Origin of the sequence: Rhodopila globiformis (assembly GCF_002937115.1) — a bacterium.
Lineage (GTDB): Bacteria > Pseudomonadota > Alphaproteobacteria > Acetobacterales > Acetobacteraceae > Rhodopila > Rhodopila globiformis.
Genome location: NZ_NHRY01000080.1, coordinates 1 through 56,657, shown reverse-complemented (window position 1 = coordinate 56,657; position 56,657 = coordinate 1). Strand labels below are relative to the sequence as shown.

At 67.2% G+C, this 56,657-nt stretch carries 51 protein-coding genes and 1 pseudogene; 23 read left to right on the top strand and 29 right to left on the bottom strand.

The window, feature by feature from the left end:
* Positions 1-288: 288 nt before the first annotated feature.
* Together CCS01_RS32625 and CCS01_RS09220 are read left to right on the top strand one after the other, a co-directional pair.
* Positions 289-624: a hypothetical protein gene (locus tag CCS01_RS32625; protein ID WP_146101633.1), complete on the top strand. Its 336-nt coding sequence runs from the start codon at positions 289-291 to the stop codon at positions 622-624.
* An 87-nt stretch (positions 625-711) separates the two neighbouring features.
* Entirely contained in the window at positions 712-2,790 is a 2,079-nt protein-coding gene (locus CCS01_RS09220; RefSeq protein ID WP_104518534.1) for a molybdopterin-containing oxidoreductase family protein, read from the top strand.
* 205 nt (positions 2,791-2,995) lie between these two features.
* Here CCS01_RS09220 and vapC read toward each other — a convergent pair whose 3' ends face one another.
* Positions 2,996-3,403, bottom strand: coding sequence for a type II toxin-antitoxin system VapC family toxin (vapC, locus tag CCS01_RS09215; protein ID WP_104518533.1), 408 nt, complete (start codon positions 3,401-3,403; stop codon positions 2,996-2,998).
* Positions 3,403-3,624, bottom strand: a complete 222-nt coding sequence (gene vapB / locus CCS01_RS09210; RefSeq protein ID WP_104518532.1) for a type II toxin-antitoxin system VapB family antitoxin — start codon at positions 3,622-3,624, stop codon at positions 3,403-3,405. The genes vapC and vapB overlap by 1 nt, the downstream gene beginning before the upstream one ends.
* A gap of 291 nt (positions 3,625-3,915) precedes the next feature.
* On the opposite strand from vapB, the gene CCS01_RS09205 reads away from it, so the two are divergent.
* The 3 genes from CCS01_RS09205 (at position 3,916) to CCS01_RS09200 (ending at position 7,886) form a co-directional block, all read left to right on the top strand.
* Positions 3,916-4,248: an OsmC family peroxiredoxin gene (locus tag CCS01_RS09205; protein WP_239992069.1), complete on the top strand. Its 333-nt coding sequence runs from the start codon at positions 3,916-3,918 to the stop codon at positions 4,246-4,248.
* Complete coding sequence (locus CCS01_RS35045; RefSeq protein ID WP_239992068.1) at positions 4,172-4,345, top strand: OsmC family protein; 174 nt, start codon at positions 4,172-4,174, stop codon at positions 4,343-4,345. Before CCS01_RS09205 ends, CCS01_RS35045 begins: the two co-directional genes overlap by 77 nt.
* Before the next feature lie 181 nt (positions 4,346-4,526).
* Positions 4,527-7,886 carry an adenylate/guanylate cyclase domain-containing protein gene (locus tag CCS01_RS09200; RefSeq protein WP_104518531.1) on the top strand — a complete coding sequence of 1,120 codons (3,360 nt, stop codon included), beginning with the start codon at positions 4,527-4,529 and terminating at the stop codon, positions 7,884-7,886.
* A gap of 121 nt (positions 7,887-8,007) precedes the next feature.
* Here the strand turns inward: CCS01_RS09200 and CCS01_RS09195 are convergent, their stop codons facing one another.
* A complete protein-coding gene (locus CCS01_RS09195; protein ID WP_104518530.1) occupies positions 8,008-9,051 on the bottom strand; it encodes an MBL fold metallo-hydrolase in 1,044 nt (347 codons plus the stop codon).
* Positions 9,052-9,185: 134 nt separating this feature from the next.
* Here CCS01_RS09195 and CCS01_RS09190 point away from each other — a divergent pair, with 134 nt between their 5' ends.
* Entirely contained in the window at positions 9,186-10,223 is a 1,038-nt protein-coding gene (locus tag CCS01_RS09190) for an amidohydrolase family protein (protein ID WP_239992067.1), read from the top strand.
* A 13-nt stretch (positions 10,224-10,236) separates the two neighbouring features.
* Positions 10,237-11,106: an MBL fold metallo-hydrolase gene (locus tag CCS01_RS09185; protein ID WP_104518529.1), complete on the top strand. Its 870-nt coding sequence runs from the start codon at positions 10,237-10,239 to the stop codon at positions 11,104-11,106.
* A gap of 506 nt (positions 11,107-11,612) precedes the next feature.
* Here the strand turns inward: CCS01_RS09185 and CCS01_RS09180 are convergent.
* From CCS01_RS09180 to CCS01_RS09165, 6 genes are all read right to left on the bottom strand, one after another.
* Entirely contained in the window at positions 11,613-12,173 is a 561-nt protein-coding gene (locus CCS01_RS09180) for a type II toxin-antitoxin system VapC family toxin (RefSeq protein WP_204848194.1), read from the bottom strand.
* Entirely contained in the window at positions 12,163-12,345 is a 183-nt protein-coding gene (locus CCS01_RS32620) for a hypothetical protein (protein ID WP_146101632.1), read from the bottom strand. Before CCS01_RS32620 ends, CCS01_RS09180 begins: the two co-directional genes overlap by 11 nt.
* Positions 12,346-12,916: 571 nt before the next feature.
* The gene (locus CCS01_RS09175; protein WP_104518528.1) at positions 12,917-13,399 is read right to left on the bottom strand and encodes an OsmC family protein; all 483 of its coding nucleotides are present in this window, start codon (positions 13,397-13,399) and stop codon (positions 12,917-12,919) included.
* A 146-nt stretch (positions 13,400-13,545) separates the two neighbouring features.
* Positions 13,546-13,971 carry a hypothetical protein gene (locus CCS01_RS09170; protein WP_146101631.1) on the bottom strand — a complete coding sequence of 142 codons (426 nt, stop codon included), beginning with the start codon at positions 13,969-13,971 and terminating at the stop codon, positions 13,546-13,548.
* A 77-nt stretch (positions 13,972-14,048) separates the two neighbouring features.
* Entirely contained in the window at positions 14,049-14,201 is a 153-nt protein-coding gene (locus tag CCS01_RS33565; RefSeq protein ID WP_158258310.1) for a hypothetical protein, read from the bottom strand.
* A 387-nt stretch (positions 14,202-14,588) separates the two neighbouring features.
* A complete protein-coding gene (locus CCS01_RS09165) occupies positions 14,589-15,491 on the bottom strand; it encodes a polysaccharide deacetylase family protein (RefSeq protein WP_104518526.1) in 903 nt (300 codons plus the stop codon).
* 69 nt (positions 15,492-15,560) lie between these two features.
* Here CCS01_RS09165 and CCS01_RS09160 point away from each other — a divergent pair, with 69 nt between their 5' ends.
* Entirely contained in the window at positions 15,561-16,955 is a 1,395-nt protein-coding gene (locus CCS01_RS09160) for an amidase family protein (protein ID WP_104518525.1), read from the top strand.
* A 262-nt stretch (positions 16,956-17,217) separates the two neighbouring features.
* Here the strand turns inward: CCS01_RS09160 and CCS01_RS09155 are convergent, their stop codons facing one another.
* From CCS01_RS09155 to CCS01_RS09135, 5 genes are read right to left on the bottom strand one after another with little or no spacing between them, the layout of a single operon-like run.
* On the bottom strand, positions 17,218-18,318 hold the full coding sequence (locus tag CCS01_RS09155) for an AI-2E family transporter (RefSeq protein WP_158258309.1): 1,101 nt from the start codon (positions 18,316-18,318) through the stop codon (positions 17,218-17,220).
* A gap of 46 nt (positions 18,319-18,364) precedes the next feature.
* Entirely contained in the window at positions 18,365-19,696 is a 1,332-nt protein-coding gene (locus tag CCS01_RS09150) for a paraquat-inducible protein A (RefSeq protein ID WP_104518523.1), read from the bottom strand.
* Between the two features lie 7 nt (positions 19,697-19,703).
* Entirely contained in the window at positions 19,704-20,333 is a 630-nt protein-coding gene (locus tag CCS01_RS09145) for a PqiC family protein (protein ID WP_104518522.1), read from the bottom strand.
* The gene (locus CCS01_RS09140) at positions 20,330-22,015 is read right to left on the bottom strand and encodes a PqiB family protein (protein WP_158258308.1); all 1,686 of its coding nucleotides are present in this window, start codon (positions 22,013-22,015) and stop codon (positions 20,330-20,332) included. The genes CCS01_RS09145 and CCS01_RS09140 overlap by 4 nt, the downstream gene beginning before the upstream one ends.
* A gap of 49 nt (positions 22,016-22,064) precedes the next feature.
* A complete protein-coding gene (locus tag CCS01_RS09135; protein WP_104518520.1) occupies positions 22,065-23,237 on the bottom strand; it encodes an OmpA family protein in 1,173 nt (390 codons plus the stop codon).
* 603 nt (positions 23,238-23,840) lie between these two features.
* Between CCS01_RS09135 and CCS01_RS09130 the strand changes: the two genes are divergently transcribed.
* The gene (locus CCS01_RS09130; RefSeq protein ID WP_104518519.1) at positions 23,841-24,794 is read left to right on the top strand and encodes an AraC family transcriptional regulator; all 954 of its coding nucleotides are present in this window, start codon (positions 23,841-23,843) and stop codon (positions 24,792-24,794) included.
* A gap of 306 nt (positions 24,795-25,100) precedes the next feature.
* Here CCS01_RS09130 and CCS01_RS09125 read toward each other — a convergent pair whose 3' ends face one another.
* Positions 25,101-26,075: a helix-turn-helix domain-containing protein gene (locus tag CCS01_RS09125; RefSeq protein ID WP_104518518.1), complete on the bottom strand. Its 975-nt coding sequence runs from the start codon at positions 26,073-26,075 to the stop codon at positions 25,101-25,103.
* A gap of 310 nt (positions 26,076-26,385) precedes the next feature.
* On the opposite strand from CCS01_RS09125, the gene CCS01_RS09120 reads away from it, so the two are divergent.
* On the top strand, positions 26,386-27,015 hold the full coding sequence (locus tag CCS01_RS09120; protein WP_104518517.1) for a hypothetical protein: 630 nt from the start codon (positions 26,386-26,388) through the stop codon (positions 27,013-27,015).
* Positions 27,016-27,434: 419 nt separating this feature from the next.
* Here CCS01_RS09120 and CCS01_RS33560 read toward each other — a convergent pair whose 3' ends face one another.
* The 7 genes from CCS01_RS33560 to CCS01_RS09090 all read right to left on the bottom strand — a co-directional run bounded on the left by CCS01_RS33560 (position 27,435) and on the right by CCS01_RS09090 (position 33,365).
* Positions 27,435-27,593, bottom strand: coding sequence for a hypothetical protein (locus CCS01_RS33560; protein ID WP_158258307.1), 159 nt, complete (start codon positions 27,591-27,593; stop codon positions 27,435-27,437).
* A 233-nt stretch (positions 27,594-27,826) separates the two neighbouring features.
* The gene (locus CCS01_RS09115) at positions 27,827-28,780 is read right to left on the bottom strand and encodes a DUF2950 domain-containing protein (protein WP_158258306.1); all 954 of its coding nucleotides are present in this window, start codon (positions 28,778-28,780) and stop codon (positions 27,827-27,829) included.
* Between the two features lie 10 nt (positions 28,781-28,790).
* Complete coding sequence (locus tag CCS01_RS34340) at positions 28,791-30,170, bottom strand: DUF3300 domain-containing protein (RefSeq protein WP_204848193.1); 1,380 nt, start codon at positions 30,168-30,170, stop codon at positions 28,791-28,793.
* 327 nt (positions 30,171-30,497) lie between these two features.
* The gene (locus tag CCS01_RS09105; protein ID WP_104518514.1) at positions 30,498-31,688 is read right to left on the bottom strand and encodes a cation:proton antiporter domain-containing protein; all 1,191 of its coding nucleotides are present in this window, start codon (positions 31,686-31,688) and stop codon (positions 30,498-30,500) included.
* Between the two features lie 67 nt (positions 31,689-31,755).
* On the bottom strand, positions 31,756-32,274 hold the full coding sequence (locus tag CCS01_RS09100) for a hypothetical protein (protein ID WP_104518513.1): 519 nt from the start codon (positions 32,272-32,274) through the stop codon (positions 31,756-31,758).
* Positions 32,275-32,686: 412 nt separating this feature from the next.
* The gene (locus CCS01_RS09095; protein ID WP_104518512.1) at positions 32,687-32,953 is read right to left on the bottom strand and encodes a glycine zipper family protein; all 267 of its coding nucleotides are present in this window, start codon (positions 32,951-32,953) and stop codon (positions 32,687-32,689) included.
* Positions 32,954-32,972: 19 nt separating this feature from the next.
* On the bottom strand, positions 32,973-33,365 hold the full coding sequence (locus CCS01_RS09090; RefSeq protein ID WP_104518511.1) for a Rap1a/Tai family immunity protein: 393 nt from the start codon (positions 33,363-33,365) through the stop codon (positions 32,973-32,975).
* 376 nt (positions 33,366-33,741) lie between these two features.
* Here CCS01_RS09090 and CCS01_RS33555 point away from each other — a divergent pair, with 376 nt between their 5' ends.
* The 5 genes from CCS01_RS33555 (at position 33,742) to CCS01_RS09070 (ending at position 39,065) form a co-directional block, all read left to right on the top strand.
* The gene (locus CCS01_RS33555) at positions 33,742-33,879 is read left to right on the top strand and encodes a hypothetical protein (RefSeq protein ID WP_158258305.1); all 138 of its coding nucleotides are present in this window, start codon (positions 33,742-33,744) and stop codon (positions 33,877-33,879) included.
* Between the two features lie 70 nt (positions 33,880-33,949).
* Positions 33,950-36,121: a DUF3141 domain-containing protein gene (locus CCS01_RS09085; protein WP_239992066.1), complete on the top strand. Its 2,172-nt coding sequence runs from the start codon at positions 33,950-33,952 to the stop codon at positions 36,119-36,121.
* The gene (locus CCS01_RS09080) at positions 36,114-37,073 is read left to right on the top strand and encodes a phosphate acetyltransferase (RefSeq protein WP_104518509.1); all 960 of its coding nucleotides are present in this window, start codon (positions 36,114-36,116) and stop codon (positions 37,071-37,073) included. Before CCS01_RS09085 ends, CCS01_RS09080 begins: the two co-directional genes overlap by 8 nt.
* Positions 37,074-37,094: 21 nt before the next feature.
* Positions 37,095-37,868, top strand: a complete 774-nt coding sequence (gene fabI / locus CCS01_RS09075; RefSeq protein WP_104518541.1) for an enoyl-ACP reductase FabI — start codon at positions 37,095-37,097, stop codon at positions 37,866-37,868.
* Positions 37,869-37,886: 18 nt separating this feature from the next.
* Positions 37,887-39,065 carry an acetate/propionate family kinase gene (locus CCS01_RS09070; RefSeq protein WP_104518508.1) on the top strand — a complete coding sequence of 393 codons (1,179 nt, stop codon included), beginning with the start codon at positions 37,887-37,889 and terminating at the stop codon, positions 39,063-39,065.
* A 126-nt stretch (positions 39,066-39,191) separates the two neighbouring features.
* On the opposite strand, the gene CCS01_RS09065 is transcribed toward CCS01_RS09070, so the two are convergent.
* The 3 genes from CCS01_RS09065 to CCS01_RS09055 all read right to left on the bottom strand — a co-directional run bounded on the left by CCS01_RS09065 (position 39,192) and on the right by CCS01_RS09055 (position 44,172).
* Entirely contained in the window at positions 39,192-39,767 is a 576-nt protein-coding gene (locus tag CCS01_RS09065; protein ID WP_104518507.1) for a CBS domain-containing protein, read from the bottom strand.
* Between the two features lie 130 nt (positions 39,768-39,897).
* Positions 39,898-43,068: an efflux RND transporter permease subunit gene (locus CCS01_RS09060; RefSeq protein WP_104518506.1), complete on the bottom strand. Its 3,171-nt coding sequence runs from the start codon at positions 43,066-43,068 to the stop codon at positions 39,898-39,900.
* A gap of 3 nt (positions 43,069-43,071) precedes the next feature.
* The gene (locus tag CCS01_RS09055) at positions 43,072-44,172 is read right to left on the bottom strand and encodes an efflux RND transporter periplasmic adaptor subunit (RefSeq protein WP_104518505.1); all 1,101 of its coding nucleotides are present in this window, start codon (positions 44,170-44,172) and stop codon (positions 43,072-43,074) included.
* 368 nt (positions 44,173-44,540) lie between these two features.
* On the opposite strand from CCS01_RS09055, the gene CCS01_RS09045 reads away from it, so the two are divergent.
* From CCS01_RS09045 to CCS01_RS09035, 3 genes are all read left to right on the top strand, one after another.
* A complete protein-coding gene (locus CCS01_RS09045) occupies positions 44,541-45,077 on the top strand; it encodes a phasin family protein (RefSeq protein WP_104518503.1) in 537 nt (178 codons plus the stop codon).
* A gap of 68 nt (positions 45,078-45,145) precedes the next feature.
* The gene (gene ppk2, locus CCS01_RS09040; RefSeq protein ID WP_239992065.1) at positions 45,146-46,009 is read left to right on the top strand and encodes a polyphosphate kinase 2; all 864 of its coding nucleotides are present in this window, start codon (positions 45,146-45,148) and stop codon (positions 46,007-46,009) included.
* Between the two features lie 34 nt (positions 46,010-46,043).
* Positions 46,044-46,616 (top strand): hypothetical protein, encoded by a 573-nt coding sequence (locus tag CCS01_RS09035; protein WP_104518501.1) that lies wholly within the window; start codon positions 46,044-46,046, stop codon positions 46,614-46,616.
* A gap of 222 nt (positions 46,617-46,838) precedes the next feature.
* Here the strand turns inward: CCS01_RS09035 and CCS01_RS09030 are convergent, their stop codons facing one another.
* The 4 genes from CCS01_RS09030 to CCS01_RS09015 all read right to left on the bottom strand — a co-directional run bounded on the left by CCS01_RS09030 (position 46,839) and on the right by CCS01_RS09015 (position 51,679).
* Positions 46,839-47,702, bottom strand: coding sequence for an endonuclease/exonuclease/phosphatase family protein (locus CCS01_RS09030; RefSeq protein WP_193540122.1), 864 nt, complete (start codon positions 47,700-47,702; stop codon positions 46,839-46,841).
* A 75-nt stretch (positions 47,703-47,777) separates the two neighbouring features.
* On the bottom strand, positions 47,778-49,718 hold the full coding sequence (locus tag CCS01_RS09025) for an AI-2E family transporter (RefSeq protein ID WP_104518500.1): 1,941 nt from the start codon (positions 49,716-49,718) through the stop codon (positions 47,778-47,780).
* A 56-nt stretch (positions 49,719-49,774) separates the two neighbouring features.
* Positions 49,775-50,674 (bottom strand): hypothetical protein, encoded by a 900-nt coding sequence (locus CCS01_RS09020; protein ID WP_104518499.1) that lies wholly within the window; start codon positions 50,672-50,674, stop codon positions 49,775-49,777.
* A gap of 3 nt (positions 50,675-50,677) precedes the next feature.
* Entirely contained in the window at positions 50,678-51,679 is a 1,002-nt protein-coding gene (locus CCS01_RS09015; protein WP_104518498.1) for an aldo/keto reductase, read from the bottom strand.
* Between the two features lie 162 nt (positions 51,680-51,841).
* Between CCS01_RS09015 and CCS01_RS09010 the strand changes: the two genes are divergently transcribed.
* The 5 genes and pseudogenes from CCS01_RS09010 to CCS01_RS35040 all read left to right on the top strand — a co-directional run.
* On the top strand, positions 51,842-52,723 hold the full coding sequence (locus CCS01_RS09010) for an MBL fold metallo-hydrolase (protein ID WP_104518497.1): 882 nt from the start codon (positions 51,842-51,844) through the stop codon (positions 52,721-52,723).
* A gap of 124 nt (positions 52,724-52,847) precedes the next feature.
* Positions 52,848-53,237 (top strand): hypothetical protein, encoded by a 390-nt coding sequence (locus CCS01_RS09005; RefSeq protein WP_104518496.1) that lies wholly within the window; start codon positions 52,848-52,850, stop codon positions 53,235-53,237.
* Between the two features lie 756 nt (positions 53,238-53,993).
* Positions 53,994-55,271, top strand: a complete 1,278-nt coding sequence (locus CCS01_RS09000; RefSeq protein ID WP_104518495.1) for a TolC family protein — start codon at positions 53,994-53,996, stop codon at positions 55,269-55,271.
* 53 nt (positions 55,272-55,324) lie between these two features.
* Positions 55,325-56,422: an efflux RND transporter periplasmic adaptor subunit gene (locus tag CCS01_RS08995; protein ID WP_158258304.1), complete on the top strand. Its 1,098-nt coding sequence runs from the start codon at positions 55,325-55,327 to the stop codon at positions 56,420-56,422.
* A gap of 139 nt (positions 56,423-56,561) precedes the next feature.
* Positions 56,562-56,657 (top strand): annotated as a pseudogene (locus CCS01_RS35040) (IS5/IS1182 family transposase); the annotation flags it as partial.

The window sequence follows — 56,657 nt, the reverse complement described above, 5'->3', positions numbered from 1 at the left end:
GGCGCAGGGATCCTTTGGGTAAGGGGCAAATCGGGCGGGGTATCGACCAGCGAGGCCCCGCTGCTTCTCACGGGATCACAACGGAATTGGGTTGTCCGGGCGGACCAGCCGCTCGATCCCCGCCTGACCCTGAGCGAGTCACCGATTGGCAGCGGACACTGGCTGTGGGAGGCTTCCGGCGATATGCCCTATGTCGAGTACTACGATGCGCTTTGTACTGCTAACACACTGTTTACATGAATCGTACTAACATGCCGTGTTATGGTTGACGATGGTTGGAGTGCAGGAATGCCCATAGGGGCTTCAGGTCAGTGGCTGGTGGATGCCGGAGTGCACTTGTTAAGTCGCGCCGATCAACTGGTCTGGGAGCAGTGGGTTGCCGAAGCCGGTTGGGCGCCGTACAGGCCGGAACCATCCATGCTGCCCCCGGCCGTCGCCATCGTGGCGATAAACGCACTGAAAGCTTTGGTGGAGTCCCTGCAGGCAGATATCCGGAACGGAACCCTGTCGCAGGATGACGCCCTGGATTGCCTGGGCGATATCGATCGGGCAACCGCCGAGATTGCAGGATTGCAGGCCGATGCCTGCCGGCGAGCCACGACACCGGTTTACGAAATCCACTGAACGGCTGGCCTGTTCCGTCGCTATCTGCACGCCAGGAGATCACTTCAAGGGTTTCATGTAGCCGGAGTACAGGTTACCCTCGTCGCCATGACCCGTGCTATTCGTTCCTCCGTCTGCCCGCACGACTGCCCCTCCACCTGCGCGCTGTCCGTCGAAGTCATCGACGGCCGGCGCATCGGCGCCGTGCGGGGGGCCGACAACAGCTACACCGCCGGCGTCATCTGCAACAAAGTCTCCCGCTACGCCGAGCGCATCCACCATCCCGACCGCCTGACGCAACCGCTGCTGCGCACCGGCCCGCGTGGCAGCGGCCAGTTCCGCGCCGTCTCCTGGCCGGAGGCGCTGGACCGCATCGCCGAGCAGTTCACTGCCGTCGCCGCGCGCCATGGCACCGAGGCGGTCTGGCCGTTCTACTACGCCGGCACCATGGGCCTGGTGCAGCGCGACGGCATCAACCGGCTGCGCAACGTGATGCGCTACTCGCGGCAGAAGCTGACGATCTGCACCGCGCTGCCCGAGGCCGGCTGGATCGCCGGCGTCGGCGCCAGCCGCGGGGTCGATCCGCGGGAGATGGCACGCTCCGACCTGATTGTCGTCTGGGGCGGCAACCCGGTCTCGACCCAGGTGAACGTGATGACCCACGTCGCCCGCGCCCGCAAGGAACGCGGCGCGAAGCTGGCGGTGATCGATCCCTACCGCACGCCGACGGCCGCGGTCGCCGACATCCACCTGGCGCCGCGGCCGGGCACCGACGCGGCGCTGGCCTGCGCGCTGATGCACATCGCCTTCCGCGACGGCCACGCCGATCGGCGGTATATGCAGGACTACGCGGATTGCCCGGACGCGCTGGAAGAACATCTGCGCAGCCGCGATCCCGCCTGGGCCGCCGCCATCACCGGCATCCCGGTCGCGCAGATCGAGGCGTTCGGCACGCTGTATGGACGGACGAAGCGCAGCTACATCCGTGCCGGCTACGGCTTCGCCCGCAGCCGCAACGGCGCCGCCGCGATGCACGCCGTCACCTGCCTGCCGACGGTCACCGGCGCCTGGCAGCACGAAGGCGGCGGCGCGCTGTGGTCGAACCGCGGGATGTACAAGCTCAACAAGGCGCTGATCGAGGGCCTCGACGCCGTCGACACCCGCATCCGCAGCATGGACATGAGCCGCATCGGCTCGGTGCTGACCGGCGACCGCGCCGAGCTTGGCGACGGCCCGCCGGTGCACGCACTGCTGATCCAGAACCAGAACCCGCTGGAGGTCTGCCCCGACAGCAACCGCGTGCGGCGCGGCTTCGCGCGGGATGACCTGTTCGTGGCCACGCACGAACAGTTCTTAACCGAAACGGCCCGCTGGTCCGACATCGTGCTGCCGGCGACGATGTTCATGGAGCACGACGACCTGTACCAGGCCGGCGGCCACGGCCACCTGCAAATCGGCGCCAAACTGATCGACCCGCCCGGGGCATGCCGCTCGAACCACGAGGTGATCCAGGGACTGGCCGAACGGCTCGGCGCGAAGCATCGCGGCTTCGACATGACGGCAATGGAGATCGCCGACGCGACCCTGCGGGCCTCGGGCTATCCCGACGCCGCGACGGTGCTGCGGCAACGCTGGGTGGATGCGACGCCGCCATTCCAGACCGCGCATTTCCTCGACGGCTTCCCCACCCCGGATCGGCGCTTCCATTTCGCGCCCGACTGGGCCAGCTTAGGCGACCGCAAGGGCGTATTGCCGAAGCTGCCGGACCAGCTGGACAGTATCGACGCCGCCACGCCGGAGGCGCCGTTCCGCTTGGTGACAGCGCCGTCGCGCAGCTTCCTCAACACCAGCTTTTCCGAATTGACGTCGGGCCGCAAGCGGGAAGGACGGCCGACGGTGCTGCTGCATCCCGGCGACGCGGCGCGGCTCGGGATCGCCGACGGCGCGAAGATCCGCCTGGGGAACCAGCGCGGCGAGGTGGTGCTGCACGCCCGGATCGCCGACGGCCAGCAGCCCGGCGTGCTGGTGGCGGAAAGCATCTGGCCGAGCGCGTGCTTCGAGGGCGGCATCGGCATCAATGCCTTGACCAGCGACGATCCGGGCCCGCCGTTCGGCGGCGCGGTGTTCCACGACACCGCTGTGTGGCTGCGGGCCGAGGCGGCCGAGGTTCCGCTGGCGGCGGAGTAGGATTACAGTTGCGTTTCTGCCCTTGGGCGTCGATTGGGCTCATGTCGCCGAAATCCGGTTCAGTGAAAACAAGGATTTACCGGACGACAACGACCCCACCGAGGCGGCAAAAAGTGTGAAACTCAACTGTAGAGGCAGGGTGCCGCCGCGTTGCTGATTGAAGGAAAACAGTCAATGGACAGGGCCGCTGGTATCGATCGCGGGATCAGTTGGGCGGCAGCCAGTCCTCGCATCGAAGACCATCGACACGCCCGAAATGGTCGAGGTCCCCGGTTATGACGACAAGGCCGCGACTGCGAGCATGACCAGCAATCAGAATGTCATAGGGCCCTATGAGCATGCCTTTGCGTTCGAGATCGGCATAGATGTCACCGGCATGCGCTGCTGCATCTTCGTCGAATGACAGGACTGCAAGCCGTCCCGCAAGCCCCTCCACCTGTCGGCGGTTTTCTGCTGCCCTGGCGGATTTCGCCGCGCCGCGAACGAGTTCCGCAAGAGTGACCGTCGAAATGCAGAGCGTATCCGCCTCGGCATTGAACCGGACGCGCAGGCCCTGAGGCCGGTCCCGCAGCAACCGAATGCAGAGATTGGTATCCAGCATATGCGCCAGCATCAGAACGCCTCACGACGTTGGTGTTCCGGCTGTGCGCGTTCACCCGGATCAACGCCGGGAGCGTCGAAGAAGTCGTCCCATGATGCGTCAGCAGGGACAATGACCCGACGTGGACCGTCGCGCAGGATTGCCACCTCCCGCACACCGGGAGGAAAGGCGACGTCCTTCGGAAGCCTGACAGCCTGTGTCTTGTTGGTCTGGAACAGCGTCGTTCGTGTCACCTTGTGCCTCTTGGTATATCCATTCAGTATATCCAATCTGACGGCGCAGGTGCAAGAGCAAGATGCGTGGTCCGCCAATCGGTCACTTCCCAAACGGTTACCTCATGGACGCTTACCAAGGGTAGCCAGCGTCTATGTGAACATCCGGTCCGGCGTCCGCGCTTTCCACGCCACCTGCCGTGGTCCAGAACGCCCGTCGGCCATCGCCCAAGGTGATTCTCCCGAACCCGCCGCCACCGCCATATCGCCAATGCCACCCACCGGGCGGCTGACGCAGAAAGGAGGAAACCAATGGCTCAGATCAAGCGCCACGCATCCGCGCAATGGCACGGCTCCGGCAAGGAGGGCACCGCCAGCCTGACCACGCAGAGCGGCACGCTGAAGGACACGCCGTACAGCTTCAGGATGCGCTTCGGGGACGCCAAGGGCACCAATCCCGAGGAACTGATCGCCGCCCATGCCGGCTGCTTCAGAATGGCCATCGCGTTCCAGCTGACTGGCGCCGGACACCCGCCGGAAAGCCCGGACAGCGGACGCCACGCTGACGATGGGGCAGGAGGCCGGCGGCTTCCGGATCGCCGCCATCCACCTGGTGCTGAAGGCCAACGTGCCGGGGATCGATAGCGGTAGATTCCAGGAACTGGCACGTGCGACGAAGGAGAACTGCCCGGTGTCGAAGGTGCTGAACGCCGAGATCACGCTCGACGCCCGGCTGGCCTGAGGCTGCCTGTCCTGGCTGGCTGGCGGGCGGCTGTTTGGCCGCCCGTGGGCAACCGATCCACTCGGACATCTGCGGCAGCGTCGTTGCTGACGGCAGCGAACCGTTCCAGCCGTTCCTCTGGACAGAAGGAAACTGGCCGGCCCATGCTCGGTCAGCGGTACGGCTGCACAAAGAGGCGCCGATGAACGTCGCGGGCTGGCTGCAGGCGCTGGGGATGGAACGCTATGCGGCGGCATTTCGTGAGAATGACGTCGATCCCGACGTGCTGCTCACGCTGACCGCCGACGACCTCAAAGAGCTCGGTGTTACCTCCATCGGCCATCGCCGGCGTCTGCTGGAAGCAATCGCCGCGCTGCGCTCTGAGAGAATACCAGCTGAGGCGCCCACTCAGGTTTTATCTGGCCCGCTGATCGAGTCGACCGGACAGTTCCAGACGTCCGAGACCACCGCCGAACGTCGCCCGCTCACTGTGATGTTCTGCGACCTCATCGGCTCCACCGCACTTTCCGCTCGGCTCGATCTCGAGGACCTGCGTGAGGTCATCCGCAGCTATCAGGCGTGCGTTGCCGCCACGATCCAACAGTTCAACGGCTTCATCGCCCGCTATGTCGGCGACGGCGTGCTGATCTACTTTGGCTGGCCCAAAGCCCATGAGACCGATGCCGCCCGCGCCGTGCGCGCTGGGCTCGCAGTCGCCGCCGCGGTCAGTGAAGCACCTTTGGCCGGTCAGACGCTGCAGGTGCGGATCGGCATCGCAACAGGACTGGTGGTTGTTGGCGAGCCGATCGGCTCCGGCGATTCCCGCCAGCAGACAGCGATCGGCGAGACGCCGAACCGGGCAGCCCGCCTGCAAGGACTCGCCGGGCCAGGGCAGGTGGTGATCGACGCCGCCACCCGTCGGCAAATCGGCGGCCTGTTCGACTGCCGGGAACTCGGTGCCGTGGAACTCAAAGGCCTGCCCGAGCCGGTGCCGGCCTGGCAGGTCGTGTCCGAGAACCGTACACTCGGGCAGTTCGAGGCGCTGCGCTCGGGCCAGACACCTCTGATCGGGCGCGAGGAGGAACTGGACCTGTTGCTCCGTCGCTGGACGCAGGCGAAGGGCGGCACCGGCAAGGTGGTGCTGATCGCGGCGGAGCCAGGGGTCGGGAAGTCGCGGCTGGCCGAGGCGCTGGCCGAGCGGATCGCCGCTGAACCTCATGTCCGGTTGCGCTATTTCTGCTCACCGCACCATCAGGACAGCGCGCTGTATCCGGTGATTGCACAGATGGAGCGCGCGGCAGGCTTCGCCCACGGCGATGCACCAGAAGTTCGGCTGACCAGGCTGCAGGCGCTGCTGGCGGAAGCCGAGCCATCGGGTGAAGACGTGGCGCTGGTTGCCGAACTGCACGGGTTGCCGTCAACCGATCTTGTTCCGCCGCTCGACCCGACGCCGCAGCGGCGGAAGGAAAAGATCTTCGAGGCGCTGCTGCGACAAGTTGAGGCTCTGGCGCGACAGCGCCCGGTGCTGATGGTGTTCGATGACCTCCACTGGATCGACCCGAGTTCGCGCGAGCTGTTGGACCGGCTGATCGCGCGGGTGGCAAACTGGCCGGTGCTGCTGCTGGCGCTGTTCCGGCCGGAGTTCCAGCCGTCCCGGGCCAAGCAGCCGCAGGTGACGATGCTGAGCCTAGCCCGGCTCGACCGGCGCGACACGACGGCGATGGTGGCCAGTCTTGCCGGCAATACGGCGTTGCCAGCCGAGATCATAGCAGAGATCACCGAGCGCACCGACGGGGTGCCGCTGTTTGTTGAGGAATTGACCAAGGCGGTGCTGGAGGCGGGCGCTGATGGCCCGGTGCTGACATCCGTGCCACATCCGGCGGTGCCGGCGACTTTGCACGCCTCGCTGCTGGCGCGGCTGGATCGGCTGGGACCTGCTGCCAAGGATGTCGCACAAACCGGCGCGACGATCGGTCGCGAGTTCGGCTTCGCGCTGCTGGCGTCAGTCACCGATCTGCCCGAGCCTGAACTTCGCGCAGCACTCGATCGGCTGGCGAATGCCGGCCTGCTTTTCGTGCGGGGCACGCCGCCCCAGTCGATTTACTTGTTCAAACACGCAATGGTCCAGGATGCCGCCTATGGCATCTCGTTGCGCAGCCGGCGCCAACGGCTGCATGCTCGCATTGTCGCGAGCCTGGAAGTCCGTTTCCCGGAAACTGTATTGTCGCAACCTGCGCTGTTGGCCCAGCACTGCGCGGCAGCCAGTCTCACGGAACAGGCGATCGCGTATTGGCTGAAGGCTGGTCAGCAAGCCATGGCACGTGCGGCCATGGCCGAAGCAATTTCGCAACTTCGCAAAGGCTTGTACCTGGTCCCGAAACTCTCCGACAGCGAAGCCCGTCAGCAGCAAGAACTCGATTTGCAGATTGCCCTCGGCCGCGCCCTGATTGCAGGTCATGGCTACACTGCTTCGGGCGTCGGCGAGACTTACGCGCGGGCGCGCCTGCTTTGCGATCAACTTGGCGACAAGGCCAGACTCGTCTTGGTAATGTTTGGCCAATATCTCTACGAAGCCATGATCGGCAAACTGAAGTCCGCATCCGATATCGCCCTGCGAATGCTGAGCCTGGGCGAAATGTGGAACGATAATCGGGTGCGGTATCTCGGTTGCCGCTGCGCTGCGGTCATCGATCACCACCAAGGCGAATTCGTCGAAGCCCGCACTCATTTCGAACGCACGCTGTCCCTCTACAACCTCGCCGATCGTGCCTACTTGGCCGACCTGTCAGCAGAGGACCCGCATTGTGCGACGTTGTTGCATTTCTCCTGGACGCTGGCGTGCCTTGGATATTTGGATCAAGCGCGCAAGCGGCTTGACCAAGGACTCTCAGAGGCACGCCAGAGCGGACGGCCCGATACATTGGCTTCCTCCATCAGGATGGCTTGGGTTGGCGACAATCTCCTTCGCTCCACCGCATCCGTGTGGCTTGAGCGTGTCGATGAACTGAGCGCCCTGTCCATCAATCGTGACTTACCGTTCCTGGAGGGAGTTACAAATTCTGTCCGCAGCTCATACCTGGCCGCATCGGGGTATATCGAACAAGGAATAGCCCTGCTTCGTAGTCGCTTGGCAACCACCCGGGCTGCCGGCAACGTAGGGACGGTGCTGATTATGTCGGTCTATCTCGCGGAGCTTTATGGCGTTGCGGGCCTGCCGCAGGATGGGCTGAAGCTTGTCGTCGAGGCTGAAGGTCATCTCCGGCCAAACCAGGGTTGTTGGTGGGAGGCTGAAATGCACCGGCTTCGAGGGCAGTTTCTGTACGCGATCGGCGAGCGCACGGAAGCGGAGGCGAGTTTTCAGCAAGGTCTTGTCGTTGCACGCCGCCAGAGCGCGAAGTTGTTTGAGTTGCGCACAGCCATGGGCCTTGCCCGATTCTGGCGCGACCAGGGCAAGCGCATGGAGGCTCGCGATCTGCTCAGCCCGATCTATCGCTGGTTCACGGAAGGGTTTGACACTCCCGATTTACGGGACGCCAAGGCTCTGCTGGAAGAACTCGCATAGGGGTGCGGGCGGCAGAGGCTGCATCCGGTTCGGCACGGCTTGTGGTCCAGCATCCAGGCGGCGATGAAAACCTGTCGCCAACCCGTCGCCTCCTCCAGGGACCTCCGGCAGACGACAGTCGTCACCCCGCCCGGTAGCGATCCACCCCATCCTTGTCCGTCTCCAGCTGCAGTTCCCCCTTGCCCAGCATGTGGTTGACATGCGCCAGCACCTCGCCGAACGCAAACCCGGTCTGGTGCGCGTCCAGCGTGCGGGTGAACAGGTGCGGCACGATCTCCGCCACCGACAGCGGCGCGTCGCGGCAGGCCTCGGCGATCAGGCGGCAGCGTTCGGCGTGATGGGCGATCAGTTCCTCGATCCGGTCGTGCAGGCCGTGGAACGGCAGGCCGTGGCCGGGCAGCACCAGCACGTCCGGCGCCACCGCCGCCCGGATCGCTCGCAGCGAGGCCAGGTAGATCCCCAGCGCATCCAGGTCCGCCTCCATCGGATGCACGCTGACATTGGGCGAGATCCGCGCGATCACCTGATCGGCCACCAGGAACAGCTTCTCCGCCGGCCGGTACAGCATCGCCTGTTCCAGCGCGTGCCCGCCGCCGGTCAGCACCTGGAAATCGCGCTCGCCGATGGCCAGCGTGTCGCCGTGCTTGATCCGGTGATAGGACGGCGGCACCCCGGTGGTGCGGCGCAGGTATTCGTGTCCGCGGCTCAGCACGATCTCGGTCGCGTCGGCGTCCAGCCCGTGGCGGCGGTAGAACGGCCGGTAGACGTCGCTGCCATAGTCGCCCGGGGCGTGCGCCAGCACCAGGCTGAGCAGGTATTCCGGCCGCGGCATCGCCATCTCCAGCCCGAACCGCTCGCACAGCCAGCCGGCCAGGCCGACGTGGTCGGGGTGGTAGTGCGAGACGACCAGCGACCTCAACCCCTGGCCTTTCAGCGGGCCGGCCAGCACCTGTTCCCAGATCCGCTTGCTCTCGTCGGTGCCGAGGCCGGTGTCCAGCGCGGTCCAGCCACCCTCGTTGCGCAGCAGGTAGATGTTGACGTGATCCAACCGGTAGGGAAGCGGCAGCCGCAGCCACAGCAGGCCGGGCGCGATTTCGATCATCTCCCCGGGCGCGGGCGGGGCCGCGAACGGAAAGGTCAGTGTGGATGCGGGGTGTGTATGCATGCCCTGTCCCTAGCAGACCCGGGCGCCTCCGCCTACTGGGTAGTAGGGCTTGCCGCCGATCCTGCAATCGGCCGCGGCTCTTGGCATCAGGCGCAGGGCGGGAAACAATGCCGCAAAACAGGCGAGGAAACACCATGAGCCAGCCTCCCGCTCCAAGTACCTACCTGCCCGTCCGCGACGACTGGCTGGCGCGGCGGACCGAGACGATCCTGGAGCCCGACCTGCCGATCGTCGATCCGCACCACCATCTGTGGGAGCGGCCGGGCTGGCGCTACATGCTGGACGACCTGCTGGCCGACACCAACAGCGGTCACAACATCGTCGCCACCGTGTTCGTGCAGTGCCGCGCGATGCACCGTGCCTCCGGTCCGGAAGCGTTCCGCCCGGTCGGCGAGACCGAGTTCGTCAACGGCGTGGCGGCCATGAGCGCCTCGGGCAACTACGGCCCGGCGAAGATCTGCGCCGGCATCGTCGGGCACGTTGACCTGCGCAACGGCGAGCGGTCGCGCGACGTGCTGGAGGCGCATATCCGTGCTGGCGGCGGGCGGTTCCGCGGCATCCGCCACATCACCGCCTATGATCCCGACCCGACGCTGATGAACCCGGCGTACAACCCGCCGGTCGGGTTGATGTACGACCCGGCGTTCCGCCAGGGCTTCGCGTGCCTGGCGCCGCTGAACCTGTCGTTCGATGCGTGGCTGTATCATCCTCAGATCGGCGACGTCGTCGACCTGGCGCGGGTGTTTCCCGGCACCATGATCTGCCTGAACCATATCGGCGGGCCGCTGGGCATCGGCTCCTACGCCGGGCTGCGGCAGGCGGTGTTCGAGGAATGGTCGAAGTTGATCCGTGCGCTGGCGGAATGCCCGAACGTGGTGGTCAAGCTGGGCGGCATGGCGATGCGGCTCAACGGGTGGGATTTTCACACCAAGGCGGACCCGCCGTCGTCCGAGGAACTCGCCGCGGCCTGGAAACCCTATGTCGAGACCTGCATCGAGGCGTTCGGCGCGTCGCGCTGCATGTTCGAGAGCAATTTCCCGGTGGATAAGGGCTCCTATGGCTATCAGGTGTTCTGGAACGCCTGCAAAATATTGGCTAAGGATGCGAGCGCGGCGGAAAAAGCCGATCTGTTCAGCGGCTCGGCGGCGCGGTTCTATCGCCTGGATCTCTGACGGGAGCGGAACAATGCGGCAATTGCGCATCGGCGACGTCACCATCGCCAGCATCATCGAGCGGGATGGCCCATGGCGGAAGCCCGCCGACATGTTCCCGGCCTACCAGGAGGATCTGGCCCGGAAGCACCTGGCGACGCTGGACCCGGAGATCTTCGATCCGGCGACAGGGAAGATGGTCATCACCTACCAGACCTTCGTGGTGCGCACGCCGCACCACACGATCCTGGTGGATACCTGCACCGGCGAGGACAAGGGCTTTCCGCCGCCGATGGATTTCCCGAAGCAGCGCTGGCTGGACGAGTTCAGGGCGGCCGGCCTGTCGTTCGACGCGATCGACTATGTGTTCTGCACGCATCTCCACATCGATCATTGCGGCTGGAACACGGTATTGCGCGACGGACGCTGGACGCCGACATTTCCGAATGCGAAATACGTGTTCCACAAGCGGGAGTATGCCGCGTGGGAGCAAGCGACGAAGCAAGGCAAAAATCCCCCGGGCGACGTCTGGCGCTTCAACTGCCTGCCGATTGTCGAGGCTGGGCAGGCGCTGCTGGTCGACGATGACTATATGCTCGACGATACGGTCTGGCTGACGCCGACGCCGGGGCACGCGCCGTGCCATTGCTGCGTCAACATCAGGTCCGGCGGGCAGCGTGCGGTGGTGACGGGCGACCTGATGCATCACGCCTTGCAGTGCCGGATGCCCGAGTGGTCAACGGTCTTCGACTGGGATCCCGAGGAAGGGATCATGTCGCGGCGGCGGTTCCTGGGCGATATTGCTGGAACCGGAACGTTCGTCTTTCCGATCCATTTCCCGCACCCGACGGTGGGGCGGGTGGAGGCGATGGAAGATGGCTTCGACTACAAGTACGTGCGGTAAGGCTTGAGGCGAAATAACCGATCCGCCAAAGCCGGCGCACCGGCCCTTCCGCGTCATGGCGGCTACCCGGGCTTGCCCTGGATACCGGCCATGACGGTTGGAGCGTCCGTGCGGCAATTGGAGCGGTTATTCTGCGTCAGATCCTGGTACAGCGTTTCCGTGGAACCGAACATATCGTGCGACCATCGGCGATGTCTTGCTGGCGGAGATTCCGCTGATGTCACCACAGAGACACAGGGACACCGAGATCGCAACAAGGCCGTCGGCAACGCGGCGATCCTGATCTCTGTGGCTCTGTGGCTCTGTGGTGAACCATCGTCGGCCGCAGCAAGCACCGGCCATGACAGGGACGCATGCCCCTGGCAGCACCGTCATGTGGTCTGGACGAGCGCTCCGGCCGCAGCCCGAACAGAGCGATGCCGCCGCTGTATGCCTGCAAGCGGAGTCCCAGCCGTCCTGCGGTGTGCTGTAGCTTCAGGCAGGCCCACCGGAAGATGGGGCTTCTGTCAGACAAAGATAAAGTTTCCACCCGGTGCAAGCTGCTGGAGCAGATCGAAATTGGTTTTGTTGTCGGTTAGCACAGGCAATCCGTTCTTTGCCGCGCAGAGGTAGATCACGGCGTCGTTGAGAAGCTCCTTCGACTGCTTCTTATGAAAGCCCTGCGTTCGAGCGAGAATGCCTGCCACCATCCCTGCGTCCGCCCAGGTTTGGGCATCAGGAACGAGCAACCGATTGGCAGGGATGGAGGCGAACATTTCGGCATAGTGACCAGCTACTGCCCGCCAGTCTGGCGCCTTGGGAGCGTACTTGCCGATGCCCGCACTGACTTCTGCAAGGCAGACCGAACAGTGTAACATCAATCCTTGGCCGACAATGTTCTCTGCCGCGTGGGACAGGATGCCAGCGGCGTCCATGATGTAAATGTTCGTGTCGGGCACAAAGACCTGCCGCCCCTTCCCGGCGATATCGCTGGCGCAGATCAAATCGATGTCGGCGCGGGCGGTCAGTTGTGCCTGATGTTTCTCCAGCTTCCGCGACCGGATGATCTTCTGGAGGTCAATAGTCAAGCTTGTGGCCTTTGCCCAGGCGCCCTCTGTTCTTGCGCATGAACTCTGCAACCGGATCCGGTTGCGCCAGCGCGGCAAGTGCGAGAATCCCGAGTTCGGAAGGCGATGTTACACCGCTCTCTTTCATAGCCGCCTCGACCAGGGCGGGAGGAGCCCTGAAGCTGACGTGCACAGTGCGTTCCCCCTCCAGGAGTCCTGCCTCTTTGGCACTCTCGAAGGTGACTACGTGCGCGAGTTTGGCACCGGACGGCGCAGAAACCTGTCTGGACCGGCGCTGACGTGAGACGGTGTTCCCTGTCGTCGCCCGCTTGCCAGACCGTTGTGCTACGGCCATGCCACACCCCTGCTTAACGTGCGCATCTTAAAGATTCATGTCACACAATGCAAGGTGGGGTTGGCTGCCGCCCTCTGAACCCACACCCAACTTCTACAGTTCGGCTACGCAACTCACTGAAACATGGGATAAATCGTGATCTAAGGCCGCTTGTGGTGCAAAAGAGCGGATTTCCTGAGAGTCGGCCTACAGCAAGCCATTGATATAACGCGGACTTTTTCTGTCAGCGGCGGTTTTGGCACCACAAGAGCCTCAAAATCTGGCTTTTCTGTGCAGTTTCAACGAGTTGCGTAACCGAACTGTAGAAGTCGGGCCCACACAGCTTCTCATGGGCGTGGCCGCAACAGGTTCTGTTTCATGGAAACACTGTACCAGGCGCTGAGTCGTTGCTCCGTCGTCATGGCAACGGTCACGTCGCGTGCCGGATGACCGGCTCGTGCGTCACGGCGAAGTTGACGGAGCTGGCGATATAGCACTTGGCATGCGCCTCGTCGTGCAGGCGCCGCGCCAAGTCGGCATCGTCCCCGGCCCGGACCGTCACCTGCGGGCGCAGCACCACGCTTACGAAACGACCGCCGGCGGGGGAATCCTCGGCCATGGTGCCAGCCGCTTGATCCCGGTAGGCCAGCACGGCGATGCCGGCGTCGGCGCAGAGATGCAGATACCAAAGCTGATGACAGGCCGACAGCGCGGCAACCAGCAGGTCCTCGGGATTCCACCGCGCCGCGTCACCGCGGAACACGGGATCGGCAGAGCCGGGAATGGAGGGCTTGGTCCCCGCCGAGATGCTGTGGTCGCGGCCATAAGCCCGGTAACCGGACGTGCCGGTGCCGCGGTTGCCGGTCCACTCGACGTCGACTGCGTAATGGTGCTCGCCGCGGACCTGCGCCATGCCCTTTCCCCCGTGTTCTTCGTTGGTCCAAAGATAACGGGTCAGATGGCCTGGCGCGAGTCGGCACGGCCGGTGCTTCCCTGGCTGCCACTTCAGCCCTGGCTTGGCGCGTAACGGCCAGGCGGCGGCAACCAGGAGCGCCGGGATCAGACGGCGGCGGCGACCTTCTCGCGAAACGGGTTGAACGGGTTGACGGCGCGCGGTGTGCGGGTGCGGCCCCGGCGCACGTGGGTGCTCGGGCCAGGCACCGCGACCAGGCGCGGCAGCACCAGCGGGTCGGACTTCTTCGGCGCCTCGTTCTGCTCCAGTTCCAGACCCTCGCGCCGGCGGCGGTCGTTGATCCACTGCTGGCCGACGCGGCTCAGGTCATCGGGGTGCATGTTCAGGCAATCCGCAATCATCAGCCGCGACTCCGCCCAGTCCCCGCGGCTGACGAAAAACGCCGCCGCCTGGTTGTACAGGATCGAGCCGATCGGCTCATTCTCCAGATCGGCCTTGGCCTGCATCACAACCTGGGCCCAGAGAACGCGGTAGGCATGTTGGGTGTCGCCAGCAGACATGTCGATTTCCAATTGTTGCGATGACCGAGAGTCGATGGAGGGTTCCGATACTCATCCGGGTCGGAATGGTCGGGGAACGGCGTTGCGGATCAAATCGCGCAGAGGCCGGCCCAGGTCGCCAGCAGCAGCACCACCAGCGCGATGGCCTTGAGGTACGGCGACGCCGAGTCGATGGAAACGGGCTGCCAGGACGCGACGATCATGCTGGAGCCGTCAACGTATTGAATGCGGTCGTCGTGCATGGAAACCATCCGATCCTGGCATGATCCTCCGCTGAAGGAGCCGCCTTCCGAAAAAGGCGCCGCGGGAGCCAACCTCCCGCGGCAAGGTTCAGGGAGGAAACACGAAGTTTTTAACTCACGTTTTCGTTAGTCGGCAATAGGGATCTCACAAAATCGCGATCACATCTTTGATAATTTCCCGATATAATTTTGCAGAACGTTGATACTCCGGATTCTAAAACGAATCGCCGGCCGGCACCGTCACGTATCGTGTCAGTAGCGATTCCGCCACAGCCGCGCGGCCGCTCGCGCGCAGGCGCTTGCCCGCCCTGTCATCGCAAATCCCCGTGAACCGGTCGCGCCGGCCGTATCACCGGCGCCGCGGCCAGGACCGCCCGAAGCGGCCGGTCAGCCGTCCGGGCGGTTGGCCTTGCACCATTCCGCCACCTGCGCGTGGGTGGCGAACCAGCAGCCGCCCTTTGCCTTCATGCGGCCGATCAGCCGATCGAGCAGCGGCAGGCGGGAACGGTGGCCGATGATGTGCGGATGCATGGTCAGCAGGAACAGCCCGCCCTCCTCCCAGGCGCCGTCGAATTCAGCAGTAAAGATCTCCTCGACTGCCGAGGGCGGGGTGTAGGGGCGCAGGCCGGAAAAGCGAAGCATATTGAAATACACTGCATCATCACGAATCCATTCCGGCGGCAGTTCGACGATGCCGGTGGGCTCGCCCTGGTCTTCCAGCTCGTATGGATCATCGTCGGCCATCAGGCTGCTGTCGTACAGCAGTTTCATTTCGCGGATGATGTCCAGCGTGTTGACCGAGAAATCCCAACTCGCCGTGCGCATCCCCACCGGCTCGGTGCCGCTGATCCGCGCCAGCGTGTCGCGCGCCCGCAGCGTCAGCTCGCGTTCCGCCTCGCGCGGCAGGCTGGTGTTGACCTCGTGGATCCAGGAGTGGATGCCGATCTCGTGGCCGTCGGCGGCCAGCGCGCGGACCTCGCCGGGATGCAGCAGGGCAGAGACGGCCGGATAGAAGAAGCTGGCCGGGATCGACTCGCGTTCCAGCAGGCGGCGGATGCGTGGCGTGGCCTGCCGGGCGCCGTACTGGCCCTGGCTGATCCGCATCGGGCTTTGGTCATTATCACGTAATGGTATCGTCTCATGATCGGCGTCGAAGCTGATCGCCACGGCGCAGCGGGCGCCGTTGGGCCACGCCGCCGGCTTCAGGCTGCGCCCGGCGCGCGCCCGGCCGACGATCCGGCGCCATTCCACCTCGGGCCACTGCCAGGGTTCCTGCGGGGTATTGCTCATTGGGGGTTCCCTCCCTGCGCTGTGGGCGCCATGCTGCATCCGATTCGACGGATTGGAAAACCTCTGCCCATGCCTGACACCGACCCCGCCCTTTTCAGCGCCGAAGACATGCTCGCCGCCTTTGCCCGCCGGCGCCTGACGCCGGTCGACGTGCTGCAGGCGGTCACCGAGCGGGTGGCGCGGCTCAACCCGCAGCTGAACGCCTTCGCCGTGATGAACCCGGGCGCGCTGCAGGCGGCGGGGGAAAGCGCCGCGCGCTGGCGGGCAGGGCGGCCCATCGGCATCCTGGACGGTGTGCCGTGCACGGTGAAGGACCTGGTGGACCTCGCCGGCTTCCCCACGCGGCGCGGCAGCCGCACCACCTCGCCCGAGCCGGCGGCGGACGATGCGCCGATGGTGGCGGGGCTGAAGGCGGCGGGGGCGGTGATCCTGGGCAAGACCACGACCACCGAGTTCGGCTGGAAGTCACCCGGCGACTGCCCGCTGCACGGCATCACCCGCAATCCGTGGAACCCGGCCCACACCACCGGCGGCTCGTCCTCCGGCGCCGGCGCGGCCGCAGCGGCGGGATTCGGACCGCTGCACATCGGCACCGACGCCGGCGGCTCGGTACGCATCCCGGCGGCGTGGTGCGGGCTGGTGGGACTGAAGCCGACATACGGACGTATCCCGCAATGGCCGGCCAGCGCCTTCGCGTCCGTCTCCTGCGCCGGGCCGATGACCCGCACGGTGCGCGACGCGGCGCTGATGCTGTCGGCCATGGCGCGCTATGACCTGCGCGACCCGTTCTGCCTGCCGGACGAGCCCTGCGACTGGCTCGACGGGATCGACGCGGGCGTCGCGGGCCTGTCCGTCGGCGTGCTGTCGAAGCCCGGCTTCGACGCCCCGGTCGACGCCGACGGCATCGCCGCGGTGGAGCGGGCGGCGCAGTTGCTGGCCGACGCCGGTGCCGACGTGGAGGCAGCCGAGGCGGATCTGCCGGACACCAGCCTGGCCTTCACCCGGGCCTGGGCCGCGGCGCTGGCGCGGGTGGTGGCGGGGCTGCCGTCGCAACTCGCCAGCCTGCTCGATCCCGGCATCCGCGAGGTCGCCGCCGCGATGGGCGGCATGTCGGCGGTGGAGTTCATGGACGCCGAGGCGCTGCGCGCCACCACCGGCCACGTGATGGCGCGGCTGCACCAGCGCTTCGACCTGGTGCTCTGCCCGACCGTGCCGGCCGGGCCGCCGCTGGCGGACGCGCCGACGCAGGACCCAGTGCGGGCATTGACCACCGCCTGGGCGCCGTGGACATTCACCTTCAACCTGTCGCGTCAGCCGGCGATCACCGTGCCGATGGGCCGGCGGGCGGACGGGCTGCCGAACGCGGTGCAGATCGCCGCGGCGCAGTTCCGCGACGACCTGGTGCTGCGGGCGGCGCGGGCGATCGAGCTGGCGCAGCCGTTCGAGGTGGCGGACCTGGGGTAGGGGAGCTCAGACATTTGCCCTCACCGTCATCGCCCGGACAAGCCGCATCGCCGCTAACTTAGGCGGCCGGACGTGGTGCACCGCCCCGTCGTCATGGCGGCCGCAGGGCCGCCATCCACGTCTCGCGGTGCTGATATCGGCAGAAGGCGTGGATGGTGGGCCTTCGCCCACCATGACGGAGTAGCAACGGCCGTGCCGCCGGTCGCCTAAGTTGGCGCCGATGCGGACAAGCCGGGCCATGACAGAGCGGGGGAAGGAACCGTCACACCGCCAGCGGCGCGTTGGCCCGCCACGAGCGCAGCAGGATCAGGGCGGCGGCAAGCAGGGCCGGCCCGATGAACAGGCCCAGGAAGCCGAAGGCGACGAAGCCGCCGAACACGCCCAGGATGGTCAGCGACATCGGCATGTGAACGCCCAGGCCAATCAGCCACGGCTTGAGGAAATTGTCGATCGTGCTGACCAGGACGCCCCAGGCGATCATGAACACGCCCCAGCCGCCATGATCCTGGCCGAACAGCCACCACGCCGCCCCGCCCCAGATCAGGATCAGCAGCGGCCCGCCAACCTGGCTGATCGCCAGCAGCAGGCCAACGAAGCCGAGTGTCGCCGCCCCCGGCACGCCGGCGACGGCCAGTCCGAACGCCAGCAACGCCGCCTGGATCATCGCCGTCCCGATCACGCCCAGCGCGACGCCGCGCACCGCGCCGGCGACGGCATCCAGCGTCGCTTCCGCGGTCACGCCGCCGAGGCGGCGGAAGATGTCGCGCAGTTCCTCGGCCAGCCGATCGCCCGTCGTCCACAGCATGGTCGCCACCACCAGGGACAGCACCACCTGCAGCACACTGTCGGCCAGCGCCTGCGCCGCCGTCAGCAAGGTCTGCTGCAGCGTCCCGGAATAGGGCTCCAGCATGGCGTGCAGGTTCCCCCCGGCCCGGGCCACCTCGTCCCAGACCCGTGCCAGCCTGGCGCCCAGCAGCGGCACGCCGGCGAACCACGCGGGTCGTTCCGGCGCGGTGGCGAAATAGGCCTGCACGCGCTGGATGCCGCTTCCGAGTTGGCTGGTCATGGCCGGCGCCACGGCAAGCACAGGCAGGGCCACGACCAGCAGCGCCAGCAGCAGCAGGATCGCCGCCGCCAGCCCGCGCGGCAGCCCCCGTGCAATGAGCGCCTGCCGCAGCCGCCAGGCGGCGATCGCCAGCGTGGTGCCGAACAGGATCGCGGTGGTGAACGGACGCAGCACCGCCGCCACGCCAACCAGCAGGCCAACGACCAGCAGCAGCACGATGCTGCGCTCGATCAGCGTCACCATGCCGGCCCCGTCCGGAGCGGCAGCCCCGGCCTGCCGCGCTATCGGCGCCACCACTGGGCGAGGATCCGCACCGCTGCCGGGAAGCCGATTGTCCACTGCATCACTCCAATGCCGCCTGGCCCTGGCGGCGCGCCGCCGCATCCCACATCAGCCGTGGATCGAAAGCCTCGGCCGCGAACATCGTCAGGATCACCACGCCGGCGAAGGCCACGGCCCCGCGCCCGGGATCAATTGTCACCACCGAGCCGAACTGCACCAGCGCGATCAGCACGGACTCCATGAAAATGTCGATCATCGACCAGCGGCCGATGGTGCTGACAAATCGATACAGGAGCGTCCGCTGGCGCAACTGCCACGACGACCCAAGCTGCGTCGTCACCAGCAGCAGCACCAGGCTGATCAGCTTCAGGCACGGCACGCCGATGCTGGCCAGGAACACCAGCAGCGCCAGCGGCCACATGCCGCCGGCCAGCAGTTCCTCCGCCCCGCCGATGATGGTGTGCGGCGCGCCGGAGCCGAACTCCACGAAGGCCAGCACCGGCAGGAGGTTGGCGGGAACATACAGGATCGCCGAGGTCACGACCAGCGCCCAGGTCCGGGTGATGCTGTCCGGCTTCCGCGCCTCGACACGGGAGCCGCAGCGCGGGCAGTGCGTCTCGCCCGTGGCCGCGGGGCGGCAGACCAGCCGGCAGGTCTCGCAGGTCAGCGCCCCCGCCGGTGGCGTGACCGCCGCCAGAACCGCGCGCCCGGACGGCAGGTCGGTCAGGCCGCGCCGCTCCATCGCCTCCCACACCGCCTGGCGGTCCAGCACGGAGTCGGCGGCGACGATGGTCAGCATCAGCAAGACCAGCGCATAGACGCCAATGCCGACGTTGACATGCACCGTGTCCGGCAGTTCGGTGAAGGCGACGAACACGCCCAGCAGATAGACGTCGACCATCGCCCAGGGGCGGATCTTCTCGGCGATGCGGAAGGCGTCGCGCAGGTGCCGCGGCGGCTGCGGCATCCGCAGGCCGAGCAGCACGTAGGTGACCAGCCCCAGCCGCAGCAGCGGCGCCAGCGCCGACATGAACGCCACCACCGCGGCCAGTGCCCAGACATTATGATGGCCAAATCCCAGCGGGCCCGACAGCACGGTGGCCGAGCGGTACATCCCGAAGGTGCTGACTGTCAGCAGGGTCGCGGTGCAGGCGATGACCAGCAGCGCCAGCGCCGCCAGGTTCAGCGCCAGACCACGCCCCAGCGGGTCATGCCGGACGCGGCGCAGCCCGGCATTGCAGCGGTTGCAGCGCGCCACCGTGCCGGGCTCCATCGCCGGGAGGACCTGGAACTGGCCGCAGTCGATGCAGGCGCGCAGCCGCGGCTGCGTGACCGCCTGCTCGATCGGTGTCGTCTCGAACAGGCTGGCCAGGATGGTTGGCGCGGTGGCCATGGCGGCGTCAGTGCCGGTGCCGCGCCCGATGCGCCGGGCGCGGCGGCGGCGGGCGCGGCGGCTCGTGCAGCATCACGGCGATCTCGTCGGCCAGGCGGCCCAGGGCGATGCTCATGGCCCGCACCTCCTCGGCGATGCGACCGGACGGCACCGGCACCGTGGTGCGCAGGCTGCGCATGAGGCCGGGGCGCTCGGGCTCGATGAACGTCACCGAGGCCTGCGCGGCCAGGATCAGGGTGCGGGTGGCGTCCAGGTCCATGCGCAGGATGTTCACGCCGACCGCGGCGTTTTCCTTGGCCGAGATGGCGCTGTCGGACGTCACGAAGGTGGTGCCGGGCAGGCGCTGTGACAGATTCTCGGCCAGCACGCGGCCGATCATGGCGGACAGGGGCTCGCCCCAGGTGTCGTTGGCCATGACGTCCAGCCGGTAGTGCTCCGACGACCGCACGATCTCGGGCCGTTCCAGGTAGCGGGCGATCGCGACCTGGTGCAGCAGCACGACATGCGGCCCCCGGCCCTGCACCACGCCGGGCGCCGGCGCCAAGGTATAGAGTCTCGGGTTGGGCGACGAGCAGGCGGCCAGCGCGGCCCCCGCCGTCGTCAGCGCGATCATTGCGCGCCGGTCCAGAGATATCATTGGTATCCTGTATTGGTCCGGCCGCGGATCAGCGCCTCCGGATGGCGGTTGAGCATGTCGGCCAGCGAGCGCAGCGACTGCATCGTGTCGTTCAGCTGGTTCAGCAGCCGGTTGACGTCACGGTGAAAGGCGGAGTCGCCGCCATAGCCGGTGTTGGCCGATGCCACCAGCCGGTTGGTGTTCGCCAGGACCGCCTGCAAGCTGGCGGTCATCTCGGGCAGGTTCTGCAAGGCCGGAGTCACGCCGGTGTCGAGCCGCTTCACTACGGATTCGAGCTCCGTCATCGTCACCGCCAGCGCCTTCAGCGTCTGCTTCGTTTCCGGGCTGCTGGTCATCGAATTGGCGCCGGCCAGCAGGTTGTTCAGGTTGTCGCCGATCTGGCGGAACGGCATCTGGTTGATCTGCGACAGCACTTCGCTCGCCGACTGGCTGATGTCGGCGAAAGTCCCGCGGACTGCGGGGAAGACGATGACGGTGCCTTCGGTACCGATCGTCGCCTTGGCCGCATCGGGGAAGAACTCCAGCGCGATCTCGCTCTGGCCTGTCAGCAGGTTGGAAGTCTTGATCTGCGCGCGCAGCCCGTGATCAACCAGGAAGCGGGCGTTCTCCAGCGGCCCGCGCTTCGCGGCGGTGGCGGCATCCGAGATCCGCTCGGGCTCAATTTCATAGTGCACCGGGATGCGGATAGTGTCGGCGACCGGGTCGTACTGCATGGTGATGCCGGTCACCTGGCCCAGCCGCTGGCCCTGGAAGGTCACCGGCGAGCCTATGGTCAGCCCCGCCACCGATCCGGGGAAGTAGCTGACCACCGGCACTTGCCGGTGGAACGACGCGTTGCGCGCCGCCTCCTGATCGGCATAGAGCGGAAACGGGCGATTCTCCGCGCTGACCGGTGTGTCCAGCGCCTCCTTCGGCGTGTCGAACGCCACGCCGCCCAGCAGCAGCGCCTTGACGGATTCCATTTCCACCTGCACGCCCTGCGCGCCCAGCTTCACCGACACGCCCGAGGCGTTCCAGAAGCGCGAGCCGTCATGGACGTAACTGTCATAGGGCGCGCGCACGAAAGCATGGATCGTCACCTGCTCGACCATGTGGCCGACATCCCAGCCCAGCACGGTGCCGACATTCAGGTCGCGGAAGAACACCGGCGAGCCGACGCTGACCGAGCCGACCTTGCTGGCATGCAGCAGGAATGTCCGCCCGGGCTCGTTACTGGTCAGCACCGGCGGCGTCTCCAACCCGGCGAAGGACGTGGCCAGCCGGCCGTGTTCAGGACCAGGGAGCAGTTCGATGTAGGCTCCGGAAATCAGCGTATCAAGCCCCGAGATCTGGCCGGCGAACAGCCGTGGCGTGACCACCCAGAAGCGCGTCTGATCGGTCAGGAACGGGATCGCCTGCCGGTTCATCTCGGCTGTGACGGTGACGTGCGAGCCGTCGGGGCTGAGCTGCACATCCGTCACCAGGCCAAGCACGACGTCCTTGTGCTTGATATGGGACTGTCCCGCCTGCAGGCCTTCGCCACTGTCGAACGTAATCGTGATCGTCGGCCCGCGCCTGGAGAACGTGTCCCACGCGAGCCACGCGCCAATCAGCAGCGTGACGATGGGGATCAGCCAGATCAGCGGAATGCGGCTGCGCCGGCTCAGTTTGGCCTGAGCCGGCGCGGCAGGTTCGAGGTTCATGGACATCGGCGCATCACCGGTTGGCTCCACTCTCTCGAACCTGCGGGGGTCAGCGGATGATGATCTCCACGCGCCGGTTCTGCGGCTCACGCACACCCGGACCGGTGGGCACCAGCAGGTGGGTTTCGCCGAAGCCCTGGATGCTGATCACGTCCTTCGGCACGCCGTCGCGGACCAGTTCGTTGGCGACCGCCTGCGCACGCCGGACCGACAGGCCCATGTTGTATTTCGCCGTGCCGGACGTGTCGGTGTAGCCGTTGACCTCGATCCGGGTGACCTGGACATGGGTGGAGTTGTCAGCCGCTTCCTTGACGATCTGCCGGGCTCGATCGGTCAGCGTCGCCTTGTCCCAATCGAAGAAGACCAGGTACGACCGGGCCGGCGCCGGAGCCGGGGCCGCGACAGGGGCTGGCGGCGGCGGCGGCGGCGTGACGCCGAAGTTCCAGCGGACACCGAACATGAACGTATTATTGTATTCGTGTCCCAGTTGCATCGTGCCAGGCACGAAGCTTCTGCCGCCACCGGCGGTCGGGGTGGTGAGGGCCGCGTTAAAGGTCCTGGTGCCGGTCAGCCCCAGGATCCGGTAATCCGCGATCAGAGACAGGCCAGGTACCGATGGAATGGGGAAGGCCGCACCTACAATGCCTTGCGCGGCAAACGATGCCCGCGTGTCGTTCGAGCCGAGGGTCGTGCCGTTGCTGCCGATGGCAAGGAAGTCCGACAGATGCGTCCGCTGGTAGCCAGCGCCGAGGCCGACATAGGGGACCACAAACGGCGACAGGCCGTTGAAGTCGTACAGGACATTGAACATCGGGCCCCACAGCTGCTCGGAGCCGCCGGCCCGCGTGCTGGCGCCGAAGCCGCGCGGCTGGCCGCTTATCCGGCTGATGCCGTTGCCGCGATAATCGAACTCAACCTCTGCCCGTAGGCCATTGCCGAAGCCCCAGCCCAGGCCGGCGAGTCCGGCGCCACCGATGTTGGTGCTAAAGTTCAGATTGGGCGTGCTGAGGCCGCTGCTCAGGGGGCGGAGGCTGGTGCTCAGGTTCTTGACAGATGGGTTGGCCTTGATGTTGAAGCCGCCCATCACGTTTACATAGGGACCGACAACCGGGTAGCCCAAAGGCCCCTGGTCATCCTGCGCCTGGGCGGCGATCGGGAGGCTCAGGGCCGTCGTTACGGCCAAAAGAATGCCAACCCGTGCCTGCTTCCACGTTTTCAACATGGCAAGTTCCTCTTTGTTGTAGCGTTGCGACCGGAATGCGCTGAATGCTGCGCACGGACTATGCAATTTCGGCGGATACGCTTGTGTTCGGAAACACTGTGGCCGAACTGCATCACTAACCTTACACTAAAAAGCATCACTCGGCTGTCCAGTTCGAAAGCAATTCACGGAGCGAAGACCATCCGCGGCGCCCACAGGACCTTCCGATGCGCCGTTCTCGGCATCACGCAGAGAGCCGCCTGTGGAAGCCGATCGCCAGGAAGTAGAGTGTTCATCAAAAACGGCGACTGGTGCCATCATATCTTTAGCGAGCGGCAGCTTAGGGCCATGGGTCTGGCTTTTTCGCCACACCTGGCCAGGATGAAACAGATAACACGAAGCCACCGCCGGCAAATACCATGGTATCCAAGGCGAACGCGTGGCCGGCCGGTGTCACCTTATTGCAACACAGGCCGCAGGCAACCCCGCGGCGTGTTCATCGCGGCGCGGCTTTCCTTTCGCTTTGGCAGTTCACGGTGAGTTCAATTTTCGTTTGACAGAGGTCAACGGAGTATCGGTTCCCTCGCCTTTGATTGCGCCGCCTAACTTGGTTTGGGGGCGTCCATGCTTTCCAGCTCGGGTAACAACTGCACGGATGTCGAGGAATTCCGGGCCGCGGTGTGGCCGGTCAATAACGATATCGTTCTGACCGGCTCCGGATCTTTCTCGGCAAGTGTCATCAAAATCGACTTGCGCCGGCTCTGGATGCAACAGGTTGACGAAACCCTGGCCCGCTCCTGGTGCGTCCAGATGGAGCAGCCGCGGGTCGCCATCGGCTTTCCGGTCGAACCTGGATGCCCGGTCCGGCACCAGGGGAGCGAACTCGCGCCGGATGAGGTCGGCATTTTCACCCCGGCACACCCGGTGTGGCATACCACGCTCGGCCCGAGCCGCTTCGCCAGCATGTCGCTGCCGCATGACGATCTGGTCGAACACGGCGTGGCGCTGACCGTCGGCGCGGCCCTGCCAGTCGGCGTGGCCACGACCGCCAGGGTGGACCCGGCCTTGATGTCGCGCCTGCGATCCTTGCATGCCGCGGCGGTGCACCTGGCGAAACATGCCCCGGGCGCCATCGAGGATCCGCACCGGGCGTGCGGACTGGAAGCCGCCCTGACCGAGGCCATGGTCGACTGCCTCGCCAACGGACACATGCGAGCCGACACGGCAAGCCAACGGCGGCACACCGCCATCATCAAGCGGTTGCATGCCCTGGAGGAAGCGGCCCGCGAACGGCCGCTGTACCTGGCGGAGGTCTGTTCCGCCCTGGGCGTGAGCCAGCGGACCCTGCATCAGATCTGCAACGAAATGCTGGGGATCGGCCCCAAGCGCTACCTGTGCCTGCGGCGCCTGCATCTGGCCCGCCGGGAGCTTCGCGCGGCATCTCTGGGGGCGATGACGGTCACCGACGTCGCCACCAAATTCGGGTTTTGGGAGCTTGGCCGCTTTGCTGTCGCCTATCGCGGCGTGTTCGGTGAGTCACCGTCGGCGACGCTGCGGCAGGAGCCGATCAGGAACTGACTGTGACAGCGCTGGCCGGTGCGGCACCGGTCAGGGATGGTGCCTCACCGGTCGGAGAGGTGTGGTTGATGGCGTATTTTTGTTCGCACAGAAAATGAACTGAGGGACGTGGAGGGCCACAGGGGATCAGGGGGACGTTGCGCGGTGCGGTGCGGACTTGCCGGCGGCGCGCAAATACGGGCCGGTTTTTGAATGGGGGTTCGGCCGGACCGGCGCTTTTGCCAACCGGCGCGACGATCGGCTATTGCGGGGACGGAATTTCGGCCGGTGTCTTGTCAATTCGGCGCGGGGGCAGCCCGGCTTGCCTCAGATCAGCAGGAATTTTCGGCGCCGGGGCGCTGGTTGCCCATTGTCCGGGCAATCCGGCGGCTGCTCGCCGAAGGCCCTGCGATACGCCACGGCAAAATGGCGGAAATCGGCAAATCCATAGCGGGTCAGGACGTCATGCACGGTTTCCGGCGCGGCATCCGCCTGCCGCAGCGCCCGCCGCGCCTGCCTGAGACGCCGCAGGCACAGGTATTGGGCAGCCGTCATCCCCAGCACCGGCAGGCACCAGGCACGCAGCACGCGCTCCGACACGCGCATGATCCGGCAAACCTCGGCGACCTGTGGCACGGTATTGGGACAGGCCGCCAGCACCTCCTGGAACCGGACCAGCATGGTGGCGCGGTGGCTGCCGGCGGCCGAAGCGCCGCGCGGCTCGGCGCCGATCAGGCAGGCCACAAGCGTAACGATCAGGTCCTGCTCGAGCGATCGCGCGACCTCCGGATGGGACAGGCGGTTCAGGTAGCGTTCGGCGACCCGCGCGGCCCGTGCGTGCAACTGCAGGAACTGCCGCCGGTGGCCCAGGGGCAGGCGCAGCATCCGGCCGCGAGGCGGGATCGCAAGGTCCCAGCCGTTGAGAATCCGGCTGTAGGCCGTCAACGTGGGCAGCGCGAGCGCAATCGCGCCCCATGAACAGGGCGCGGTGATCCGCTGATGAAAGCGTTCCCCCGGGCTATGGAACATGAGGTCGCCCCATCGCAGGGAGACGCCGTCGCAGATCAGGCGCGAGGGTTGGTCCGTAGGAAATGTCACAATGATTTGATCCGACGGCAACGAGACATAGGCAACGCGCGACAGCGTCTCCCGCGCATGCAGCAACTGCAACTGGGGCAGCCCCACCCAGGTCAGATTCGCGCGGAAACGGCCGGGCTGGACCGCCAACAGGTCCACCGGCAGTGCCAGGTGCGCCTGATAATCGTCGGCGTCGGTGAATATCGACGAGCCACTGCCCGGCATCCGTCACTCCTCGCGGCGCTCCTGGGTCATTGCGGTTGTGCGAACGTGCCATAGCGGGCGTTTGCCAGTCTCTTGCTACACCCGCAGGTCGGGTGCCGGACTATGCAGAACCGGACAATTTCCGATGCTGACTGCGGCAAACGCAAATGTCGCGGTGCCGTCCGGGCGCCGCGTGAGAATGGCCCGCAACGCCTGCGGTTGGCGCGCCTGTCAGTCCGGCGCGCGAACGGCTTGCGGTTTCCGCATAGCGTAGCGAGCACACCCTGCCAAAACTGGCTTCGTATGGTAAACCTTGGGTGAGGAGCCAGTTATGCAGGTCACGACATCCCGCAGCGCCGTCGCCATTGGCATTCTCGCCATGGCGGGCCTGCTTCCGGCCGTCATGCCGACCCCGGCCGCGGCGCAAGCCAATCCGACCTACAGCAACGTGGTGCCGCAATCCGAGATGGCCAAGATCCACGCGAGGATCACTGCCATCGATCCCGCCACCCGGCAGGTGACGCTGCAGAGCCGATCAGGCCGTTCCCTGACCGTAACCGCCGGCCCGGCCGTCAGACTGAACATGCTCGACGTCGGCGACAAGGTGAATGCGAACTACTACCGCTCGGTCGCCTTCATGGTCAGCCCGCCAAGAGGCGGCATGGGTGTGCCGGCGCCCGGCGAGGATGAAATTGCCCAGGCCATTGCCCGGCCCGTCCACGCGCCCGGCGGCATTGGCCTGCGGGTGGCCAGGGTCAGCGGCACCGTGGTCGGGATCGACCTGGCGGCGCACAGCATCGACCTGGTCGATCCATCCGGCGGCGGCGTATATACCGTCGATGTCACCGATCCGGCACGCATCGCGATGCTGCCGCAACTGAAGGTCGGTGACACGGTCACCGCCGTGGTCAGCCAGATGCTGGCGGTATCGATCGAGCCCGCACCGAAGAGCTGGTTCTAGGCCGCAACGAACGGGCGGCACGCGCGACGTGTCGCTCGGCCAGCCCGGATCGGCTGCTGCCGGATCGGGCAGCGGCCGCACAAGCGCTGACTTGGGGCCTGATGCAGACTACCGCTCCATTTGCCGCGCGGACGCCTCAACCATCATGGCGGGCCTTCGCCCCCTTTGGCGTTGTTATAGTGTGGAGCGAGGCACGCTGTTTCTTCCCGTCATGGCGGCCGCAGGGCCGCCATCCACGCCTGACGGTGCTGAGATCAGCCAAGGGCGTGGATGGTGGGCCTGCGCCACCATGACGGGTTTGCAACGGCCGTGCCGCCAACCCGCCAATTTTAACGCCAATGGGGCCTTCGCCCACCATGAACGGGACGGGGCCGGTGCGCCGGACACCACGACTGGGCACGGTGGGACGTCCCTTTCCGTCATTCCTGATGTTGTTGCGGCTGGTGTGGCGGCGCGCCCTGATCAGGAACCGATTGCGCCGGCACGGGCGGCGGCGGTGTCGGCGTCCGTTGACTCGTTGCATGATACGCCATCACGCCGCCGCCCAACGCCATAATGAATGCCACGATAAGAAACATGATGCGTCTCCTGCGCCCTCAAGCCGCCTCGGATCGGCCTGGAAACAAGCTAGCGCAACGGCGCAAGGCAGCAATGACGCAGGTCAACGCGCATCACGATCCCTCGCATGGCGCCGAACATACAATGTAATGTTGCGAATGGAATCTCTCCGGAACGGCGACCTGATCCCGCTACGGGACTTGCCGCTTGGATTCTGCGGGAGCCGTCCGAACGCGGCGGGACAGCTCTCTGGCTACTGGTCTTTCACTTCGACCACCGCCCAGCTCACGTCAGGATCGAAACGCTGGATGCGCGGGACGATCCGGTCGGTGTCAGGACCGAGGTCCTTCTGGAATACCGTGCCGTCCTGGTTGACCAGGAACGTCATGATGCCGGAGGCGCCGTAACTGGCCGGCCATGCGATCATGGCGAAGCCGCCGGTCATCCGCCCGGCCTGGATGTAGTCCTTCGCGCCCCCCGGCGCGTCCGGTCCCTGCGCGGACAGGACGCGGAAGTAATATCCCTGATAGGGGACCCGCCGGCCGCCGGCCGTCACGCCCGGATAGCCTTCCGCCTGCGCCGTCTCGACCAGCGGACCCAGCGGGCTTTCCGGCGTCCCGGCCTCCTCCGGCCAGTACAGCCCGTCCTGCCGGCCGGGCGTGCTTACCAGCCGCTCGGCATACACGCCGGTGCCGGTTTTCTGCCGCATGCGCTCGAAGTAGTCGTGCTGCGCATCCACATAGGTCAGGCAGGTGCGGATCGCGGCCAGTTCGTTGTGGCCGATGCGCCGATCGACGATCTCGTCGGCGCCCGCCTGGGTGTCGAACATCCAGCGCCCGTTGCGCTCGACGATCGGGATGGGCAGGGGCCAGTGGTTCTCGCCGACGATCAGCTGCATGCGGCCGGCGCCCTGCGGCGACAGCGTGTGCGCGGCGGCGTAGGCGTCGGCGAAGCGGCGTTCCTGCTCCTGGTCCGCATAGCGGTCGCCGGAGGACAGCAGCGCGTCGTTGCCCGGTCCGAAGATGGCACGCAGTGCCGCGGCATCGTGCGTCCGCGTGGCGGCGGCCAGGGCGGCGGCCGCCTCCTGCGGCGAGGCAAAGCTGCGTTCCGCCGGCGCGGGCCTGGCGCACAGGCCGGATGCCGCGGCCAGCGCCGTCCATGCGGCGAGGACGGCAGGCAGCAGCAGGTTGCGTGGCAGGATCTTCACGGCCCCTCCCCTATCGCCGACCGAAACCGCGGCCACCGGCATGGCCGCCACCGGCATTGCCGCCACCAGCCCTGGGCCCGCCGCCGGCGGGCCGCTGGAACTGGCCGGCGGAGCGGCTCTGGGCGCCGCGTTGCCCGAACTGGCCGGCCTGCCGCCCCTCGTTGATGCCGGAAAACGCGCCTTGCCGCGAGGCCGGCCTGTTGGCGGCGACCTGCGGCGCGGGCTGCCGGGCGGACGCGGCGGGCCGGTTGGCGCCAGGCCCGCCCTGGCCGGCGGCCGGCCGGTTTGCCGCCCTGTTCTGTCCCGCCGCTCCGGCCGCTTGTGGGCGGGACGCCCCGGCCGCTTGTGGGCGGGACGCCCCGGCCGCGGGCGTGCGCACGGCGCCGGCCGAGCGGGCGGGTGGCGAAACGGCATTGCGCGGCACCGAGACCTGCGGGCGGCCAACCGCGTTCGCCGGCAGGCCGGCGGGGCGTGCCGGCCGCCCGACCGGCCCGGCCGGCGGACGCGCCAGCCCCGCCGGACGCCCACCGGGACGATTGGCCTGCCAGACGTTGGAATTGATCTGGTGGCGATTGACGTTGATGTTGTTGTAGCGGTTCACGTTGACATTGACATTGACGTTGCCGTAGCCCCAGGACGGCCTGGCCCAGTTCCACAGGCTGGCGGTGATCGCAACGCCCGCGCCGAACGCCAGTCCGCTGACCAGGGCGGTGCCGAAGACGTAACCCGGCGGTAGCGGCAGGTACACCGGCGGATACGACGGATACGGCCACGCGCCATAGACGACGGTCGGGTTGTAGCTGGGCACATACACCACGTTCGGCTGTGCCGGCTCGATAATGATGGTCTTTTCTTCGGTGCGAACGACCTGCTGCGGCGAGGACTGCAGGCTGCCATGCGCCTGAGCCTGCCGGCGCAGGCGCTGTACCGCATCCAGCACATCCGCCTGCTGATCGGCGAACGCGTAGCCAAGCTGCTGCATCCAGTCCAGCTGGCCGTTCATCATCGCCAGCACCGACGGGAACGGCACCAGCGACTTCACGCTCGGGTCCCAGGGCTGCGCCGCCAGTGCCTTGGTCAGGGCATCGCCACTCAGGCCCTTGTGCGCCGGGTCCTCCACCCAGCGCGCCGCCTCGACGACCTGGAGCGGGTAGGTCGAGGCCATCAGCACCTGCGTCAACAGCGGGTCGGGATACAGCGCGATCGGCGCCAGCAGGGCGTCGAGCTGCTCGGTGTTGAAGGCGGTCGCCGTATCGGCCGGCTGGGCGACGGCCTGTGGCCCGACGGCCTGTGGCCCAGGCTGCGCGTGGGGGGCGCTGATCCAGCCGGCGTGCAGCATCAGGCAGGCGGCCAGTATCCGGACGGGACGGGGTCGTCTCCCTGTCCTCATGGCCGGACGTCTCCCGGCCGTCGATCCCCCACCGCCGAAGCGCGGATGGCCGGGACATGCCCGGCGATCACGGGGAGAGAACCGCCACTGCTCTGTTTCCACCATCGTGGCGCCAGCGTCGTGACGCAAAGCGAAACCGTGGCGCGGTTCCCGCAGGCAGCCGGATCGGGTTGCGTTGGTCTGGAACGTGTCAACGGATGTGTCCAGGTCATGCCGGTCACGCTGGAACAGACTCCAGCGCTGCCGGACGTCGGTCATCGAGGCGAAACAATAGCCGATTGCCGACGAAACGCTATGCACTTCCCCCCGCGCCGGCCGCCGTGCCGTTCAGGCGCGCTGTCCCATCATCCGCACCAGCGGGTTGGCGGTCATGCCGTGCGCGATGACGCTGAGCAGGACGGTGCAGGCCGCGGTCGCGGCGACCGTTTCTTTTCCGGGCAGTCCGGCGTCGAAGACGATGACGGCAAAGACGATGCTGGCCAGCCCGCGCGGGCCGAACCAGCCGACGAACAGCCGCTCGGGCCGGCCGATCGGCGTGCCGCGCAGTGACAGGAACACCGGCAGCATGCGGATGACGGTCAGGCTCAGGGCGGCATACAGCAACGTCTGCCAGGTGAACAGCGGCAGCAGCCGGCCCAGCACCGGGCCCCCGAACACGATCCAGGTGAGCAGGGCCAGGACCTCGCCGGTGCTGGCGGCGCCGGCCAGCAGATCGTCCTCCTGGTCCTGCCGCAGGGAACCGAACAGCAGGCCGCCGGTGAAGCAGGCGATGAAGCCGCTGCCGCCCAGCGCCTGCGCCGCGGTGAAGCACAGCGCCGCCAGCGCGACCACCGGGATGTGGCGCCAGTGCGCGCCCGTCCAGCCAAGCCGCGCCGCGAGGCGCAGCAGGACGACGGCCAGGACCGTCAGCACAACGCCGGCCAGCAGGCCAATGCCGATCTCCTCGGCCGCCACGGCCAGGATGTGACGCAGGGTGCTGCCCGCGATCTCGCGGCCGACGGCGAAGTCCAGCAGGATGACGACGACCGGCACGCAGATGCCGTCGTTCAGCCCGCTCTCCAGGTTCAGCGCCTCGCGGATCGCCGGCGGCACCGTCTTGCTGGTGACGACCGGGGCGCCCAGAGCGGCATCGGTCGGCGCCAGCAGAGTGGCGAGCAGCGCCGCCTCCAGCGGGTCGAGCCCCGGAAAGACCAGCAGGGCGGCGGCGAAGCCGAACACGATCGTCAGCGGCAGGCCGAGCAGCAGCAGGCGCTGCGGCAATCCGACGGTGCGGCGGACGACGCCGATGTCGGCGTGGGCGGCGTCGGTGAACAGCACCATCGCCAGCGCCAGTTCCGCCACCGTGCGCAAATCGGCTGCCGTCAGGCCAAGGCGCAGCAACCCCAGCCCTCCGGGGCCAAGGACGAGGCCGGCGGCGGTGAACAGGATCGGCCCGCTGAGCCAGGATCGCCCGACGCGGCCTGCCACGGCGCTGTAGGCCAGTACGACGGCGGCGAGGATGGCGGCGTTCAGATACATCCGGATATGCAGTCAGCCTGGCGCGGACAGCCCGTCGGTGCCGGAGCGCCGTGCGAAAGCGGTTGGCCTAGAGGTCGAGCTGGTTCTTCGGCCAGGTGAAGAACATGCCGACATCGCCTGGCTTGCCGCCCGGGAAGTTCAGGATCCGGGCGGAAAACCCGAAGCCGGCGGGCTTCAGGTGCTGCTTCCAGTAGTCGTAAACCACCCGGGCGCCCTGCGGCAGCGTGGCCAGCCACTCGGGATCGGCGTCCTTGAGCTTTTCCTTCTCCTCGTCGGTCGGTTCGACAATCGGCGGGGCGCCGGCGTTGATAATGGCGCGGCCGGAATCGGTGCAGAAATCGCTGGGGAAGGAGGTGAACATCAGTTCCTCCTCGCCGCGTTCGAACGCCCGCCTGATCCGCAACTGGCCCGCTTGCAAGATCTCGTCGGTGAGCTGGAAGTTCTCCAGCCGCTGCCTGAACTGCGCCATTTCTTCGTTCTTGCGCCGCGCGACCTGTTCCGCGGCTTCCTGCTCCTGGCGGCGGTGGGCCTCGCGTTCAGCGAAGAGGCTGGCGACCGAGAACGGGGCTGAGCTGGATTCCGTCATGGCAAACACCTTGCTCTTTCTGGATGTCGCCGGCAGGATCCGGTCCAGGCGGCATCGCGGTGCGTGAGGCGCATCGATTGCCGGGGCGATACGGCGCCCTTCAAATCCTGCAGGCAGGCCTGGCGAATTTCTGCATCACCGGCCGCCGCGAGGCTATGCGTTTCCGGCGATTTCCCGTCCCCGATGCCGGACCCGCATAGCCTGCCAGAAGGTCCGGCACCGCGCGGCGTGCCTGTCGCCCCGTGCGGGACAGCCTGCGCGTCAGCTGCCGGCCATCCGACCTTGGTCCGGGAGAATAACGGTGGCGGCGCAGGAAGGTGTATGCGCAGGCGATCCATCCCGGGGACGCTGTTGCCTGCGCAGACGGGCTGATCAGCCGCGCTGACCGCCCGCCGCACGAATGCCTGTTACGTCAACGTGACTGCTGGCCGGCTGAATAGCCCTGTTGGTATGCGCTCTGCTCGTTCTGCTTGACGTGATTGTACAGAAGGCCTCCGACAAGCCCCGCGCCCGCGCCGATCGCCGTGCCCAGGGCGGCATTCCCGGCCAGGGCGCCGATGACCGCGCCGCCGGCGGCGCCAACGGCCGTGCCGCCGGCCGCACGCTGCTGGCCCGGCGTCATCTCGGCGCATCCCGCGAGGGTGACAGCGCAGATCAGAACGGCGAATATGCTTTTCATCACTCTTCCCCCATGGTTCTCAGCGACGGCGCGGGCAGGGATATTGCTGCGACAGATAGGTGGCTATGCCATCCTCCGCGGACATCTGCAACCTGCTGGGATCGGCATTGGCCCACTGCACGAAGCGGGCAACGGCCTCGTTTCTTGTCGGCGCCGGGTTTGGGAAACAGAACAGGCGGCCCGACCGGGACGCCGCATCCTGGTCCTGCAGCGTACGGACCACGCCAACCCCGAATCCGTGGCAGAAATTCACCGCGGCCGTGTACAGGGGATCGGTCTGGGGCGCGGAGCACAGATCGACCAGATCCCCCGTATTCCGCAGCAGAAAGCTGTCCTGCGTCACCGCGGCGCTTGCCGCGGAAGCGGCCAGCATCATTCCGCAGCCAGCGAGAGTCCACAGCCCGATCCGCATCGCTTTCCTTCCGCACGATTCACGCCACGTGGCCACTGCGGCTCGCTTCCTGGAAGTGGTTTCCGTCATGGTAGTACCTTACCCTCTCTCGGGACACCGTCGTCCCGATCCATCCGGGGTGGGCCTGGCGGCATCGTGGTCCGGGCGGTCTGCTGGCAATCTCTATCGACTGCCGCAACGATATGCCGCCCGCGTGCCACGGCCGCTGTTGTCCTTGACATCCTGCGGCCCACCCCGGCCAATTCCTGCATCGCCGGCGGCCACGCCGCTATGCGTTTCCGGCAATCCTCCCGACCCTGCCCGGCGATGCCGGAATCGCATAGCGTGCCAGGAGGCCCCGGCACAGGATGCGCCGAGGCTGATTGCCCGGGAACTGGTGAACCCGGGCATCCGCACCTTGGGCTTCGTGCCGGACGACCTGCATGTCTTCTTCCAGTCCAAGGACGGTCGGGCCGGCGCCGGGTCGATCCCGGATGAACCGGTGTCGTTCCGCCTTTCAGCGAGCTTGATTTAACGCAACGCAGCCAAAGTCGAATTCCGGTATTCCAGGCGCGGCTGCGGATCATTGCACGATGGAGTCAGCGATGACTGATTGGGCCGGTTTCCAGAACTACTGGGTCGATGCCTGGCAGCGCTACGTCCTGTCGCTCGACACCCTGCGGCAGCGGGCGAACATCCATCGGGAGCAGGCGGCCAAGGCCGTTCCGAATGTGCTTCACTTCCAGGCCGAGCTGGTGCACGATGGCCGCACGCTGGAGCGGCCGGTGAATTACGCCCTGGTGCGGATCATTCCGCCCGACGATGTTCCAACCGATCCGGCCAAGGCGCCCATCATCGTCGTCGATCCCCGCGCCGGCCACGGCCCCGGCATCGGCGGCATGAAGAAGGACAGCCAGATCGGCATGGCCCTCGCCGAAGGCCGTCCCTGCTATTTCGTCGGCTTCCTGCCGAAGCCGATGCCGGGACAGACCATCGAGGACGTCTGCCGCGCCGAGGCCGTGTTCGTCGCGGACGTGGCGGCGCGCCACCCGGAGGCCGAGGGCAAGCCGGTGATCATCGGCAACTGCCAGGCCGGCTGGCAGATCATGATGATGGCGGCGATGCGGCCGGACCTGCCGGGGCCGATCATGCTGGCGGGCTCGCCGCTGTCGTACTGGGCCGGCGTGCGCGGGAAGAACCCGATGCGCTACCTGGGCGGCGTGCTGGGCGGCACCTGGCTGACCGCGCTGGCGGGCGACCTGGGCAACGGCATTTTCGACGGCGCGAACCTGGTGGCGAATTTCGAGTCGCTCAATCCGGCGAACACGTACTGGACGAAAGGATACAACGTCTATTCGAAGATCGATACCGAGGTTGAACGCTTCCTCGACTTCGAGACGTGGTGGGGCAGCCCGGTCCTGCTGAACGCGCAGGAGATGCAGTGGATCGCCGACAACCTGTTCGTCGGCAACAAGCTGGCCACCGGGCAGCTTCGTACCTCCGACGGCGTGCGCATCGACCTGCGCAACATCCGCTCGCCGATCATCGTATTCTGCTCGTGGGGCGACAACATCACGCCGCCGCAGCAGGCGCTGGACTGGATCCTGGACCTTTACGACGACGGCGGCGAGATCGTCACCAGCGGCCAGACGATTGTCTATACGATGCACCACAGCATCGGCCATCTCGGCATTTTCGTCTCCGGCAAGGTGGCGACGAAGGAACACGGTGAGTTCGTGTCCTGCATGGACATGATCGACGCGCTGCCGCCCGGCCTGTACGAGGCGGTGATCACCGAGGTGAATGAGGATACCGCGAACCCCGACCTGGTGCACGGGCGCTACCTGTTCCGGCTGGAAGCGCGGACGCTGGACCACATCCGCGCCATTGGCGGCAACGATGCGGCGGACGAGCGCCGTTTCGCCACCGCCGCCCGCGTGTCGGAGATCAACCGCGGGCTGTACGAAACTTTCGCCGCCCCGATGCTGCGCGGGCGGGTCCCCGAGCCGGTTGCCGAGACCGTGCGGGCCGCGCACCCGAACCGCCTGCGGTTCGCCATGTTCGGCGACGAAAATCCCTTCATGCAGCCGATCAAGGGCCTGGCGGAGTTGGTGCGCGCCAACCGCCAGCCGGTGCATGCGGATAACCCCTGGCTGGCGGCCGAACGCATGACGTCGGACTGGATCACCGCCTGCCTGCAGGCTTCGGGCGAAGTGCGCGACGCCGTGACCGAGGCGACGTTCCTGGCCACCTATGGTTCGCCGCTGTTGCAGGCGCTGGTCGGGCTGGGGCCGCAGCAGCCGGTGCTGCGCCACGTCGAGCGGGACCTGACACGCGAGGCGGCGGTCGAGCATCTGAAGACGCGGCTGGAACATCGTTTCACGATCGGGCACATGCCGGAAGCCGTGCTGCGGTCGCTGGTTTATATCCGCCTGCCTGAAGGCGTGATCGACGAGCGTGGATTTACCGCGCTGAAAATGGTCCGTGCCGCTCAGCCGCCGGCGCAGCGCATAAGCCTCGCCCGGTTCAAGGAGCTGCTGCGAGAACAGTTCCTGCTCGTCTGCCTGGATGAGGAACGCGCGATCGAGACGCTGCCCAGGCTGCTCGGCGACGATGCGGCCCAGCACAAGACTGGGCTCGACGTGCTGCACCGCGTCCTCGGCGCGACCGGCGTCGAGTCGGAGGAAGGCAAGCGCCGGCTGGCGCGGATCGAGGCGCTGTTCGATGTCAAGCCGAAGCAGAAGCACCTGGAGACAACCGAGGCGGCCCATGATTGACGTCCCCGAAAAGCCCCGCGAGCGCACGAAGTATCAGCAACTGATCGCCCTGGCGCAGTCGCAACCGGCGGTCAGGACGGCCGTGGTGCATCCGTGTGACGACGTCTCGTTGCAAAGTGCGATCGAGGCCCGCAAGCTGCGGCTGATCGAGCCGATCCTGGTTGGCCCGGCCGAACGGGTTCGGAACGTGGCGGCAACGGAGGGCCTCGATATCGCCGGCCTGGAGATCGTCAACGCCGAGCACAGCCACCACTCGGCTGCCAAGGCGGTCGAGCTGGTGCGCGCCGGACAGGCCGAGGCGCTGATGAAAGGCAGCCTGCACACCGACGAACTGATGGCTGCGGTGGTCGCGCGCGAAGGCGGCATCCGCACCGCGCGGCGGATCAGCCACTGCTTCATCATGGACGTGCCGGGCCATGGTGATGCGCTGATCATCACCGACGCTGCGGTGAACATCGCGCCGACGCTGGAGGAAAAGGTCGACATCGTGCAGAATGCGATCGACCTCGCCCACGCCCTGCACGCGCCGGAAGTCCGCGTGGCGATCCTGAGCGCGATGGAGACGGTCAACGCGAAGGTGCCGTCCACGGTGGAAGCCGCGGCGCTGTGCAAGATGGCCGACCGCGGCCAGATCACCGGCGCGCTGCTGGACGGGCCGCTGGCGCTGGACAACGCGATCAGCCCCGAGGCCGCGGCGATCAAGCACATCGTTTCACCCGTCGCAGGGCGGGCGAACGTCCTGGTGGTGCCGGACCTGGAGGCCGGCAACATGCTGGCCAAGAGCCTGTCGTTCCTGGCGCGTGCCGATGCCGCCGGCATCGTCCTGGGCGCACGGGTTCCCATCATCCTGACCAGCCGGGCGGATTCGTTGCTGACCCGTCTCGCCTCCTGCGCCGTCGCGGTGATGCTGGCGGCGGCGAGGCGGAATTCTGCCTCCGCTTCCATCAGTTGAAGGAGAATTGCCGTGCCGGAGATGCAGATCAGGCCGGTCCTGGCCGGGCACAAGGCGCTTGTCGTCGGCGTCGCCAATGAACACTCGATCGCCTATGGCTGCGCCAAGGCTTTTCGCACCGTCGGCGCGGACCTCGCGATCACCTGGCTGAACGACAAGGCGCGGCCGCATGTGGAACCGCTGGCGAAGGATCTGGAGGCGTCCATCACCGGGCCGCTGGACGTTGCGGTCCCGGGACAACTGGAGGCGATCTTCGACCAGGTGCGGACGCAGTGGGGACGGCTGGATATCCTGCTTCACTCGATCGCTTTCGCGCCGAAGGAGGATTTGCAGGGCGGGCTACTGAACTGCTCGGCCGAGGGCTTCGCCAAGGCAATGGATGTTTCCTGCCATTCCTTCGTGCGCATGGCACGGCTGGCGGCGCCGCTGATGACCGACGGCGGCGCGATGTTCGCCATGAGCTACTACGGCGCCAACCGGGTCGTGCCGAACTACAACGTGATGGGGCCGGTGAAGGCGGCGCTGGAGGCGTCCTGCCGCTACCTGGCCTATGAGCTTGGGCACAAGGGGATCCGCGTGCACGCGATCTCGCCTGGCCCGCTGAAGACCCGTGCCGCGTCCGGACTGAAGGATTTCGAGTTGCTGCTGAACGAGGCGGCGGAGAAGGCGCCGCTGGGCGAGCTGGTCGACATCATGGATGTCGGTTTCACCTGCGCCTACCTGTCCACGTTCCTGGCGAAGCGCATCACCGGCGGAACGGTTTACGTGGACGGCGGCACCAACATCGTTGCCTGAGCACGCGAGGGAGGTACCATGTCCGGCTGCATCGCGGTCATCAACGCGGGTTCCTCCAGCATCAAGTTCGCGCTGTGCGGACTGGCGGACGACGATGTCCTGTATCGCGGGCAGGTCGAAGGCATCGGCGTCGATCCTCGCCTGAGGGTCCGGAACGCGCAGGGCGAAACGATCATCGAGCGTGCGTGGCCGGCGGCCGGGTTCGGCCACGACGCGGCGGCCGAGGCGATCCTGCAGACCGGCGCAAGCCTCGCCGCCGGCACGGTGGCCGCCATCGGGCATCGCGTCGTGCATGGAGGCATGGCCTACGACGCGCCGGTGCGGCTGGACGTGGACGTTGTTGAAACGTTGTCCGAGTTGGTGCCGCTGGCGCCACTGCACCAGCCGCATAGCCTGGCGGTCATACGCAGGCTTCTCCAGGTGGTGCCGCACATCCCTCAGGTCGCCTGCTTCGACACGGCGTTCCACCGCGCGCAGCCGCACCTCGCGCAGGCGTTCGCGCTGCCGCGCCGGTTCAGCGAGGCCGGCATCCGCCGCTATGGCTTCCACGGGCTGTCGTATGAATACCTGGTGTCACAGATGCGCATCCTGTGCCCGGCCCTGGCCGCCGGGCGGGTCATCATGGCGCACCTGGGCAACGGCGCCAGCCTGTGCGCCGTGCGCAACGGCCGCAGCGTGGCCAGCACCATGGGGTTCACGGCCGCGGACGGCCTGATGATGGGTACCCGCTGCGGCGCGCTGGATCCGGGGGTGATCCTGCACCTGATGACCGAGCACGGCATGGACGCGGCGGCGCTCGAAGACCTGATCTACCGGAAATCCGGCCTGCTCGGCGTTTCCGGCATTTCCCCCGACATGCGGACCTTGCGCGCCTCGACCGATCCGCGGGCGCGGGAGGCGATCGACCTGTTTATTTATCGTATCATCCGCGAGGTCGGCTCGCTGACCGCGGCGCTGGGCGGCGTCGGTGCCATGGTCTTCGCCGGCGGGATTGGCGAGAACGACGCGGCGACCCGGGCGGCGGTCACCGAGGGATGCCGCTGGGCAGGCGTCAAGTTGGATCATATACGGAATGAGGTTGGCCGGGGCCGGATCAGCGGTGATGACTCGTCGATCGAAGTCTGGGTCATTCGCACCGATGAAGAACGGATGATCACCCGGCACACCAGGGATCTTCTGAAACTAACGCCGGCGTAAGGACCTGATGCAGGATAACCGCGTCCATTATGGCCCGGACGCCGCAATCGTCATGGCGGCCGCAGAGGCGCCGGTGCGCCGACCCCGGTGACGTGGAGGGCCGGTGCGCCGGCTCTGGCGGATCGGTTATTTCTCCCCAGGCCCCTTGCCGGGCTGTATCCCCTGTTCCTCGCGTCCATGCCGCAAGGCCTCGTTGATGGATTGGAACGCCGCCGTCGCCGCCGGCGCTCTCTCGTCAAGCTTCTGCGCCAGCGCCCGGATCAGGTCCGAGCGCGCCACGATCCCGACCAGCTTGCCGTCGCGCAGGACAGGAACCCGCTTGATGCTCTTGCCATGCATCAGCGTCGCGATGTCGCGCGCCAGCGTCGTTTCCGTAACGCTGAAACAACCCGGGGACATGACGGCCTTCACCTTGTAGCGCTCGGCCCGGATGCCATCCAGGAAGCTTGGCGCAAGCTGGAACCCTTCCGCCAGCATGTCGAGCCAGTGCGCCTGCCGTTCGCTGTAGCCTTCGTGCCAACGGACCAGGTCGCCCTCGCTGATCATCCCGACGATCGTGCCGTTGTCATCCACGACCGGCATGCCGCTGATCCTGCGCCTGGCCATCAGCTTGACGGCATCCAGCAAAGGGGTTTCGGGATGCACAAAGGCGACGTCTCTTGTCATGACGTCAGCCGCAGTCACGACTGCTTCGTCAAGCATCGGTTCTCTCCGACTACCGGCAACGCAGGGCCGGGTTCTCTGGTTACGAGATCATTACTAGCAGATTATGCAGACCTTCCATTGATGCAAGTCAACGCGCCTGGCAAAAACGCAGGGCCGGTCGGCTCGGTTATGCACCGACATGGTGATCGGCGGAAACCGGCTGCTCGGGCTTCCGTCGGCCCGGCCGGGCCGACGTCCGCAACCGCTCGCGGATGCCCTGGAACGTGACGTACAGCGCCGGGATGGCGAAAATCCCCAGGAACGAGGCGAACAGCATGCCGCCGAACACCGGCGTGCCGACGTCGCGCCGCGCCAGTTGCGACGGGCCGACCGCGATGACCAGCGGCAGCAGGCCCAGGATGAAGGCGAACGACGTCATCATCACCGGGCGGAAGCGCAGCCGCGCGCCCTCGGTCGCGGCTTCCAGCAGCGGCATGCCCTCGGCCCGCCGTTCCTTGGCGAATTCCACAATCAAAATCCCGTTCTTTGCCGCCAGGCCGATCAGCACGACCATGCCGATCTGCGCGTACAGGTCGAGCGTCAACCCGGCGAGCAGGATGGCGACGTAGGAGCCGACCACGCCGATGGTCACGGACAGCAGAACCGGCACCGGGATGGTCCAGCTTTCATACAGCGCCACCAGGAACAGGTAGGCGAACAGCACGGCGAAGCCCAGGATGATCCCGGTCTTGCCCTCGGCCCGTTTCTCCTGGAACGAAACGTCCGTCCACAGCCCGCGGTAGCCGCGCGGAAGACTCTGTTGCGCCACCTGCTCCATCGCCGCCAGCGCCTGGCCGGAGGAAACCCCGGGCGCGGGGCTGCCCTGAACGGTCACCGCCAGGTTGTTGTTGTAGCGGATCAGCGCCTGCGGGCCGATGATCGGCCGCACCTCCACCAGGCTGCGCAGCGGGATCATCTTGCCGTCCTGGCTGCGCACGTTGATGCGGTAGATATCATCGACCGAGGACCGGTCCGCCGCCTCGGCCTGCACCTGCACCTGCCAGGTCCGCCCGAACAGGTTCATGTCGTTCACGTAGTAGCCGCCCAGCGACGCCTGCAATGCCTGGAAGATCGACGACACCGGCACCTTCAGGATCTGCGCCTTGTCACGGTCGATATCCAGGTACACCGACGGCGTGCTGGCCGAGAACGTGCTGAACACGCGGCTGAGCTTCGGATCCTGGTTCGCCGCCACCAGAAGCCCGCGCAAAACCTGCGCCAGTGCCTTCGGATTCCCGCCGCTGACGTCCTGCAGCACGTAGCTGAACCCGCCCCCGGTGCCCAGTCCGATGATCGGCGGCGGCGCCAGCGGCACCGCGCGTCCGCCGCGAACCGCGCGCAGTTTCGCCCCCAGCCGCGCGATCAGCGCCGGCGCCGAATCCGCCGGATTCTTCCGGTCCTCGAACGGCTTCAGCGAGACGATCAGGAACGCCGCGTTGGACTGCGAGTAGTTGTCGATGAAATTCAGCCCGACCGTCGCCGAGTAATCCGCGATGGCGGGTTCCTGCTTCAGCACCCGCTCGATCTGCTCCACGACGCCGGTGGTCCGGCCGATCGAGGCGCCGTCCGGCAGCTGCACGATGACGAAGAACGCGCCCTGGTCTTCCTCGGGCAAGAAGCCGGTCGGCGTTACCTTCCCCATCCCCCAGATGGCCGCCATCGATCCCGCCACCATCACCAGGCCGATGATCGAGATCCGCACCAGGCGCGCCACGATGGCGCCGTAGCCGTCGCGCACCCAGTCGATGCCGCGCATCAGCATGCCAATTGGCCCACGCCGTGGGCCATGGTGCGGGCGCAGGAACAGCGCGCACAGCGCCGGCGACAGGGTCAGCGCATTGATCGCCGACAGGAACATCGACACCGCGACGGTGACCGCGAACTGCCGGAACAGTTCGCCGGAAATGCCGGGGATGAACGCAACCGGAACGAACACCGACAGCAGCACCAGCGTGATGGCGATGATCGGCGCGAAGATCTGCCCCATCGCCATCGTCGTGGCCTCGGCCGGCGACAGGTCCGGGTGATGCTCCATCACCTGTTCCACCGCCTCCACCACCACGATCGCGTCGTCCACGACAATGCCGATGGCCAGCACGATCGCCAGCAACGAGACGGTGTTGGCGGAATAGCCGATGGCGTTCAGCACGATGAACGTGCCGATCAGGCTGACCGGCACGGCGATGGTCGGGATCAGCGTCGCCCGGAAGCTGCCCAGGAACAGATAGACGACCAGCACCACCAGGACGAACGCCTCGATGAGCGTCTTCTGCACCTCGTGGATCGTTGCGGTGACGAAGGTCGTGGGGTCATACGTCACCTTCCACGCCAGGTCGTCCGGAAAGCTCTTCGCGGCATCGGCCAGCACCTGCTTGACGCCATCGAGTGCCTTCAGCGCATTCGCCCCGGGCGCCTGGTACACACCGATCAGCGCCGCCGGCCCGCCGTCCAGCCGGGTGGAGCGGTCCATATTCGCCGCGCCCAGTTCCAGCCGCGCGACATCGCCCAGGCGCAGCACGGAGCCGTCCGGATTGGTCCGGATCACGATCTTCGCGAATTCCTCAGGCGAGGTCAGCCGCCCCTTGGTCTGGATATTCAACTGCAATTGCTGGTCGCTGCCGGTCGGCCGCGCGCCCAACCGCCCGACCGCGGCCTGCACGTTCTGTGACTGGATCGCATTGATGATGTCGGCCGTCGTCAGGTTCAGCCCGGTCAGCCGATCGGTCCGCACCCAGGCGCGCATCGAATAATCCTGCGGCCCGAACAGGGTCGCGTCGCCGACGCCCGGCGAGCTCTTGATCTGGTCGAGCAGGTTGATCGTCGCGTAGTTCGAGATGAACAGCTCGTTGTGCGTCCGCTTCGGCGAGTACAGCGCGATCACCCCCAGCAGCGCCGAGGACTGCTTCTTCACGGTCACGCCCTGCCGGCGAACGTCCTCCGGCAGCTTCGACAGGGCGACCTGCACGCGGTTGTTGACGTTGACGGTGTCGATGTCCGGATCGGTGCCGAGCTCGAACGACACCTTCAGCGAATAGCTGCCGTCGTTGCCGCTGACGCTCTTCATATAGATCATCTTGTCGACGCCGACGACCTGGCTTTCAATCGGCTGCGCAACGGTCGCCTCCACCACCGCGGCCGACGCGCCGGGATACAGCGTCGTCACCGACACCTGCGGCGGCACGATGTCCGGATACTGCGCGACCGGGATCACCAGCAGCGACAGCAGCCCGGCGATGGTCGTAACAATGGCGATGACCGCGGCCAGCCGCGGCCGGTGGATGAAGATCGACGAGAACATGCGTCAGCTCCGATCGGCTGACGGCGCGGGCGTGGCCTGGACCGGCGCGCCGGGGCGCAGGGTCTCCATGCCCTGGACGATCACATGCTCGCCGCCCTTCAGGCCGTCGTTGACGATCACCGACGATCCGTGCTCGCCGCCCAGCTTCACGCGCTGCACCGCGGCTTTGCCGTCCACGTCGAGGAACACATAGACGCCCTGCTGATCGGCGATCAGCGCCGACTGCGGGATCAGCACCTTCTCCTCGGGCTTTTCCGCCTGCACCGCCACGCGCACCAGCTGGCCGTCAACCAGGGCGCCCTGCGGGTTGGGCATGGTCGCGCGCACGGTCACCGTATCCGTCGCCCGGTCCACCACGACGTCGACGAAATTGATCTGCCCCGCTTCCGGATAGAGCGATCCGTCCGAGAAGCGGATCCGCACGCTCAATGCCGCTTCGAGCTTGCGCCGCTCGTCGGCCTGGATCTTCAGGAATTCGCGCTGGCTGACCGGGAAGGTGACGTACATCGGGTTCTTGCTGACGATCGTCGTCAGTGGCCCGGAATCCGGCCCGACGACGTTGCCGACCGTAACTTTGGTCCGCCCGATCTCACCGGTGATCGGCGCGGTGATCGTGGTATAGTTGAGATTGATACTGGCAGTTTTGAGGTTGGCATCGGCCGTGATGACGTCGCCTTGCGCGGCCTTCTCGGCCGCGATCTGCCGATCCAGTTCGGCCTGGGATGTCGCGCTGGTCTTGACCAGTTCCTGCGCCCGGGCCCGCTGCACGCTGGCGTTGGCGAATTTGGCCTGGGCCTGGAACAGCGCGCCACGCGCCTGCAGCACGGCGGCCTGGAAGCTGTCCGGTTCGATCTGGTACAGGACATCGCCCTGCTTCACCAGTTCCCCTTCCTTGAAGTCGATCTTCTGCAGGAAGCCGGTCACCCGGGCGCGGATCTCGACCCGCTCCACCGCCTCGATCCGGCCGACGAATTCGGCGGCCTGCGTCACGGGCTGCTGCCTGGCGACGATGATTTCAACCGGTACGGCTGCCGGCTGCTGCGCCCGGGCTGGCAGGATCGCGAGCGGGCACAGCACGGCGGCAATCAAAGTGAACAGACGCATGGGACCCTCTCCGGCTCGCCTGGCACGACCGTCATAGCGGGGGCACGTTCGATAGGCCGCCGTCTGGCAGGTTCATATGCAGTTTCGGCAAATCGCCCGGCGCAGGCCCCGGCGGCCCGTCGCGGCGGCGAACGCGCGGCGCCATGGGCGTCCCCCGGCCGATGCGGCGCTTCTTTTCGTGGTGATGCCGTTTTTGCATAGCATCATCGCCGTTCCCCGCTACCGTCAGCGCGCGGCGGCCCGGCATCAGGCGCAGGTTACGGGCGCGACGCGTAGGAGTATGATTGAAGGCTAGAACGTTAGCAAACCTCATACAAGCCCCGGAAATGCCGGGCACAGTTCCCGTGCGGACAGGCCAGGGCAAAGCCATGGCGCCCGAAGCGCCGGCCACGACGGCCGCGCCGCCAGAATGGCGCACGGCTTCCCGCACCCGGAAAAAGTCCCCGGACACCGCCACCGCCCGGTGGGCCGCCATCATGTTCCAGAAGAAAGGGAAACAGAAAATGGAGTATGCACGCGGAGCGGGGCAGGCCTATGCTGGCGGGGGACTGACCATGCTTCGGTTCGGTTTCGACTTTCCGCGTCTTCTTTCCGAACAGGGGCGGCAGTTTTTTGAACAGGTTGCCAGCCTCAACACCGGGCTGGGGGACTTTCTGCTCCGCCAGGGGAACCGGACCATCGAAACCGCCACCCGCCTGACGCAGTGCAAGAGCCTGCCCGAGGCGTTTCTTCTGCAGGCCCAGTGGATGCGCGATGCCGCTGACGATTACACGAAGGAGGCTGCCAGGATGGCGGAAATCCAGGCCAGGATGTTCGGCGGTTTCTGGGACCTGAAGGGATTTGACGCGTTTTTCCGCGCCGATCACGCCGATCCGCCATTCACGTCCGCGCGGAGGGCCGTTTAGGACTCCACCGGCAAGGACTGATCCTGAACCTCCTGGCATTCCGGCCCACAGACAACCGAGGACTCGCCGTGGCTGCAAAGAAACGAGTGCATGACGACCCGCCCGCAGGCGTCGATCCATCCGGCACCGGCAACCTGCCGAACAAGGAATACCGGCGCGAGCTGGCCAATCTGCATGTCGAACTGGTCAGGCTCCAGGAATGGGTCGTCCACCAGGGGCTGAAAGTCTGCGTCGTCTTCGAAGGGCGGGACGGCGCCGGCAAGGGCGGCGTCATCAAGGCCATCATGGAGCGGGTGAGCCCGCGCATCTTCCGCGTCGTCGCACTGCCGGCGCCGACCGAGCGCGAAAAGAACCAGATGTATCTCCAGCGCTACGTGCCGCACCTGCCGGCCGGCGGCGAGATCGTCATCTTCGACCGCAGCTGGTACAACCGCGCCGGCGTCGAGCGGGTCATGGGCTTCTGCTCCGAGGAACAGGTCCGCCGTTTCCTGGCCATGACCCCGCTGGTCGAGAAGGCCATGATCGAATCGGGCATCATTCTTCTGAAGTACTGGCTGGAGGTCAGCGAGGCCGAGCAGACCGCGCGGCTGAAATCCCGCATCGACGACGGCCGGAAGACCTGGAAGCTCTCGCCGATGGACCTGAAGTCCTACAGCCGCTGGTACGAGTATTCGCGCGCCCGCGACGACATGTTCAAGGCGACGGACACGCCCTGGGCGCCCTGGTACGTGGTCAATTCCGATGACAAGAAGCGGGCCCGGCTGAACACCATATCGCACCTGCTGGTCCATGTCCCGCATGAGGCGGTGCCGCGGGAAAAGGTGAAGCTGCCCAAACGGCAGGACCCCGACGGCTACAAGGAGCCCGACTACCCGTATAAATTCGTGCCCGACCTGCAATGGCCGTCCGGGCACGCGCGGAAACTTCCATAAGGCTACGGCCTGTCGTCAAAGGAGAAAGCAAACGATGCGAACCAGGTTCATTCTGCTGACCGCCGCGGCAACGCTGCTGTTCGGCGTCGCCCAGCCGCCGCGCGCGGCGGCGGCCGTGACGGTCAGCGATGAGGACGAAGTCAGCGCCACCGTCGAATCGGTGGATCAGCACGACCGCGCCGTGCTGCTGCGCGGACCGCAAGGCGGCCTGCTGACCGTCGTAGCCGGACCGGAGGTCAGGAATCTTGCGCAACTGAAGGCGGGGGACCGGGTGATCGTGCGTTACCGCGAGGCGCTGGCCGCCAGCCTCGCCAGGCCCGGCACGGCCCCGCCGCCGGTGCAGGCGTCGCAACGCGCCGAACGCGCCGCGTTGGGCCAGAAGCCGGGGGGCGCCGCAGAGCAGACGATCAAGGTGCGCGTCCGGATCACGCAGATCGACAAGCGGCATAACCTGGTGTCGTTCATCGGGCCGGCGAAGATCGAGCGGACCACCGAGGTGCTCGATCCCCAGATGCAGAAGTTCCTCCATACCCTGCGCGTCGGCGACGAGGTCGACCTGACCTACACCGAGGCGGTTGCCGTGAGCGTGGAGCCGATGAAGGAGTGATCCCTCAGCCGCGCCGCCTGTGCCCACGGCAGCGGTCGTTTCCACTTCGTCATGCCGGGCGCAGGCCCGGCATCCACGCCTGGCGGGGTTGAGGCGGCGGAAGGCGGGGATGGCGGCTCTGCGGCCGCCATGACGATAGAGCGATCGCACCGCCTGCACCACTGTTTCAGCGCCTATGGGGCCTGCGCCCACCATGGCGATGAGGGCGCGCCCCAACCCATCCTACCCTTCGTGCGGATCGCCATTGCCGTCCGGCACGGCAAGGCGCACCGAAACCGGACAATGATCGGACAACCGGTCCTTCCACGCCGGGTCGGTTTCCCGGTACCGCAGCACCCGGAGCGTCTCCGGGCGCATCCACGCCGCCGCCGCACCGCCGGCCAGGATGTGGTCGATGAAGCTCTCGTTTCCCCAGCAGGGCGAACTCCGCCCCTCGGTGGCGCGAACCAGCGGCGCCGCCTGCCGCAGCGAGGCCAGCACGGCGTCGTTGCCGTCCATGATCCGATTGAAATCCCCCAGGATCAGGAATGCCGCGCCTTCCTGCCGGCGCGCCGCGATCCAGTCCGCCAGCAGTTGCGCCTGATCGCGCAGCTCACGGCAGGCCAGGCTGCCGGCCACAGCCCACCGGTCCCGGCAACCTTTCTTCAGGTGCACCGCCAGGACCCGCAGATCGGCCGCGCCGAGATGCAGCGTGATGTCGGCGCCGCTGCGCAGATGGCCGAAGCCCAGCCCGGTCACGTCGGGATTGACGTCATAGTGCAGGGACCGCCGGACCGCGATGCCGACCCGCTGCACGACGTGGTCATGGGTCATGTGGATCGAATAGCGGTCGCGCGGGAACAGCCTGGATGCCACGCTCCACCCGTCCACCTCCTCGATCGCCACCACATCCGCGTTGAGCGCGCGCGCGTAGCGGGCCAGGCGATCAAAATCGTCCGCGGACCGCGGCGTCACGTCGCGCGGCAGGGCGCGGTCGCCGGCCTGACGCGTCGTCAGCCAGTCCAGGTTCCAGGTGGCGACCTTCAGGTCCGCGGCCCGCGCGGCCAGCGGCAGCAGCAGGATCAGCAACAACAGCAGGCGCGTCATGATGCATTCGGCTCCGCAACCGGCCCGGGAGGGGGCCGGTGCGCGGCACTATCGCACGATGCGCGCGCGAAAGGGTTAAGATGGCGCCTCCGCCAGCGCCGGCGCCGGCTGTTCCTCCGCCCGCGCCGCTTCCAGGCACGCCTCCACCGCCTCGTGCAGCGAACTGACGTAGATATCCGCGCCGACGGCGGTGCGCAGACGCTCATCCGTCAGGATCGCCTGCTCGGCCGGCCACAGCCCGACCAGCAGCTTTGCCACTGGCAGACGCTGGCGCAGGCGGCGCACCAGGTAGCGCAGGTGCGACGGCGTACCGCTGATCTCCAGGTAGCATAGGCAGACCATCGCCACGCCTTCGGCGTTCAGCGCGCTGATCAGCCCGCGCGAGGCGGCGGCATGCCGCAGCACCCGTGCCTTCAGCCCGTTCTTGTGCAGCAACTGCGACAGCATGCTGGCCGCGGCCTGGTCCAGCGGTCCACGGCCGGCGATGCACAGGATCGGGGCGTGCTCGTGGTCGCGCCAGGACTCCGCCAGTGTCTCTGGCACGGCCTTGCCGGGGGCCGGGTGCTTCGGCAGATCCTGCTCCTCGCGCGACAGCGCCGCCGGCCCGTCGATCGCGCCATGGGCCGTCGGCTCCTGGTCCTCATACTCGTCCAGGTCGTCGATCAGGGTCTGCATCGACGACCTGATACGCTCCATCTGCGCCTCGGTCAGCACGCCGCGGGCGGCATCCACCGCCGCAAGCTGCAGGCCCTTCAGCGCCACTTCATCGTAATAGGAGGACAAGGGACGGTCGCGCAGCAGCATCTCGGCCTGGAAGCGGGCTTCATCCGGGTCCCCGGCCAGCATGCGCTGGTAGAAGCTTTCCACCGGGGTCAGGGCCGGGCGGTCGCCCAGGATCACGTCCAGGAACTCCAGCCGCTCGACATGGCGGCCCAGGACGACCAGGCACAGCGTCAGCGGGGTGGACAGGATCAGGCCGATGGGGCCCCACAGCCAGGTCCAGAACGTGGCGGAGACCACAACCGAGAACGGCGACAGGCCGGTGCTGTGGCCGTACAGCAGCGGCTCCACCACCTGGCCCATGACGCCCTCGACGCCGACGTACAGGCCGGCGGTCCAGATCACCATGCCCCAGCCCGGGCTGACCGCGGCGGCCAGCGCCAGCGGCAGCACGGCGGCCAGCGGCGCGCCGATATAGGGCACGAAGCGCAGCAGCATCCCCAGCACGCCCCACAGCAGCGGCGACGGCACGCCGATCAGGAACAGGCCGATGCCGGTGACAAGGCCGAACGTGGTGTTGATCGCAAGCTGGGTCAGGAAATACAGCGACAGCCGGCGCGCCGCGTCGTTCATCGCCGCGGTGGTGCGGTGCAGGTCCGAGGAGCCGAACAGCCGGATCAGCCGGTCGCGCAGGTCCTCGCGCTGCAGCAGCACGAAGATGGCGACGACCAGGACGATGGCGGTGGTGGACAGCGGATCGACAATCGGCGTGATGATCCGCTCGGCGAGTTGCACCGGCGTCGGTTCCGGCTGGTGGATCTCCACCGGCACCGGCTTCGGCTCCGTCCCGGCCGTCGTCTTCGGCTGCTGCGTGGCGGGCGCGTTCAGTTGCGGCGTCAGCCGGCGCATCATCAGGCTGGTCTTGGCCAGCGCGTAATTCTGGATCGTGTCCACCTTCTGGCGGATAGTCTCGGCATAGGTCGGAACCTGCGGCATCAACTCGGCAATCTGGGTGCCGATCAGCCCGCCGATGGCGAGGATAATGCCGAGCGCCAGCACCACCGCCAGCAGCGCCGAGGGCACGCGCCCCAGGTGGATGCGGCGCAGCAGGTTGACCAGCGGCGCGAGCACGAAGGACAGCAGCACCGCCAGCGTGATCGGGATCAGTACTGTACGGCCAAGATACAGGCCGGCGACAATGACGACCCCGGCGGCAAGGGTCATCAGGCCGGTCAGGCCAGGGGTCTCGGCCGGCGGCACCACTGCCGGATGCCGCTCGGTCACATCATCCGCCATGGGTTCCGCCTCGTACATCGCGACCGGTTAACGCAGCACCAATCTGTTCGTTTGGATCACATTATGCTCTGCCGCAGGATATTGCGTCCCGTCCGGCCTGCCGCAAGGGATGTTGCGTTGACTATCGCCAGGCGGAAGCCTCCGGGCGGCATCGGGTGCCGTGCCGGGTTCCAATCGGGATGGAAGGTGATCTGTACGCTGGTAACCCCGTCCAGGGCGAGGACCTGCTCGACCACGGACGCCGGCGGATGCCGGTAGCGCCGGCCGTGCGGGCCGAACAGCACCACGCTGTAGGCGTCGGTGGGGTTGCGGTCCGGGTAGGTCCAGCGGCCGTTGGCGTAGAGTTCGACCACCGCCTCCATCCAGCCCGGGCCATACAGGTCGGGCCATTGATCGGCGAAGCGCAGGTGCGCCTCGATGATCCGGCTGCCGATGGTCTCGACGTTGATCATGCCGGTGTAGCCGCGCAGGTGTTCCGACGCCCAGCGGCCGCACCAGTCCTCGATATCGCGCATCGGTTCGGCGTGGATGTGCCAGTAGTCGAATGTGCCGCCGGGCGCGGTGACGCCGGTGGTGTGGCGCCACCAGACCGGCTTGCCGTCGATCACGGCGGCGTCGCTGCTGACATGCGGGCCGGTCAGCAGCGTGCACCAGAAGTGACCGCCGGCCATCGCGGCGCGGTACTCCGCCTCGTTGGCGATGACGCGGCTGCCGGCGCCCATGCCGCGCAGGTTGATCATTGGCTTGGAGAACACCGGGTAGTGCGCCGGCAGCACGCCGTGCGGGGCGGCGTCCAGGCCCTGGGACAATGCCACCGCCAGCTTGTCATAGACCCAACGGTGCTGCGGATAGAGCGGCCAGGCGCGCACGTCGTCCGTCGGGATGACCACGTCGTCCGGGCACGGAACGTCTTTGAAGTACTGCGCCCGCCAGACATCACGCTCATGGATCGGCATTGCCTACCCCGGTACCGGGGCGTCGGGATGCAGCAGGCCCTCGGCGCGCAGGTCCGACCACAGGGCCGCGGGGATCTTCATTGTGAACAGCTTCACGTTCTCCTGGAACTCCGCCACGTTGCGCGGGCCGGGAATCACCGCGGCGACCACCGGGTGCGCCAGCGGGAACCGCAAGGCCGCCGCCGCCAGCGGCACGTCGTGCGCCTGGCACACCGCCTCGATCCGGCGCACCCGTTCGACGATCCCGGGCGGCGCCGTGTCGTAGTTCCAGGTGTCGCGCCCGGCCAGGATGCCTGAGTTCAGCGGGCCGCCGATGACCAGCGAGGTGCCGCGCTGCCGGCACAGCGGGATCAGGTCGTCCAGCGGCCCCTGTTCCAGCAGCGTGTAGCGCCCGGCGAGCAGGAAGACGTCCCAGTCGGCGAAGCCCAGGGCGTCGATCAGCACTTCCTTTTCGTTCACGCCGATGCCAATGGCGCTGACCGTGCCGCCGCGCTTCAGTTCGTCCAGCGCCTTGTAGCCGCTGTCGCGCAGCACCTTGAGGTGGTGGGCGTTCGCCTCCGGCCCGTGCTGGTAGGCGCCGATGTCGTGCACGTACAGGATGTCGATGCGGGCAAGACCGAGGCGCTGGTAGCTGTCCTCCACCGAGCGCATGATGCCGTCATAGGAATAGTCGTACACCACCTTGAACGGCAGCGGCGACAGCCTTCCGTCCGGCGAGGGCGCGGTGTCCGTCTTCGGCCGCAGCAGCCGCCCGACCTTGGTAGACAGCACCCACGCGTCACGGTCATGGTCGCGCAGGGCGTCGCCGACACGATGCTCGGCCGCGCCGACGCCATAGAACGGGGCGGTGTCGAAGTAGCGCACGCCGGCGTCCCAGGCGGCGGCGACGATGCCCTGGCCCTCCTGCTGCGTGACCTTGAAGCGGCTGCCGCCCATGGTGGCGGTGCCGAGGCCGAAGGCGGTGACTCTGAGCGTCGTGCGGCCGATCGGACGCGTCTCCCACATGCGGACGTTCCTCCCTGTGTTGAGAGAGAAGATTGGGTGGCCCGGCGCCGGTGTGCAACCGGATGGCGGGCCGGTCCGGCGCCAACACAATTATCTGAACGCGAGGGCGCACAACCGCCCGGCGCGGCGCCTGTTGCCTGAAGCGACAGGCAGGAGGCGGTCATGGCGCAACAGGTTCAGGTGGAAAATGAGGCGTTGTATGGCTTTACCGTGCCGGACGAGGCGGTCTGGGCGCTCGCCCCGGACGTCGCCTACCGGCGGCTGGCGATGGTCAACGTGGTGTTCCTCGGCCGCCCGGGCGGCGACTGGGTGCTGGTCGATGCCGGCCTGCCGGGCACCGCCGGCATGATCGCCCGCTCGGCCGCGGCCCGGTTCGGCGCCGATCGGCCGGCGGCGGCGATCGTGCTGACGCATGGGCATATCGACCATGTCGGAGCGCTGCGCACGCTGGCGGAGAAGTGGAACGTGCCGGTCTACGCGCATCCGCTGGAACATCCCTACCTGAACGGGCAGAGCGCCTATCCGAAGCCGGACCCGACCGTCGGCGGCGGCGCGATGTCGCTGCTGGCCACGCTGTTCCCGCGTGGCCCGCTGGACGTCGGCACCTGGCTGCGGCCGCTGCCCACCGACGGCACCCTGCCGTTCCTGCCAGGCTGGCGGTGGATCCACACGCCAGGGCACAGCACCGGGCACGTCTCGCTGTGGCGGGAGGAGGACCGGCTGCTGGTCGCCGGCGATGCGTTCATCACCACCGCGCAGGAGTCCGCCTATGCCGTGGCGGTGCAGGAACCCGAACTGCACGGCCCGCCGATGTATTTCACTCCCGACTGGGAGAAGGCGGCGGAGTCGGTCCGCGCCCTGGCGGCGCTGGAGCCCGAGACGGTGGTGACCGGCCACGGCCACGGCCTGCGCGGCCCGGCGATGCGGCAGTCGCTGCACACGCTGGCGACAGAGTTCGAGCGCGTCGCGGTGCCGGCGCAGGGCCGCTATGTCGGTCACCCCGCCACCGCCGAGGAGGGCTCGGCCTATCCCGGGCGCAGCTGATCGGCGGTCCGTCCGGCACATGACGCAGGAGCTGGCGGGAAGGCCGGCGAGCTGTTCGCAACCCTGTGGGTAACATTCCGCAACCCTGTTGACCGGTGTTGGACAACCGTGTACGCCCCCGGCCATGGCCAGCCTGTCCGCCAACGGAATGTCGAAGAAGTCCGCGCCCGCCACCGTGCAGCCTTCGCTGTCGCCGGACGACATGCAGTCGCTGCGGTCGTTCGTGCTGTTCGCGCTGGGCGATCCGCACCTGACGGCGTGGGAGGAGAATTTCCTCAACGACATGAAGCACCGGCTGTACCAGCAGGCGATGTGGCTGACCGACAGGCAGCAGGCGATCGTGCGGCAGATCAAGGACAAGCTGCACTACGACCATCCCGACGATCCCCTGCCGCCGATCGACCCGGACGGCATCGAGGAGAACGTCGATCCCGACGGCTGGCCAACGGCGCGGCAGCCGGTGCGGGCGTTCGATGATGACGACGAACTGTTCGACTGGATGATGGAAGGGTAAGGGCGTTCGGTTCGGGCCGGGCTTCGTTGGCACGCCGAGGCGGCCTGCCCTCACCGTCATGGCCGGGCGTGTCCCCATGGGCGCTAACTTAGGCGGCCGGGCGCGGTCACCGCCCCGTCGTCATGGCGGCCGCAGGGCCGCCACCCACGCCTTACGGTGCTGATATCGGCAAAAGGCGTGGATGGTGGGCCTGCGCCCACCATGACGGGGTAGCAACGGACGTGCCCCTGGCCGCCTAAGTTAGCGCCGCCTATGGGGCGTGTCCCGGCCATCTGCGCACGAACGGCGGGGGGGGATGGCCGGGACACGCCCTACGGGATGCGCACATCCCGGAAACGAGTCGGAAATGACCGTAAAATCAAGTGCTTGCCTCACGGCCGAGAGCGTTCCCCCATCGTCATGGCCCGGCTTGTCCGGGCCACCTATTCCAGCACTTGTGCCGCGACAGGTGGCCCGGACAAGCCGGGCCATGACGAAAGGGAAACGCAGCGGCGGACCGTTTCCAAGATGTGTGCATTGCGTAGGGACACGCCCGGCCATGACGGTGAGGGAGATGGGACAGTCTCCCTGCCAGGTGGCGCCGCCGCAGCTTGCCGGATCGTGCCGATATTCCGGCCCTGGCATGGCTGCCGCGACGATACCGGCTCCCGGGGTTCGGCCGCGTCTTCACGTTACGGGCATGCGGCCCCACGCTGAAACCGTTATCCGCCGAGGCCGTTCGTAGCAGGGTTCCCAATCCTTGTGCGGCGGGGTCCGATGGTTCTACGAGGTCGCGTGGCGGACGGCGGCGATCCGGCGCGTAAGCGTCGTTTGATCGTTGCCGCCGCCATCGTCCCGGCCCTGCTTGCGCCTCCGCATGCCCGGGCGCAACAGCGGCCGCGGGCGGTGCCGATGACGTTTCATCAGGCCCTGGCGCTGGCGTGGGACCGGTTGCCGCAGCGGCGGACCTACGTGGCGCAGCAGGAAGTGGCGGCGGCGCAGAACCTCGAAGGCAGCGCCCTGTTCCCCGACGCGCCGAGCGTCTCCAGCATGTATGTCAACGACAACATGCTGGGCAGTGCGGAGGACTACATCACCACGCAGGTGCAGGTGACGACGCCGCTCTGGCTGCCGGGTGAAGGTACCGCGACGCAGAAACTGGCGCAGGCACGCGGCGCCGCGGCAAGCGCGGCCGGGGAGGCGGCGCACCTGTCGCTGGCCTTGCAGTTGCTGAACCTGTCGGCACGGGCGGCTCTGGATGCGGCGGCGCGGGATATCGCGCAGCGGCGGCTGGCGACGTCCCAGGCGCTGGCTACGGATGCGCGCAACCGGTTCCACACCGGGGAAGGCGCGGAAGCGGACATGCTGGCGGCGGATGCGGACGTCGGCTGGGCGCGCGTCAACGTCAGCGACGCGGAGGCCCGGCTGGCGGGCAGCCTGGCGTCGCTGGCGGCGCTGCTGGGCGGCGAAACCATCCCGCGGTTGGTGTCGCCGGTTCGGCCCGCGGCGCTCGGGCCCGAGGGGATGGCCCACGATCCCCGGCTGGCGGCGGCGCAGCGGGCCGTGGAGGTGGCGCAGGCCAATCTGCGCCTGGTGCGCCTCCAGGACCGCAATGACCCCGAGATCGGCGTCGTCGGCATCAACGAGAAGCAGTACGGCGCCCCGTGGGACACGCGGTTCGGCGTGGTGCTGCGTTTCTCGTTCGCCAGCGAGGCCCGGAACGCCCCGCGGCGGGCCGCCGCCGAGGAGCAACTGACCCAGGCCGAGGCCCGGCTGGAAGAAGCGCGCCGGCGGATCGTCGCCCAGTACCGGCAGGCGAACGCAACGCTGATCAGCGCCGAGCGGGGCGCGGCGGTGGCCGTGCGCGCGGCGCGGGAGCTGGCGCAGCGGCAGGACATGGTGGAGCGGTCCTGGAAACAGGGCGAGATGCCGTTGATCGAGGTGGTGCGGGCCAATGCCAGCGCCTTCGATGCGGCGTTTTCAGCGGCACGCAGTCGCACTCTGCTGGAGGCGGCGCGGCTGGAGGTCGTCATTGCCCAGGGCGTCATTCCTTGAGGCGGATTGCGGCGGCGCTGGCCGGGCTGTTGATGATTTCGGCACCTCCCGGCATGGCAGCGGAACAGACCGGCGGGAAGCACGCCGACACTGTGACGATGACACCGCAGCAGCAGCAAACCATCGGCCTGAAGACGGCGAAGGCGGAGACGCGGGCGATCACCGAACCCATCAAAGTGCCAGGCACGATCGCCTTCGATCCCAACCACGTCGCGATCGTGCGGCCCCTGGCCCAGGGCCGCGTGATCAGGCTGCTGGCGCAGCCGGGGGATGCGGTGAAGGCGAACCAGCCGCTGGCGACGCTGGACGTGCCAACCCTGGTGAACCAGGAGGAGGGGCTGGCCTCGGCACAGGCTTCGCTGCAGGAGGCGCAGGCCGGCGTGGCGGTGGCGCGGGACGCGCTGCGCCGCGGCGTCATCCTGACCCGCGAGGGCTCCCTGTCGCAGGCGGAGACCGAGCGGCGCCGGCTGGTGCTGGCGCAGGCCGAGGCGACGGCTTCCGTGGCGCAGAACCGGGTGCGGACGCTGCAGACCCAGATCGCCTTGCTGAACCCCGGCAAGGCGCCGGGACTGGCGGACCTGGCCAGCCCGCTGGGCGGTACGGTGGTGAGCGTGAACGTCACGCCGGGAGAGCTGATCGATCCCACCACCAACAGCTTCACGGTCGCCGACCTGTCCGTCGTGGTGGCGTTGGCGCAGGTCCCGGAGGCGAGCGCGACCCTGGTGGCGGTGGGCGATCCCGCCGAGGTGCGGCTCGCGAGCGGCGGCAGCCAGGTCTGGAACGGCAAGGTGGCGGCGCTGAGCGCGCAACTGGACACGCGGGCGCGGACGCTGCCGGCTCGGATCGTGCTGGACAACAGGGATGACACGCTGCGGGCCGGGATGTTCATCGAGGCGACGATCACCAGCAACCGCGGGCGGGACGACGTGACGATCCCGGTTTCGGCGGTGCAGTTCCTGGGGAAGAAACAGGTGGCGTTCACCCCCATCGGCGGCAACCGGTTCCAGAGCCACGACCTGACGCTGGGGGTGCAGCAGCCGGACTGGGTGGAGGTGCGCAGCGGCCTGCACGCCGGGGACGAGGTGGTGACGATCGGCAGCTTCGCCCTGAAGGCCATGCTGCAGGAAGCCATGACCAGCGGGGAACACTAGGGCGTGTCGTCAATTGGAGCCAGCCGAGTGAGTCTGGGCTGCAACAGTGCGGCGGAATCGTTGATCAACAAGCGGCTTCCCGATTCCAGCAGCCCCGGTTCTTCGATGCATAGGCAGTCAGCTTTGGAGAGGCTGACCGATGCATCGACATGCCTTGCGCGACGACCAGTGGGAGCGGATCAAGGACCATTTGCCGGGCCGTCCGGGGTCCGTTGGCGTGACCGCTGCGAACAAC

What these genes read in the sequence shown, in the direction of transcription:
- CCS01_RS32625 (WP_146101633.1), top strand. Translation starts at nt 289, where the DNA reads ATGCCCATAGGGGCTTCAGGTCAGTGGCTGGTGGATGCCGGAGTGCAC.
- CCS01_RS09220 (WP_104518534.1), top strand. Translation starts at nt 712, where the DNA reads ATGACCCGTGCTATTCGTTCCTCCGTCTGCCCGCACGACTGCCCCTCC.
- vapC (WP_104518533.1), bottom strand. Translation starts at nt 3,403, where the DNA reads ATGCTGGCGCATATGCTGGATACCAATCTCTGCATTCGGTTGCTGCGG.
- CCS01_RS09205 (WP_239992069.1), top strand. Translation starts at nt 3,916, where the DNA reads ATGGCTCAGATCAAGCGCCACGCATCCGCGCAATGGCACGGCTCCGGC.
- CCS01_RS35045 (WP_239992068.1), top strand. Translation starts at nt 4,172, where the DNA reads ATGGGGCAGGAGGCCGGCGGCTTCCGGATCGCCGCCATCCACCTGGTG.
- CCS01_RS09200 (WP_104518531.1), top strand. Translation starts at nt 4,527, where the DNA reads ATGAACGTCGCGGGCTGGCTGCAGGCGCTGGGGATGGAACGCTATGCG.
- CCS01_RS09195 (WP_104518530.1), bottom strand. Translation starts at nt 9,051, where the DNA reads ATGCATACACACCCCGCATCCACACTGACCTTTCCGTTCGCGGCCCCG.
- CCS01_RS09190 (WP_239992067.1), top strand. Translation starts at nt 9,186, where the DNA reads ATGAGCCAGCCTCCCGCTCCAAGTACCTACCTGCCCGTCCGCGACGAC.
- CCS01_RS09185 (WP_104518529.1), top strand. Translation starts at nt 10,237, where the DNA reads ATGCGGCAATTGCGCATCGGCGACGTCACCATCGCCAGCATCATCGAG.
- CCS01_RS09175 (WP_104518528.1), bottom strand. Translation starts at nt 13,399, where the DNA reads ATGGCGCAGGTCCGCGGCGAGCACCATTACGCAGTCGACGTCGAGTGG.
- CCS01_RS33565 (WP_158258310.1), bottom strand. Translation starts at nt 14,201, where the DNA reads ATGCACGACGACCGCATTCAATACGTTGACGGCTCCAGCATGATCGTC.
- CCS01_RS09165 (WP_104518526.1), bottom strand. Translation starts at nt 15,491, where the DNA reads ATGAGCAATACCCCGCAGGAACCCTGGCAGTGGCCCGAGGTGGAATGG.
- CCS01_RS09160 (WP_104518525.1), top strand. Translation starts at nt 15,561, where the DNA reads ATGCCTGACACCGACCCCGCCCTTTTCAGCGCCGAAGACATGCTCGCC.
- CCS01_RS09150 (WP_104518523.1), bottom strand. Translation starts at nt 19,696, where the DNA reads ATGGCCACCGCGCCAACCATCCTGGCCAGCCTGTTCGAGACGACACCG.
- CCS01_RS09145 (WP_104518522.1), bottom strand. Translation starts at nt 20,333, where the DNA reads ATGATATCTCTGGACCGGCGCGCAATGATCGCGCTGACGACGGCGGGG.
- CCS01_RS09140 (WP_158258308.1), bottom strand. Translation starts at nt 22,015, where the DNA reads ATGAACCTCGAACCTGCCGCGCCGGCTCAGGCCAAACTGAGCCGGCGC.
- CCS01_RS09135 (WP_104518520.1), bottom strand. Translation starts at nt 23,237, where the DNA reads ATGTTGAAAACGTGGAAGCAGGCACGGGTTGGCATTCTTTTGGCCGTA.
- CCS01_RS09130 (WP_104518519.1), top strand. Translation starts at nt 23,841, where the DNA reads ATGCTTTCCAGCTCGGGTAACAACTGCACGGATGTCGAGGAATTCCGG.
- CCS01_RS09125 (WP_104518518.1), bottom strand. Translation starts at nt 26,075, where the DNA reads ATGCCGGGCAGTGGCTCGTCGATATTCACCGACGCCGACGATTATCAG.
- CCS01_RS09120 (WP_104518517.1), top strand. Translation starts at nt 26,386, where the DNA reads ATGCAGGTCACGACATCCCGCAGCGCCGTCGCCATTGGCATTCTCGCC.
- CCS01_RS33560 (WP_158258307.1), bottom strand. Translation starts at nt 27,593, where the DNA reads ATGTTTCTTATCGTGGCATTCATTATGGCGTTGGGCGGCGGCGTGATG.
- CCS01_RS34340 (WP_204848193.1), bottom strand. Translation starts at nt 30,170, where the DNA reads ATGAGGACAGGGAGACGACCCCGTCCCGTCCGGATACTGGCCGCCTGC.
- CCS01_RS09105 (WP_104518514.1), bottom strand. Translation starts at nt 31,688, where the DNA reads ATGTATCTGAACGCCGCCATCCTCGCCGCCGTCGTACTGGCCTACAGC.
- CCS01_RS09100 (WP_104518513.1), bottom strand. Translation starts at nt 32,274, where the DNA reads ATGACGGAATCCAGCTCAGCCCCGTTCTCGGTCGCCAGCCTCTTCGCT.
- CCS01_RS09095 (WP_104518512.1), bottom strand. Translation starts at nt 32,953, where the DNA reads ATGAAAAGCATATTCGCCGTTCTGATCTGCGCTGTCACCCTCGCGGGA.
- CCS01_RS09090 (WP_104518511.1), bottom strand. Translation starts at nt 33,365, where the DNA reads ATGCGGATCGGGCTGTGGACTCTCGCTGGCTGCGGAATGATGCTGGCC.
- CCS01_RS09085 (WP_239992066.1), top strand. Translation starts at nt 33,950, where the DNA reads ATGACTGATTGGGCCGGTTTCCAGAACTACTGGGTCGATGCCTGGCAG.
- CCS01_RS09080 (WP_104518509.1), top strand. Translation starts at nt 36,114, where the DNA reads ATGATTGACGTCCCCGAAAAGCCCCGCGAGCGCACGAAGTATCAGCAA.
- fabI (WP_104518541.1), top strand. Translation starts at nt 37,095, where the DNA reads ATGCAGATCAGGCCGGTCCTGGCCGGGCACAAGGCGCTTGTCGTCGGC.
- CCS01_RS09070 (WP_104518508.1), top strand. Translation starts at nt 37,887, where the DNA reads ATGTCCGGCTGCATCGCGGTCATCAACGCGGGTTCCTCCAGCATCAAG.
- CCS01_RS09065 (WP_104518507.1), bottom strand. Translation starts at nt 39,767, where the DNA reads ATGCTTGACGAAGCAGTCGTGACTGCGGCTGACGTCATGACAAGAGAC.
- CCS01_RS09060 (WP_104518506.1), bottom strand. Translation starts at nt 43,068, where the DNA reads ATGTTCTCGTCGATCTTCATCCACCGGCCGCGGCTGGCCGCGGTCATC.
- CCS01_RS09055 (WP_104518505.1), bottom strand. Translation starts at nt 44,172, where the DNA reads ATGCGTCTGTTCACTTTGATTGCCGCCGTGCTGTGCCCGCTCGCGATC.
- CCS01_RS09045 (WP_104518503.1), top strand. Translation starts at nt 44,541, where the DNA reads ATGGCGCCCGAAGCGCCGGCCACGACGGCCGCGCCGCCAGAATGGCGC.
- CCS01_RS09035 (WP_104518501.1), top strand. Translation starts at nt 46,044, where the DNA reads ATGCGAACCAGGTTCATTCTGCTGACCGCCGCGGCAACGCTGCTGTTC.
- CCS01_RS09030 (WP_193540122.1), bottom strand. Translation starts at nt 47,702, where the DNA reads ATGACGCGCCTGCTGTTGTTGCTGATCCTGCTGCTGCCGCTGGCCGCG.
- CCS01_RS09025 (WP_104518500.1), bottom strand. Translation starts at nt 49,718, where the DNA reads ATGGCGGATGATGTGACCGAGCGGCATCCGGCAGTGGTGCCGCCGGCC.
- CCS01_RS09020 (WP_104518499.1), bottom strand. Translation starts at nt 50,674, where the DNA reads ATGCCGATCCATGAGCGTGATGTCTGGCGGGCGCAGTACTTCAAAGAC.
- CCS01_RS09015 (WP_104518498.1), bottom strand. Translation starts at nt 51,679, where the DNA reads ATGTGGGAGACGCGTCCGATCGGCCGCACGACGCTCAGAGTCACCGCC.
- CCS01_RS09010 (WP_104518497.1), top strand. Translation starts at nt 51,842, where the DNA reads ATGGCGCAACAGGTTCAGGTGGAAAATGAGGCGTTGTATGGCTTTACC.
- CCS01_RS09005 (WP_104518496.1), top strand. Translation starts at nt 52,848, where the DNA reads ATGGCCAGCCTGTCCGCCAACGGAATGTCGAAGAAGTCCGCGCCCGCC.
- CCS01_RS09000 (WP_104518495.1), top strand. Translation starts at nt 53,994, where the DNA reads ATGGTTCTACGAGGTCGCGTGGCGGACGGCGGCGATCCGGCGCGTAAG.
- CCS01_RS08995 (WP_158258304.1), top strand. Translation starts at nt 55,325, where the DNA reads ATGGCAGCGGAACAGACCGGCGGGAAGCACGCCGACACTGTGACGATG.